The sequence below is a fragment of the Companilactobacillus sp. HBUAS56275 genome (assembly GCF_036913655.1).
In the GTDB taxonomy this organism is placed as follows: Bacteria; Bacillota; Bacilli; order Lactobacillales; family Lactobacillaceae; genus Companilactobacillus; species Companilactobacillus pullicola.
In genome coordinates, this window is the sequence record NZ_JAYKKK010000001.1 from 576,715 (window position 1) to 634,385 (window position 57,671).

Here is a 57,671-nt window from a genome sequence, read left to right on the forward strand (position 1 = left end):
GCTGCTCACTAGATAGCTTACGAGGTGTAACAATATTGACTGTTACCTTTTCATCACCGATACTCTTGCTGTTTAGAACCGGAGCACCTTTTCCACGTAATCTAAATGTTGTTCCTGTTTGAGTACCACTTGGGATATTCAACTCTACAGGTCCATGAACGGTATTAACTTTAATACTGTCACCCAATGTCGCTTGTGGGAAACTGATATTTACTGATGCATAAATCGTTGAGCCATCACGTCTAAATTCTTTGCTTGGAGCAACGTGGAAGACAATATACAAATCACCGTAAGGTCCACCGTTAGTTCCGGCTTCACCTTGACCATCTAAACGCATCTGTTGTCCATCTTCAACACCTGCTGGAACAGTAACTTTAAGTTCATGCTTTTCATTTACCTTACCTGAGCCATGGCAAATATTGCACTTCTCTTTAATTTCCTTACCAGTACCATTGCAGACATCACAAACAACTCTTGTACGCATACGGCCAAGTGGAGTTTGACGATCTACTTCTACATAACCTGAACCATGACACTTGGAACATGTTTCTGGATGTGTACCAGGCTTAGCACCTGAACCACCACAAGTTGAACATTCCTCTTCACGGTTATAAGAAATGTTAGTCTTCTTACCGAAAACTCCCTCTTCAAAAGTCAAATCCATGCGATATTGTAAGTCGGAACCTTGTCTTGGGGCATTAGGATTTTGACGAGCAGAACCGCCGCCACCAAAGAATTGACTAAAGATATCTTCAAAGCCACCGAACTGATCACCAGCACCGGCACCACCGAAGCCGCCAAATCCACCTTGGCCACCATTCATACCGGCAGAACCATATTGATCATATTGAGCACGCTTTTGTGGATCTTTTAATATTTCATAAGCGGCATTAACTTCCTTAAACTTATCTTCAGCATCAGGTGCTTTATTCAAATCAGGATGATACTTTTTTGAAAGTTTACGAAATGCTTTTCTTATATCGTCATCAGAAGCGTTTTTATCAACGCCTAGTACGTCATATGGATTTCTATCTGCCATTAAATCACCTTTGCATGACAGGACAATTAAGTCCTATTCCTTTTTAACGCTCAAAAGAGCAGTTATGTTCTTACTATACCATAATTGGTTTTAGTAATTAACCGACTGCTCTTTATCACAATTATTATTTCTTATCTTTATCAGGATCTACTTCTGAAAAGTCGCCATCAACTGTATTGTCATCGCCTGACTTCTTATCATCAGCTGAACCTGCACCAGTAGCACCGTCGCCACCAGCTTGTTGTTGTGCTTGTTGAGCTTGTTGATAAAGTTTTACAGAAAGATCTTGCACGATCTTGTTCAAATCGTCACGCTTCTTCTTCATGTCTTCAAGGTCACCTGAGTCTTGAGCTTTCTTCAAAGCATCACGAGCATCTTGGGCTTTCTTGATTTCATCGTCAGAAACTTTGCCTTTAACGTCTTTTAGAGTCTTGTCTGTTGCAAACAATGTTTGTTCAACGTCGTTCTTAACATCGACTTCTTCCTTACGCTTGTTATCTTCCTCTTCGTGTTCCTTAGCTTCCTTCATCATCTTATCAATTTCTTCATCGCTCAAACCTGATGAACTCTTGATAGTGATCTTTTGTTCCTTATTTGTTCCCATATCTTTAGCAGAAACATTTACGATACCATTCTTATCAATATCGAATGTAACTTGGATTTGAGGTACACCACGAGGTGCAGCAGGAATATCTGTTAGTTGGAAACGACCTAAGGTCTTATTGTCAGCAGCCATTGGACGTTCACCTTGTAGTACGTGAATATCAACAGCACTTTGGTTATCAGCAGCAGTTGAGAATACTTGTGACTTGCTTGTTGGGATAGTTGTATTTCTATCGATCAACTTAGTGAAGACACCACCCATTGTTTCGATACCAAGTGATAGAGGTGTAACATCAAGTAAAACAACATCCTTAACATCACCAGAGATAACACCACCTTGAATAGCAGCACCAAGGGCAACGGCTTCATCAGGGTTGATTGAGTGATCTGGTGTTTTGCCAGTCCACTTAGCAACAGCATCTTGAACAGCAGGGATACGTGTTGAACCACCATTTAAGATAACCTTATCGATATCACTGTTTGTCAAGTTAGCATCCTTCAATGCATTATCAACAGGGATCTTTGTTCTTTCAACTAAGTCAGCTGTTAATTCATCAAACTTAGCACGTGTCAATGTTTCTTCCAAGTGAAGTGGGCCATTAGCACCTGATGAAATAAATGGAAGACTGATTGATGTTTGAGCAACACCTGATAAGTCCTTCTTAGCTTTTTCAGCGGCATCCTTTAATCTTTGAAGAGCCATCTTGTCTTGACTTAAATCAACGCCATTCTTAGCCTTGAATTGTTCAACTAACCAGTCGATGATCTTTTGGTCAAAGTCATCACCACCAAGACGTGTATCACCATTTGTTGAAAGTACTTCGAAGACACCATCACCTAATTGAAGGATAGAAACATCGAATGTACCACCACCAAGGTCATAAACAAGAACTTTTTCGTCACCCTTGTCATTATCTAGACCATAAGCAAGTGCTGAAGCTGTTGGTTCGTTAACAATACGTTGAACGTTCAAGCCAGCAATCTTACCAGCATCCTTAGTAGCTTGTCTTTGTGAGTCATTGAAGTATGCAGGAACTGTGATAACAGCATCTGTAACATCTTCACCTAAGTAGTCTTCAGAGAATTTCTTGATGTGTTGTAAAATGAAAGCTGAAATTTCTTGTGGTGTGTATGACTTGCCGGCTACAGTAACTTTGTAACCTGCTTCACCCATGTGACGCTTGATTGATGAAACTGTATCTGGGTTAGTGATTGCTTGACGCTTTGCAACTTCACCGACTTGGATTTCACCATCTTTGAATGCAACGACTGAAGGAGTAGTTCTTGCACCTTCTGGGTTTGTAATAATCTTTGGAGAGCCACCTTCAAGAACGGCTACAGCAGAGTTTGTAGTACCTAAATCAATACCAATAACTTTTGACATAAACCTTAACCTCTTTTAATTTCTTTATTTAATTACTTACTATTGAGCGACAACGACCATTGCTGGACGAAGCACACGATCTTCTAACTTATAACCCTTTTGTAAAACTTGAACGACTGTATCCTTCTTATGCTTATCATCAGCAGGAACAGTTTGAACAGCTTGACTATTTGCTGGATCGAATTTCTCACCAGCATTGTCAATAACAGTCACATGGTTATCCTCAAGGGCCTTAGCCATATGCTGTTGAACCATCTCAATACCCTTTTTGAGTTGTTTTGATGCATCATCGTCAGCATCAACTGCAAGAGCACGTTCAAGATTATCAATCACGGGAAGAATCTCAGTTGCTAATTTTTGACCATCATATTTAAGAATTCCTGCAACTTCTTTACTATGACGTTTGTTCATATTTTGAAGTTCAGCTTGAGTTCTTAAAAGATTGTCTGACAACTCATCATTCTTGGCTTTAAGATCTTTGATTTCTTGATCTTTGGGATCAATCTTAGCATCCTTTTTAGCTGACTCTTTATCGTCAGTTTTCTTATCAGTCTTTTGAGCTGCCTCTTTAGCAGTCTTCAAATCTTGATCTTTTTCCTTATCTGCCATTACTTCCTCCTAAATTTCAAGAATCATCATACCTTGAATAATAATCAATTAATCTTTTGGCCAATTCAACTCTGAATTCACCAAGTAAACCTATCAACTGTGAATAATGCATTGTTGTTGGTCCTAATAAAGCAATAACACCTTTACCATGATGACCAACATCATAATTAGCAGTGATAATACTGTAATTCTTTAACGCATCACTCCCAAGCTCACTTCCCAGACGAACTTTAATACTGTCATCAGAAATGCTTGGATCAATTAATTTTCTTAAATCAGTACTCTGATTGATGATTGAGAACAACGACTGAACTTGCGATAAATCATCGTTATTAGCGTAATTTAACAAATTCAATTGTCCATCAACATAATACTTTTCAGCACCAGCTTTTCTAAAGAGCTGATCCATCATATCCAACAGACCATCTGTTGAATACATATATTCTGAAAGAATTGCTGGAACATCGGTATGTAACATTTGAATAACCTTAGGTAAAGGTTGTCCAACTAATTTATCATTCACAATATTCACAATTTTTTCAATTAATGAAGTATCAAAATCATCATCGATTGTATAAATATTATTCTCAACATTATTATCACTTGTGACAATGATTGCCATAAGTTGATGTGGATTCAAAGGAACGATTCTAAAGCCCGTTAAAAGGACTGAACTGCTCTCTGGTCCTAATGTGATAGCTGTATAACTAGTTAAATGAGATAAAATCTTGGCAGATTGTTCGATAATATCATCAATTTGATGATATGTTTTACCAAAGTCATCGTCAATTCTCTGTGCAATATCTTGCGGTACACTAGTTGGCTGTACCAAATGATCCAGATAATAACGATATCCCATCGCTGAAGGAATCCTACCTGAGGAAAGGTGAGTTTTCTCGAGGTAACCCACTTCTTCAAGCACTGCCATTTCATTTCTGATTGTCGCAGAACTTACATGAAAAGGTAATTCATTCATCAATGTCTTCGAACCAACCGGCTGGCCGGTATCTGTAAATATGCGCACGACTTCTCTCAAGATAGCATCTTGACGTTGTGATAGCATTATACCGTCCTCCTTTTTAGCACTATTCATACCTGAGTGCTAACAATGTAAAATATAACAATCTATCCCTTTAGTGTCAAGTATGCATACTTAATTTTTAAAATTATTTGCTGAAAAAATAAGCAGCACCTACTTTGGAGTCCAAATCCCTAAGGAATTAAATTCTTCATGTAGATGTTGCTTATCATTCTCATTTCTTTTGTAAAGCTGCAATGGAATTAATCTTATCAAGCTTCAATTGTTCAACCAAGCCTTTTGCCCCGTCGAACTTAACTTCTCCACGTAAATACTTGACCCACTCTAAAGCTACATGTTCACCATAAATATCGGCATCAAAATCGAAAATATTGGTTTCAATTGTGACACCTGTATTTTCTTTAAATGTGACGTTGTAGCCAACCGAAGTCATGGAATCATACCAAGTATCGCCAACTTGAATTCTCGTCGCATAAACTCCAATTGAAGGAATTACCTGATCTCCTTTGGTTGCCAAATTGGCAGTGGGGTAGCCCAAGGTTCGACCGCGCTGAAGTCCATGAACGATTGTTCCCTGATTTTGATAAGTGTAGCCCAAAAATTTATTAGCCTCTTCTACTTTGTCAGTAGCAATAAATTTCTTTATAGCACTGGAGCCAATTTTTCGATCATCAATAACTTGTTCCGGAACCGTTATAATCTCAAACCTATCCCGTGAATACTGCGACAAAGTTTGCATGTTAGCAATATCTTTTTTACCGTAAGTATAATCAAAACCAGCCACTACGAACTTAGCTCTCAAATTGATCATATATTGATCAACAAACTCTTGCGGCTTCAATTGCGCAAACTCTTGTCCAAACTCTACAAAGTAAAGTCGATCTACTCCGAGTTTTTCCACCAATTCAGCCTTTCGATCCATAGTTGAAAGATATTTATAATTTTTTTCATGTTGATATACCGTTCTAGGAGAACGATCAAAGGTCAGCAAAACTGATTGTAGACCATGTCTTCTAGCAAGCTCCACCCCTGTTTTGATAACTTTTTGATGACCAAGATGTACTCCGTCAAAAAAGCCCATGATCAAAACTGTATCCTCAGTAGGAAGCTGCTGCACTAGAAGTGGATGTTTAACTTTAGTAATCTGCATTTTCAATCTCTTCTACTTATTATTTAGTAACATTAAATCTGGAATCCACATATCCCTTACTTTATCATACTTGTAAAGTGCCTTAGTCACGCCAGCTCTTTGCACACGTAATTGATCTTCCTTATCAGAATCAATTTCCGGTTCCAAAAAACCACCATGTGAAACCCGTACTTCCCATTCCTCATCAGTTAATTCGTGTTTTGGAACATTACTTAAGACTTCATCAATTGATTTCAAAAAGCTTGTATCATTCTTATCAAGCATCTCTTCAATTTGTCCCAGAGTAAAAGTTTCATCAATTGAAAAGCCAGCACTCTTCACACGTGTCAATTGTGACATGAATGCAGGATAACCTAAGATTTTACCAAACTCCACTGCTAAAGTTCTAACATAAGTTCCTTTAGAACACTTAACGTGGAATTTGAGTGTCTGGTAACCTGTCTTCTCGTCAAAAACAGGATCACCCATGATATAAAAATCATAGATGTGAATTTGGCGTTTAGGACGTTCAACTTCAATGCCCGCACGAGCGTATTCGTACAGCTTTTTACCATTGACCTTGACCGCTGAAAACATTGGAGGAATTTGAGTCAAATCACCTGTCATTTGTTGAAAAACTTGATTCAAATCTTCAACAGCAATCGGCTGACTCAATTTCTTTTCTTCAACAGTATCCCCTTCACGGTCCTCAGTTGTAGTTGATCTACCTAATGTGATCTCACCCTCATACTCTTTAGGAGAGCCTGTAAGAGTGTTTACTAGCTTAGTAGCCTGTCCCACACAGATAGGTAAAACTCCGTCTACTAGTGGATCTAATGTCCCTGTGTGACCAATTTTTTTAGTATGCAATACTTTTCTTAATTTATAAACATAATCTGAACTAGTTTGTCCAATTTCTTTATTTAATGGAATTACTCCGTCCATAATAATCTCCGTATCTAAAATGTCATTAACAATGATTTTACTAGTATTTTTATAGAATGAAAAGAAGTTGTAAAAAAGTGTGGGAGTTAAACTAAGGTAAATACTAACAAATTAAGTGTTATGTTGCCGTCGGTAGTAGAAAATCTGTGGGCCACTGGAACGTGGTGGACACGACTTAGAGCTAATAATTCCGCACTTTGTGCGTAATCATGGATCTCTAAGCTCGGTCTTCTACTAACCTTGCTTCGCAAGCTAAGTAGAATCTCACCACTGAGGGCCCACAGATTTTTTACTACCGACTAGACACTCGTTTCTAATATTATCGAAAAAAATACAGCAGTTAGATATCATCTAATCTTACATGGTTAAAATATAAACTTTTAAATTCTAAACCAAAAACAGACCCATTAAGTATTTCAAGACACGCAAATATGCTTGAATCTCTTAATAGAGTCTGTTTTTTAGTATCTGGATTTTACAATGATTAATAAACAAGGCCGGATTTAGTCCGGAACAACAAGAAAATTGACTCAGCCATGAGATTCCCTTAGCAATTTATTACTTAGGGAAAGGCCGAGCTTGGAAATCCATGATTTTGCGCGAAGTGCAAAATTATTAGTTTCAAGTCGTACCCATGGCGTTCCAGTCAAATTTTCTTGTTGTGGAGGACGGCACCTTAAGCACATCCCCCCAAACCAAAAAAGATAGGAAATCCACTTTCGGATTTACCTATCTTTTTTATATCAAATTGTATTAACGGTTTGCTTCATCCTGATGTAACTTAGCAATTAACTTATCGATCTTTTCACCGTAGCGAACAGATTGATCTTGCTTAAATTCCAATTCAGGTACTTTATATAACGTTAATTTCTGACCCAATTCTTTTCTAATTAGTCCAGTAGCCTTATCTAAGCCAGCTTGTGTCTTTTCAACATCACTAGCCTTTTCTGATAAGATGCTAAAATAAATGGTTGCTTGTTGCAAATCACCAGTCATCTCAACACCAGTTACTGTAACTCCTTGAACTCTAGGATCACGAACACGTTTTAAAAGAATATCGTTAACTTCTTTTTGAATCTCTTGTTCAACTCGACCAATTCGATGTTTTACCATATTCTCATCTCCTATTTAACTGGAACTTCTTCCATTACATAGGCTTCAACTTCGTCACCAATCTTGATGTCGTTGTAGTTCTCGATTGTGATACCACATTCGAATCCAGAACCAACTTCCTTAACGTCATCCTTAAATCTCTTAAGTGAAGCAAGCTTACCTTCCATGACAACAATACCATCTCTGATAAGTCTTACGCCACTATCACGTTGAATCTTACCACTGTTTACGTAACAACCAGCAATTGTACCAATCTTAGAAACATTGTATGTTTCACGGACTGTTAAGTTACCAATAACTTTTTCTTCATAAACTGGTTCTAGCATACCCTTCATGGCAGCTTCAATTTCATCGATAGCCTTGTAAATAACTCTATGTAGACGGATATCAACATTTTCATCCTTAGCTTGAATCTTAGCTTGAGCTGTTGGACGAACGTTAAATCCAATGATGATAGCATTACTTGCAGCAGCAAGGTTAACATCACTTTCAGTAATAGCACCAACGGCTGAATGGATGATATTGACGCGAACGCCTTCAACATCGATCTTCTTCAAACTTCCGGCAATGGCTTCAGCAGAACCTTGAACATCGGCTTTAATAATAACGTCGACTTGTTTAAGTTCTCCTTCTTTCATTGTTTCGAATAAGTTATCAAGTGTTACAGGGTTAGTATTTTGACGTTCCTTTTGAAGCGCACGACTAGCACGTTCTTCACCGGCTGCACGAGCTGTCTTTTCATCATCGAAGACAACAAACTTATCAGCTGATTCTGGAACATCATTTAGACCAGTAATTTCTACTGGTTCTGAAGGCTTAGCGGCTTCAATTTCTTTACCATTGTAGTTAGTCATTGTTCTAACACGGCCAAAGGTATTACCAACAACAATTGGATCACCGACATGCAATGTACCTTGTTGTACCAATAGTGATGCAACTGGTCCACGGCCCTTGTCCAATTTAGCTTCGATAACTGTACCAATAGCTTTTTGCTTAGGATTTGCTTTAAGTTCCAAAACGTCGGCTTCAAGCAAGATCATTTCTAGCAATTCATCGATGTTTGTTCCCATCTTAGCTGAAATATCAATAAAAATAGTATTCCCACCATAATCTTCAGGAACAAGATCATACTTCATCAATTCTTCAGTAACATGTTGTGGGTTAGCACCTGGCTTATCGATCTTATTGATAGCTACGATGATAGGGTCATTTGCAGCCTTAGCATGGTTGATAGCTTCAATTGTCTGTGGCATAACACCATCGTCAGCTGCAACAACTAGAACAACGATATCTGTAATATCAGCACCACGAGCACGCATATTAGTAAAGGCAGCATGTCCTGGAGTATCCAAGAATGTGATCAATCTGTCTTGAAGACGTACTTGATAGGCACCAATATGTTGTGTGATACCACCAGCTTCAGAAGCTGTAACGTGTGTATGTCTCAAATGATCAAGCAATGTTGTCTTACCATGATCAACGTGACCCATGATAGTTACAACTGGTGGACGTGTTACTAAGTTATCAGTTGTATTGGCTTCTGTTTCGAAGTACTTGTCGATATCGGCAACATCTTCTTGAACTTTTTCTTCAGCCTTAATACCGTAATCGGCAGCCAATAGTTCAATTGTGTCCTTATCTAAGGACTTGTTTTGGTTGATCATAATACCAAGCATAAATAGTTTCTTAACAATTTCAGCTGGCTCTCTATGGATCAACTTACCAATATCTTGAGCGTTCATACCAACAGTGTAAACAAGTGTTTCTGGCAATGGACGTTCTTTTCTTTGTGGCATTGGCTTCTTAGGTTCGGTACGTTGACGTTGTTGACGTTTACGTTCCTTCTTCTTCTTACGACTACCAAATGGATTAGCAAGATTTTGCTTATGTCCAAAGTCACGATTACTATTAGTTGGCTTTGCCTTCTTATACTCTGGCTTTGGAATATTAGTATTTGCAACCGTTGACTTTGGAGCTTCCTTGGCCTTTGCAGCTACATTATTGTTGTTATTTGGTCTTCTGTTTTGGGAATTGTTGTTACGATTATTATTGTTGCTATTAGTGTTGTTGTTATTATGGTTGTTATTGTTGTTTCTATAACGATTTTCGTTATTGTTATTGTTAGGACGGTGATTGTTCTTACGGTTATCACTATTGTGATTATTATTGCTGTTAGCATTATGGTTATTATTTCTAGTTGGATGACTAGGAATACGACTAGCATCTTGAATATTTGTCTTAAATTGTTCTAGATACTTGTTACCAGCACTTTGTCTTGGACGTGGAGCTTGTCCTTGTACAGTAGAACGATCACGGCGGTTATTGTTGTTACGATTGCGATTATCGCGTGATTGAGAATTGCGGTTATCATTTCTTCTATTCTCATTATTATTGCCATTGCGATTATTGCGTTCGTTACGATTGTTACTGTTATTGTTGTTATTACTATTGTTAGCATTGTTGCTATTTGGGCGATGATTATTGCTGTTTGGACGATTACCATTGGAGTTGTGATTGTTATTGCGATGGTCAAAATGACCCTTACCCTTATTAGCATCTCTTCTTACAGCAGTAATCTTGATCTTAGTCTTGTGATCACCTGAATTGTGATTACTACCTTCACTTTTTTCACCTGTAGATTTTTGTGCATGGTTATTGTGTTGAACAGGGGCAGGTCTATTACCGTTATTACTTGGCTTTTTACCACTCTTTAAGTTACTTACAATTTTCTTTTCATCATTTTCATCTACTGATGACATATGGTTTTTCACATCCATACCCAACTTTGTAGCAGCATCAAGAATTACTTGATTCTCAACACCGTTTTCTTTTGCAATAGTATAAATTCTCTTTTTGACCATCCTATCACTCTCCTTAATTGTTAATTGTCCATAATATCTTTTAACCTTTTAGCAAATCCATAATCTGTTATTCCCATAACTTTTCTGTCTTTTCCAATAGCAGTTTTTAACGAAGCACTATCCACCGTATCAATTACCGGTACTTTATAGTAACTTGCTTTATTATGTAAATCTTTCATTGTTCGTGGACTACAGTCATTAGCCATAATAACTAATTTAACTTTTCCATCCCGAATGCCGTTTATAGTTAGTTCTGTTCCACTGATAAATTTACCAGCTCTAACAGCTAACCCTAAAAAATTATAAAATGAGTTCATTAATGTTTCTTTCCCAAATCACCAAAAAGATCCATTCTTGCCTTTTGATGATCGACAAAATCAAATAATTCATCATAAAAATTCTCTGGTACTGCATGTGAGAACACTTTTTCTAGTGATTTTTTAGATTTTGCATTTTTAATGGCTTCAGGATCTAATCCAACATAAGCGCCACGGCCGGCCTTTTTGCCTGTTGGATCAATTGAGATGTTACCCTCTTTATCTTTAACGATCCTTACCATTTCTCTTTTGGGATACATCTTATTCGTCAAAATATCTTTACGCATAGGTATCTTACGAGTTGCCAAATCTATCACCCCTCTTATTCTTCTGAGTCTGTTGATTCTTCTTCGTTATCTACATCTTCTGAATCAATTGCAGCTGGATTTTGTGCATCATCAGCGTTTGCAGCATTTTCACGAGTTTTTTCAATATCGATCTTGCCACTTTCAACATCATTGATGTCAACGTCTTGATCATTATCGTCAACGAATTCAACTTGTGATTCAGGTTTAATATCAATCTTGTAGCCAGTCAATTTAGCAGCTAAACGTGCATTTTGACCTTTCTTCCCAATAGCTAATGATAAATGATAATCCGGAACAATTACAATACATTGTTTCTTATCATTTTCATCAAATTGCACAGCAATAACTTCAGCTGGATTCAAAGCATTGGCAATGAAGTCAACTGGATCATCAACATATGGCACTACATCAATGTTTTCACCATTCAATTCGTCAACTACGGCCTGAACACGGGTACCCTTAGGACCGACACAAGTACCAACAGGATCAACGTCAGGATTGTCAGACTTAACAGCAATCTTAGTTCTATCTCCAGCTTCACGAGCAATTGAGACAATTTCTACAGTTCCATCATATATTTCTGGAACTTGTTGTTCAAATAATCTCTTGACCAAACCTGGATCTGTTCTAGATACAAAGACTTGTGGTCCCTTTGTAGCATTTTCAACCTTAGTTACATAAACACGGATTCTGTCACGTGAGTTGTAAGTTTCACCTGGCATTTGATCATTCTTAGACATAACAGCTTCAATTTTACCAAAATTGATATAAACATATCGATTATCGCTACGTTCAACTGTTCCTTGAATGATTTCATGTTCATACTGACTATATTCATTATAGATGATATCACGTTCAGCTTCACGAACACGTTGCATAATAACTTGTTTAGCCGTTTGAGCAGCAATACGTCCAAAATCCTTTGGTGTTACTTCTTCTTGGACATGGTCACCAACTTCATAACCTCTACTCTTCTTTTGAGCATCTTCGAGACTAACTTCTAAACGATCATCTACAACGTCTTCAACGACTTCTTTAACCGCATAAACATGTATATTACCCTTTTTTGCGTCAAATTCAACTTTAACATTTTGAGCTTGATTGTAATTTCTCTTATAAGCAGCTACTAGAGCAGCTTCTAGTGATTCAATAACATATTCTTTCTTGATACCTTTTTCGCTTTCAAGCGCATCAAGTGCTTCAACCATTTCTTTACTCATGATTTTCTCCTTAGAATTCGATTGCAAGTCTGATCTTAGCGATGTTGTCTCGACTAATTTCTACTTGTTTCTTTAAATTCTTAACTTTAACATTCAAAGTTATCTTGGTATCCGTTACCTCAATTAAAGTTCCCTCAAAAGCTTTTTGACCATCTTGTTTTTGATAAAGCGATGCATGGACATAGTCGTCGACACTGTCAACGAGACTTTCATCATTCTTTAAGGGGCGTTCTGCACCTGGAGATGAAACCTCTAAGTAATAAGCAGGATCAATTGGATTCAATTCATCCAACTTTTCACCGTACTCCTCACTAATAAGCGCGCAATCATCGATGCTGATTCCGCCCTTCTTATCTGCACAAACTCTCAAATACCAATCTCCACGTTCATGAACGAACTCTAAGTCAACAAGATAAAAATCATGTTGATCTAAGATTGGCTGTAAAATGGCTTTTAATTCTTCAACTTTTGTATCCAAGGACATTCCTCCAAAGTAATCGGCAATAAAAAGAGTGAGCATTTCTGCTCACTCATTAATCAGTAATTAACTAGTAGTTAATTTAACATATATTACGTATTAAAGCAACTTATAAGAACCATAGCTAAAACAATGATAACTGATTTTCGTCTGGCATGCCATCTAAAACATGATTTTCTGTCATATACTCGATAACTGTTTTTGATACTTTACCACGAGTTCCTAAATCTTGTTTAGATAAGAATGGTTGTTCTTCACGGGCAGCCACAATCTGTTTAGCAACGTTATCACCCAAGCCTGGAATAGCGTTAAATGGTGCTAATATTGTCTTATCATCAATAATCTTGAAATCAAAGGCATCAGACTTATCAAGGTCAACCATTTTGATCTTAAAGCCACGTTCCAAACATTCATTGGCTAATTCCAAAACAGTCAAAAGATTCTTCTCTTTAGTAGAAGCATCCATCCCTTTATCATTGATAGCCTTCATTGAAGCCTTAACGGCATCCTTACCTGTAGTCATCGCAACTAAATCAAAATCATCAGCACGGACTGAGAAGTACGCACAGTAATAATAAAGTGGATGGTGAACTTTAAAGTAAGCAATTCTTAAGGCCATAATAATATAGGCTGTCGCATGGGCTCTTGGGAACATATACTTGATCTTCAAACAAGAATCAATATACCAATCAGGAACATCGGCATCTTTCATGGCTTGTTTCCAATCATCAGGAATACCACGTCCTTTACGAACATGCTCCATAATTTGGAAAGCCATCTGTGAATCCATACCATAGTGAATCAAATCCATCATGATATTATCACGACAACCAATAACATCCTTCAGAGTAACGATGCCCTTGTCGATCAATTCTTCGGCATTACCCAACCACACATCAGTACCATGTGATAGTCCTGAAATTTGTAGCAATTCGGCGAAAGTCGTTGGATGTGTTTTTTCCAACATACCACGAACGAATCGAGTACCGAACTCAGGTACACCCAAAGTACCAGTTTTAGAAAAGATCTGTTCAGGTGTAACGTTTAAAGAATCAGTTCCTCTAAATAATTCCATGACCCCAGGATCTTTAACTGGCAAAGTCTTAGGATCAATTCCTGATAAATCTTGTAGCATACGAATCATCGTGGGATCATCATGTCCCAGAATATCTAGTTTTAAGATATTATCATGGATTGAATGGAAATCAAAGTGGGTGGTCTTCCAGAGTGCTGTTTGATCGTCGGCCGGATACTGAATTGGAGTGAAATCAAAAATATCCATATAATCGGGCACAACAATGATACCAGCCGGATGTTGACCAGTAGTTCTCTTTACACCAGTTGACCCCATTGCCAAACGTTCTTCTTCAGCGTTTCTGAAATTCTGCCCAGTTAACTCTTCATAATTTTTAACATAACCGAAAGCTGTTCGATCCGCAATTGTACCAATAGTACCAGCTCTAAATACGTGATCTTCCCCAAACAATACTTTGGTATAGTTATGGGCTACTGGTTGGTAGTCACCAGAGAAGTTCAAATCAATATCAGGAACCTTATCACCCTTGAAACCTAAGAAAGTTTCAAACGGAATATCCTGACCATCCTTTTTCATATCAGTACCACATTTAGGACAATCCTTATCGGGTAGATCATATCCTGAACCAACTTCACCTTTAGTAAAGAATTCAGAGTACTTACAATTAGGACAACGATAATGTGGTGGCAAAGGATTAACTTCGGTAATACCAGTCATCGTGGCAACGAAACTAGATCCAACAGAACCACGGGAACCAACCAAATATCCATCTTTGTTAGATTTATAAACTAGACGTTGAGCAATTAAGTAAATAACAGAGAAACCATTTCCGATAATACTCTTTAACTCGCGATCCATACGTTTTTGAACTAATTCTGGCAAAGGATCACCATAAAGTTCATGGGCCTTATTCATTGTTAAACTACGAATTTCATCTTCGGCCCCCTCCATCTTTGGAGTGTAGAGCTTATCTTTAACTGGAGAAATCTCATCTATTGAATCCATAATTTTCTTAGGATTATCAACGATGATCTCTTGTTCTGTTTGTTGATCCAAGTAATCGAACTCATCAAACATTTCATTAGTCGTTCTAAACTGCACATCAGGCAATTCTGGTCGACGAGCTAAAGCATTACTCTTTACAGCTTTGATAACAATATCTCGATAAACTTTATCATGTGGATCAAGGTAGTGGACATCCCCTGTTGCAACAACAGGTTTATTCAATTCTTTACCTAATTTGACAATGTTCTTGATGATTTCCTGCAAAGCATCTTCATCTTTAATAATTTTAATATCAATTAGATGTTGATATAACGTTTGAGGCATAACTTCTAGGTAATCATAATACTGTGCTAATTCACGAGTATCGTCATAACCTTTTTGCATCATGCTAGTAAAGACTTCACCATTTTCACAAGCAGAACCAACAATTATTCCTTCACGATACTTATTCAACAATCTTCTTGGTACACGAGCCGTTCGATAGAAGTAACGTGTCATTGAATAAGAAACAATTTTAAACATATTCTTCAATCCAGCTTGAGTTTTAGCCAAGAGGACAGCGTGACTTGGACGAGCCTGTTTGTAGGCTTCCTCACCACCAACGTGATCATTTAATTGATTAACGTTTCTTGTTCCAAACTTATCTTCCAATTCATCGAACAACTTGTACATCAAGTAACCAGTTGTTTCAGCATCAGAATCAGCTCTATGGTGATGTTCCAAGACAATATGATAACGTTTGGCTAGAGAATCCAACTTGTGATTACGGTATTCAGAGTGAAGTGTTCTTGACATTTCCAAAGTATCAATAACTGGCATTGATAATCTTGGACGTCCCATTCTTGTTAAAGCAGCATTCATAAAGCCCATATCGAAAGTAACGTTATGACCAACTAGAATATCATCACCGATAAAGTCCATAAATTCGCCAATAATAACCGTTTCATCAGGAGCATCTTGAACCATCTCAGTAGTAATACTAGTCAAATTCGTGGTTACTTCAGACAAGGGATGACCAGGATTGATAAATTTGTCGAATCTATCGATCACTTCGCCATTCTTCATCTTAGTAGCACCAATTTCGATGATCGAATCGTAAACGGCCGAAAGTCCAGTAGTCTCGGTATCAAAGATTACATATTCAGAACCATCTAACACTTGATCTCGTAAATTATAAGCAATTGGATTGCCTTCATCGACTAGGTCGACCTCAACACCGTAAGCAATCTTGACGCCAAATTTTTTCCCAGCATTGTATGCTTCTGGGAAGGCCTGTAAAGCACGATGATCGGTAATAGCAATACCTGTTTGTCCCCAATCACTAGCTCGTTTGATTAAATCAGTTGCACTAGGAATCGCATCCATCTGACTCATGTTGGTATGAGCATGTAATTCGATCCGTTTGTTCTCATCTTCAGCGGTATCTTTACGCATCTCATGTTTGATCACATTGATATCATTGGCCATGATAACTAGTTCACGTGAGAAATTATCCTCCTGAACATTACCACGGACTCTGATCCAAGAACCTTGATCTAATGCTGCAAAGAAGTTTTCATCATCTTCACCATTAGAGAATTTTTTGATACTGAACGATGAAGTATAGTCAGTAACCTTCATAATCAAGAGCGAACGTCCTGATTTCAACTTACGAACATCAATATCAAACACGTAACCTTCAACAACTTTGTTACGATCTTCTTCAATAATGTCGACCATTTGCGTAATTTCTTGATCATCAGGAATCTTACGTCCTACCTTGGAGACATTACCAACAGGTTTAGCCGCCTTCTTTTCACTAGCTTCTTTAGCCTTAGCTTGAAATTGCTTAGTTTTTTCAGCATTAGCAGCTTTCATCGCCTCAGCCTTTTCTTGATACTTGGCCTTGTCAACGTTAGTTCTAATTCTAAAATCAGGAAAACCTAGACTACTATATTCTGACTGAAGTCCATCAATGAGTTTTCCATCAACAAAATCAGCCATAAAACTATTAGAAACATCTAAAAAGACTTGTCCATTCTCAACATGAGGTGGCGTCTGACTGATCTTATCTAGAACCATCGGCGACTCAACGTTGCAATCATTCAAAACATAATTCCAATAATCTTTAATATCTTTTTCAGATAATTCTGAATCCGTCGTTTTGATTTCAAAATCAATTTGGGCGATTCCATCAAAACTAGCTTTCAAGGCTTTAACAAAAGTCATGAAATCATTGAATGGCAATACGCGTTTAAATTCAAAAAAGAATGTCCAGCGTTTACTGTTCTTATGAACTTCAAGTTTATTTAATTTTCCATCGATAAACGCATCATTAGATGGCAATAAGCTATCTAATTTGATTTGTTTAACTAAAATTTCAAAAAGTTGTTTTGTGTCTGACATATTCTTTCCTTCAAAAAATAAAAAAAGGCCTAAGCCTCATTACTGATTCTTAAGCAATATTTTTACTGAATTTACTAATTCATCTTTACTTACTTCAATTGTTTCACCAGTACTTCTGATCTTTAGTTCAACAATTCCATCGCCAGCTTTTTTACCAACAGTGATTCTAATAGGAATACCAATTAGATCTGAGTCAGCAAATTTAACACCGGGACGTTCTTTACGATCGTCAAGCAAGACGTCATAACCTTCATTTTGCAACAATTCAACAATTTCGTCACTCAATTTGCCTTGAACGTCGTTGTTGTACTTGATAGGAACAACATGAACTTGATATGGTGCCAAGCTAACTGGCCAGATAATACCATTCTCATCACAGTGTTGTTCGATGATGGCTGTCAATAGACGTGAAATACCAATACCATAACTTCCCATGATCAATGGATTAGATTTACCATTTTCATCCAAGAAGTTAGCACCAAGTGCTTTTGAGAATTTAGTACCTAACTTAAAGATATGACCAATTTCGATACCACGTGTGAACTTGATATGACCATGGCCATCGGGTGAAACTTCACCTTCCTTGATAACACGGAAATCTCTAAATTCTGGTGTTTCGTCAACAATATCTTCAAAGTTAGCATTGAACAAGTGAACGTCAGCTTTATTTAAGCCAACGACAAAGTTCATCAAACCAACTAAGGAACTATCGTAAAGTACTTTAACTTTATCGTTGATCCCCTTAGGTCCGATAAATCCAGGTACACTGCCAAATTCATCCTTAACTTCTTCAGGAGTTGCCTCACGTAAGAAGTCAGCACCCAAGTAATTCTTCAATTTAACGTCATTGACATCGTAATCACCACGAATCATGACCATAACTGGTTCATCATCAGCCATGTAGGCAACAGCCTTCATAATTCTTGATGATTCAACTTTTAGAAGTTCTGCCAAAGCATCGATTGTATGTACATTTGGTGTATCAACAACTTCTGCTTCTTTCTTATCTTCAACTAAATTCTCTTCCATCTTACTTGCAGCCATTTCAAGGTTAGCTGAGTAATCACTGTCATCTGAATAGGCAATTGTGTCTTCACCGATTCCAGCAATAGCGGAGAATTCCTTTGAATCAGTACCACCCATGGCACCAGCATCACCGATAATAGCGCGGTAATTTAAACCACAAATATCAAAAATATTACGGTAAGCTTGTTCCATTTGATTAAAGATAACATCAAGTTGTTCTTTGTTAGCTGTGAATGAATATGCATCTTTCATGATAAATTCACGGCCACGCAATAGACCATTACGAGGACGATCTTCATCACGATACTTCATTTGCATTTGATATAAAACAAGAGGTAACTTCTTGTAACTATTCAAACTTTCTTTTACAACACTTGTAAATGTTTCCTCATGAGTTGGTCCCAAGATGAAATCACGTTCGTGACGATCCTTGAATTTGAAAAGATTATCGCCATAAGTTTCATAACGGCCACTTTCTTTCCAAAGATCAGCAGGTAAAATTGCTGGCATGCGCATTTCTACGACATCAATTTTTTCCATTTCTTTACGAATAATGTTTTCAATTCTTTGAATAACTGACCAAGCTAATGGCAAGTATGCATATACCCCTGCGGAAACCTGTCTGATGTAGCCGGCTCTTAACATCAACTGATGACTGACAGCCTCAGCATCTGAAGGAGTCTGCTTCAGTGTTGGAATATATAATTTTGATTGTTTCAAGTTCTTATCCCCCTATTTTATAAAGAAGCGCTGAATATCATTCCATGTAACAGCAATCATCAATAAAACCAAGATTCCGACACCAATTAAGGTGATGACAGTTTCATACTGTTCTGGAATTGGTTTTCTTCTGATTGCTTCAACGATATTTAATAAAATTTTTCCACCATCTAAGGCTGGAATTGGAATCAAATTAACAATACCTAGGTTCATCGATAGCATTGAAGTAAATAAAATAATATTAACCAGACCCTGTGACGCTACTTGTGAGGTCATCGAATAAATACCAACTGGTCCTGATAACTGATTAATATTAAATCCACCAGACACCATCTTACCTAATGCATGGAAAACCATGACGGTCGTTCCCCAACTGTATGAAAAGCCATATTTGATCTTAGCCCAGACGCTAGAATCAGTTTTTGGCATAATCCCAATTAGACCGTAACTTTGGCCTTGTGATTTAACAGTTTTAGGAGTTAATTTAATTGTTTTAAGTTTTTTATTTGATTCAACTTTTAAAGTAACTTTCTTACCAGGGTTATTTTGAATATTGGTTGATAAAGCAGTCCATGACCCAGTTTTTTTGCCATTAACGCTAACAATCGTATCGTTTACTTTTAGACCTGCTTGTTGAGCAACTGAATTTTTTTCAATATGTCCCAATTGATTAGTGGCAACACCATTCATCATGAAAGCAGCTAAAATAGCAGCCAAGACTGCCAAAACGAAATTATTGAATGGACCAGCAAAATTAGTAATCATTCGCTTCCAAACAGAAACGGACTGAAGTTGAACATCGCGTGGTGCGATTTGAACCTCAGTACCGTCTTCTTCAACAATGGTTGCATCATGATCAACTGAATACTCCTTAACGACTGTCTCATCGCCATTTTCATACCCTTCAATCACCAAGTCATCAACTAAGTCTGACTTAGAAATTTGAACGGGGACCGCATTTGCATCATAAACCTTACTGGAAGTTATTATTTTTATTACTTTATCTTGATCATTTAAAACTAAAGACGCCATCGTTCCTGGTTGAATATCAGAATCATCTTCCTGAGCGCCAGCCATACGTACATAACCACCTAAAGGCAATAGTCTTAAAGTGTATGTCGTATGGTTCTTACGATAAGCGACAATTTTTGGACCCATCCCTACAGAAAACTCACGAACTAAAATCCCTGATTTTTTTGCAGCATAATAATGTCCAAATTCATGGACAATAACTAATATCCCAAAAACGATTATAAATGTAATTATCGCGGTCATTTTAACCTCCACGAGATGCTTAGACTAAAGCGAATATGTGTAACAACGGTAGTACGATCAGCATACTATCGAATCGATCTAAAATTCCACCATGTCCTGGTAAAATATTTCCTGAATCTTTAACTTTGTAATATCTCTTATAAGCTGATTCAATCAAATCGCCCATTTGTCCCATGATTGATAGAACAAAGGCAATCATCAACATTGTTGTCATTGAGTACTCTTGTGGCACAAAGTACATGTAAACGCCTGAAAGGATCAAAGCCATAACAATACCGGCAATTGTTCCTTCCCAAGTCTTGTTAGGACTGATAGCAGGCCATAACTTGTGCTTACCAATCTTTCTACCGAAAGTATAAGCAAAGATATCTGTTGACCAAACAACTATTAAGGCATACATCAATAAACCTAAACCAGCGTTTGAATTTCTTACAGCAGCCAAATAGTGGAATCCTGTACCAATGTACAACATTGAAACTACTGAAACAGCTGCATCTTCAAAATTAAATTTGTTCTTTGTCAATACTGTAATAATCAACAAGATTACCGCAAAGACGTAGAATAGATCCAATCTTGAGAAACTCTTTGGGAACCATCCACGGTAAAATCCGTTAGGAACTACTAATGCTAACGTTCCTAAGATAGTTACTAAAAAGTCGACGGAAACGATGATACGTTTACGCATAATATAAATTTCAAAAACACCGACTGCGGCTAGTGCTGCAGCTGCAACTTCTAACCAAACTCCACCAGCAAGCAATATGGGAATAAAGATTGCTAGTGCAATAACGGCAGTAATAACACGTTGTTTCATAATTTTCCCCCAAACTAAACAGACCCGTAACGACGATCTCTTCTGTCAAATTCTTTAATATCCTCAACCAAATCATCAACCGTGAAATCGGGCCAGTAACTATCGTCAAAGATCATTTCTGTATAAGCTAATTGCCAGAGCATAAAATTAGAAATTCGCTCTTCACCACTAGTTCTGATCAACAAATCAGGATCAGCCAAATCTTTTAAATGATTAGTCAACAAATGATCTGCAAACATGGCATCGTCAATATCACTTGGATCTATTGAACCACTGGCAGCCTCAATTGCCAAATTTTTAGCAGCATTAACAATTTCAGCTCGGCCACCGTAATTAAAAGCAAAATTGAGGATCATTCCAGTATTACCCTTAGTATCCTCAACTGCTTTTAAAACTACTTTTCTGGTTTTTTCAGGTAAGTGATCAGTAAATCCGGTTACGAACACTCGAATATTTTCTTTAATTAAATCCGGCATAAAAGTTCCGAAAAAATCTACTGGTAACTTCATTAGGAAGTTGACCTCTTTACTAGGTCGACTCCAATTCTCAGTAGAAAAAGCATACAAACTCAAGACTTTAACGCCAAGATGACTTGCTGCTGTAGCAATTGTCTTAACATTATTCATGCCTTCTTTATGCCCAGCAATACGTGGTTGGCCCTTTTTCTTAGCCCAACGACCATTACCGTCCATAATAATAGCAATATGCTTAGGAACTGATATGTCTGAATCCAACTGTCTCTTACTCTCTGTCATAAAGACTATTATCCTTCAGTAATTTCTTTTTCTTTTTCTGCTGCTAATTTATCAACTTCTGCGATAGCCTTATCGGTAACCTTTTGAACTTGATCTTCAACATCATGGAATTCATCTTCAGTTACATCGTTGGCCTTTAATTGCTTCTTAAGATCGTCCATAGCCTCACGACGAACGTTTCTAACGGCGATACGGCTCTCTTCAGCTTCTTTACCTACTTGCTTAGCAATCTCTTTTCTGCGTTCACCAGTAAGCTGTGGGATAACCAAACGAATAACCTTACCATCGTTAGCAGGGTTCAATCCTAAATCAGATGAATTAATGGCATGTTCAATATCATCCAATGATGATTGATCATAAGGTGTGATCATCAAAACACGTGCTTCAGGAATGTTAACTGAGGCAACTTGATTCAATGGCACATCAGTACCATAGTATGAAACCTTAACGTTACTTAAAATTGAAGCATTAGCTTTACCAGCACGGATATTAGCTAATTCTTTTCTAAGAACGTCGATTGACTTCGTCATATTTTCTTGTGCTTTTGTAACAGCTTTGTTAGTCATCATTACCACCCTTTATAATTGTTCCGATATTTTCTCCTTGAACAACCTTCTTAATATTTTCAGCCTTGTTCAAGTTGAATACGATCAATGGAATATCATTATCCATTGACAATGATGAAGCAGTTGTATCCATAACTCCAAGATTCTTATTAATAATATCAAGTTGTGTTAATTCTGAGTACTTCTTAGCATTAGGGTCCTTCTTAGGATCAGCTGAGTAAACACCGTCAACGTTGTTCTTAGCCATTAAGATAACGTCAGCTTCGATTTCAGCGGCACGAAGTACAGAAGTAGTATCTGTTGAGAAGTAAGGATTACCAGTACCACCAGCGAAGATAACAACACGACCCTTTTCTAGATGTCTGATTGCCTTTCTTCTGATGTAAGGTTCAGCTACTTGACGCATTTCGATTGATGTTTGTACACGTGTTGGTACACCAATATGTTCCAAACCATCTTGTAAGGCAAGTCCGTTCATAACAGTGGCCATCATACCCATGTAATCTGCTTGGGCACGGTCCATTCCCATTTCGGCACCTGTTTCACCACGCCAAATGTTACCACCACCACAGACGATGGCAACTTGAACTCCTAGATCATGAACACTCTTAATTTGTTCAGCTATTGTTTTAATAACTGGTGGATTAATACCAAAGCCTTTCTCACCGGCTAGGGCTTCTCCAGAAACTTTTAAAATCACTCTTTTATACTTGATATCAGGCATAAGTTCTCTCCTTTAATTTTGCTACTAAATATTTTAACATATTCGATACAGTAAATTTATCTAAACACCATTTTTAAACAAATTTTGTGCGGATACAACCCTAAATACAAAGAAAAAGCCGTTTAATTCAAAATGAATTAAGCGACTCTTCCAAAAAATGTTCTTAAATTACTTGATTTGGTTCTTTACTTCTTCAGCAAAGTCTTCCTGTTTCTTTTCGATTCCTTCGCCAACCTCGTAACGAACGAATGAAACAAGCTTAGAATTCTTTGATTCAACGTATTGTTGAACAGTCATATCTGAATCCTTAACGAATTCTTGGTCAGCCAAACTAATTTCTGACAAGAACTTGTTTAAACGGCCTTCAACGATTCTAGGGATAATCTTTTCAGGTTTACCTTCAGCCTTTGTTTCTTCAGTGAAGATAGCCTTTTCATGTTCCAAACGGTCTGCAGGAACTTGATTACGATCCATGAATTCAGGGTTGATAGCAGCAACGTGCATAGCAACGTCTTTAGCAACAGATTCATCGTTACCTTCAAGAGTAACGATAGCACCGATCAAACCACCATTATGTAAGTATGAACCGAATACTTGTGAGTCTGTCTTGTCAAGAACCTTGAAACGTCTCAAGGAAATCTTTTCACCAATAACAGCTGTTAAGCCTGTGATGGCATCGTTAATTGTTTGGTCACCAATCTTAAGTGCCAAAGCTTCGTCCATTGTCTTTGGTTCACTAGCAACAATAGCCTTACCAATTTCGTTTACAAGATTGATAAACTTGTCGTTTGATGAAACAAAGTCAGTTTCTGAATTAACTTCGATGATAGCAGCTTTGTTACCTAGAACTTCGATGTGTGTTAAACCTTCAGCAGCAATGTTTCCACTCTTCTTAGCAGCTTTAGCTACACCCTTTTCACGAAGTTTGTCGATAGCCTCTTGCATATTACCGTCAGCAGCAACCAATGCCTTCTTAGCATCCATCATACCAACGCTTGTCTTATCACGTAATTCTTTAACTTGAGCAGCAGTAATTTTAGCCATTAGTAATCCTCCAGTCGTATAAATAAAGCCATCTTACTCAGATGACTCTATTTTACGCTTATTATTATTATTTATCTTCGTTATTGTTTTTAGCTTCTGCTAAATCTTCGATAGATTTTGCATCGGCAGCATTGTCATCTTTGTTATCGTCTTTAGCAAAGTCTGCATCTGTAACAGCTTCTTCACCTTGTTTACCTTCAACAATAGCATCTGCCATCTTAGATGTAATTAATCTAACGGCACGGATAGCATCATCGTTTGAAGGGATGATAACATCGATAGGATCTGGATCTGTATTTGTATCAACCATAGCTACGATAGGAATGTTAAGTTTCTTAGCTTCGTTAACAGCAATGTTTTCCTTATGAGGGTCAACAATGAACATAACATCAGGGATTCTTGGCATATCTTCGATACCACCAAGGAATTTCTCTAACTTAGCTTGTTGCTTTGTAAGTAAAGCAACTTCTTTCTTAGGTAGACGATCAAAAGTACCATCTTGTGACATAGCTTTGATGTCCTTTAATCTCTTGATACGTTTTTGGATTGTGTTCCAGTTAGTCAAAGTACCACCTAACCAACGATGGTTAACGTAGTATTGGCCAGCACGTGTTGCTTCTTCAGCAATAGCGTCTTGTGCTTGCTTCTTTGTACCAACGAATAGGAAAATACCATCATCACCGGCAACAGCCTTCATATAGTTGTATGCATCGTCGATCATGCGTACTGTTTTTTGTAAATCAATGATGTAAATACCATTTCTTTGTGTAAAGATAAATGGCTTCATCTTAGGGTTCCATCTTCTTGTTTGGTGACCAAAATGTACACCGGCTTCAAGAAGTTGTTTCATAGAAATAACTGACATAAAAAGTTCCTCCAGGTTTTTACCTCCACTTAAGTCATGTCTAGTTGAAACACATAAGTGCACCAACAACTAAATCGTTAAGTGTGTGTATTCAATACGGTTAAATATTATAATGGAATATTAATTTTAAATCAAGTAATCACGCCAATTTATTCCGTTACTTTTTAACAAAGTTTCTTTTTGCTGACGTGACAACTTTTTAATCGCAATTTCACGTTTCAAAGCTTGTGATTTATTCTCCAATTCTTCGGTGTACATTAATTTAACTGGCCGTCTAATTTTGGTATACTTGGCACCTTTACCAGAATTGTGGGTAGCCACCCTCTTTTTCACATTATTACTTGTCCCCGTATAAAAAGTTTTATCGCTACACAACAACATGTAGACATAATATTTACTTGTCTCCATTGATTATTCGATTAGCCTCTTCACTCAATTGATGATTGTCATCATAAATTATTAAGTCTGGTTCGACTTTCAATGATGCTGATTTCACAGTTTTGACCACATCGAGCAAAACTAAATTGGCATCCTTTCGAGCAGTAGTCCTGACAAAACGCATACGTTTCGGTTGCAATCTTTGTTGTAACATTTCCGCGACTAACTCGCTGAGACGTTCCGGACGATAAACCAGATAAGCATGAGAATTCTCTTTAAGCAAAACTTTGATAGAATGTAATACATCCGCTAAGCTAGCTTTTACTTCATGACGGGCAATAGCTAGAACTTGTTTCTCTTTTAAAGCTGTTTTATCCAAAACTTTGAAATATGGTGGATTACAGACAATCATGTCAACTGTGTCGTGGTCAATATGTGCTTGAACATTCTTCAGGTCATCATTGATCAGATGAACTTGTTGTTGCAGTTTGTTGTCTTCAATGCTTTTTTCAGATAAAGCAGCCAATTCTTTTTGAATCTCAACCAAATATATTTGTGCGGATGTTTTAGAGGCCAACGACAATCCAATTGCGCCGTTTCCAGAACATAAGTCGACTACTTTACCTTTTTTTACAGGCTTAGCGAAGTTGTAAAGTAAAATAGTATCGAGATTAAATGAATAAAGTTTTTTATCTTGATTAATGATTATTCCACTATTAGAAATAATATCTTGAGAATAAATCGACATGTGACACCTACTTTATGGTATTTTAAATAAGTTAAGATTATTTTAGGGAGAATGATAATTCTATGTTTTATAAATTTATCCGTGTAATAGCGAGAGGCATTGTTTTCATTTTAAATGGCCGTTATAAAGTCGTGGGTAAAGAAAATCTGCCTGACAAGCCTTATATTTTAGTAGCACCTCACCGTACTTGGTGGGAACCAATTTTCTTTGCACTAGCGATTTCTCCACGTGAAGCTACTTTTATGGCTAAGAAGGAACTTTTTAAGAATCCCATTTTAAGATTCATCCTTGTGCACGCACATGCTTTTCCTGTGGATCGTGCTCATCCTGGTCCTTCAGTAATAAAAACACCAGTTAAAGCTTTGAAAAAAGAAGATAAAGTTTTAATCATGTTCCCTTCAGGAACTCGTTACTCCGAACAACTAAAGGGTGGCGCCTCACTGATTGCTAAACTTTCAAAAGCCCCATTAGTTCCCTTCGTTTATCAAGGACCTTTGACCTTTGGTGGTTTAATGAAACATAAACAAATTACTATTGGTATAGGACCTGAAATTGACTTTGATTTCAAAGCTAAACTTGATGAGAAACAGACTAAACAAGTTAACGATGATATGGAAGAAGCTTGGAATAATATCGATAAGGAAATTGATCCTTCGTTCGAATATATCCCACCTAAGAAAAAACATAAGTAATTATATAATATACTAAAATTGAATATATTAAAATAACCCTGGCATGCCAGGGTTTTATTGTATAAAAAGGACATGAATTTACCCACTTATATATTTAGGTTTCTACTGCTAAATATATAAATGAGTGTTCATGTCCTTTTTTGATTACAGTGAATACATCCCAGTAAATCTTATGGGAAATGGCTTTCTTTTCTCGATACATATAGATTCATCCCTATTTAGATAGGGATCACAATTAATCTGATACAAAGTAAACGACAATATAGGAGTATCACCCCTATACACATAGGGAGCACACAAAATCAAACTGGATCTGTAGTAGTTAATAGGAATCACCCTTATATACATAGGGAGCACACTAAGAAAAGACCGTTATATTAGGTATTCTAAAATTGAAAAACTACTTATTCTTATCAACTTAAAAAAATAAGACTACCAGTTTCTTAAATCATAGCTTTTCTTCCTATTTTAAACAACTTCATATTTAAAGTTTTAATAATCAATAAAGATCCCTCTATATTCATACACTCTTAGATTTTTCACAAAATATATAATCCTAAAGTATCGGGGCCGCCAATAAAAAAATAGAAGTAATATTTCAAGTGAAATTTTACTTCTATCTTTTCTGTATTAAATGGAATTCTTACCAATATCACGTCGGTAAAAAATATTTGTTTGGTCCATTTTTTCAAGTTCTCGATAAACTTTTACTTGCGCATCCTCGACTGATTCAGCCTGTGCTTGCATCAAGTATAAACGACCACCGTGGCTAAATAGTTTTTGCTGATCTTGCTTTACAGCTGCATAGTTGATCATCAATGGGCATTTTTTGAAACTATCCCTATCACCTAACGAGCCAAATACAGGCTTTACAGGGTAACCTTTACTGACAGCAAAAACTCCTAGGTTTATACCGTTCGTTTCCCAATCAATTTTCTTTATACTCTTATGACATAAAATTTGTTCAATGATTTCTGACAAATCAGATTGTAATCTTGGCAAAACTACTTCCGTTTCAGGATCACCAAATCGTGCGTTAAACTCGATGACTTTGATACCATTTTTTGTCAAAATCAATCCGGCATAAAGAATTCCAGTGTACTTAATGCCTTCTTTATAAAGCTCTGCAACAAACGGCTTTAAAACAGTTTCTACTGCCACTTGCTCAATATCTTTAGAGAGATTAGAGACTGGACAGACAGCTCCCATACCACCGGTATTAGGCCCTTCATCACCGTCAAAAATTTTCTTATAATCCTGAGCTAAAGGCATTGGATAGAAGCGCTTATGATCAACAAAAGCCATTAGCGAAAATTCTTCACCCTCAAGAAACTCTTCAATCACAACTTTCTTAGTGCCAAATTTATGTTCCGCCAATAAGTCGGTTACTGTTTCAATCGCTGTAACTAAATCCGAAGCGATAAAAACACCTTTACCTGCGGCCAGTCCGTCTGCCTTGATGACAATCGGAAAATCTGACGTTGCCTTTAAATAATTCAAGGCATTTTCTAACTTAGTGAATTCTTGATACTGAGCAGTAGGAATACCAGCATCGGCCATCAATCTTTTAGTAAAAACCTTTGACCCTTCGACTTGGGCTGCCTGTTTATTAGGTCCAAAAATTTTTAGACCTTGTCGTTTGAAGAAGTCCACAATTCCGTTAACTAAAGGCTCTTCTGGACCCACAATCGTAAAGTCAATAGCATTCGTTTTTGCAAAGTTTGCCATTCTTTCAAAATCATTTTCTTCTATTGAAATAGTTTTGATTTCTGACAATTTCATCCCATCGTTACCGGGAGCACAGAAGACAACATTTTGAGAATTCTTTTGGAGTGCCTGACAAATGGCATCTTCCCTTGCCCCTGAACCGACAACTAATATTTTCATTGAATGACCCCTCTCTAATGTTTGAAGTGTCTTCTACCAGTGAAGACCATTGCAATACCATGTTTATCAGCCATATCAATTGAATCTTGATCTTTAATTGAACCACCAGGTTGCACAATAGCTGTAATACCATGCTCGGCTGCATATTGAACACAATCATCCATTGGGAAGAATGCATCAGAAGCCATGATCAATGGTTTGTGCTCTTCAGCTTGTTCTTCTTGTTCAATAGAGATTTTTACTGAACCGATACGATTCATTTGTCCTGCACCGATACCAAGAGTCTTATCAGTAGTTGAAATAACGATAGCGTTACTCTTCACATGCTTAACAACTTGTTGACCAAATAGTAAAGCCTTCATCTCTTCAGGAGTTGGGGCTTTTTTAGTTACAACTTGGAATTCGTCCAAATTATCAACTGTTGTATCTCTTTCTTGAACTAAGAGTCCACCCATAACAGAAACATATTCATATTTATCAGCTGACTTAGCCTTAGTGAAGTCTAAAGTCATCAAGCGAATATTTTTCTTAGCTTCCAAAATTTCTAAAGCTTCAGGGGTAAAGCTTGGAGCAATAACAATTTCTAAGAAGATCTTGTGCATTTCTTCAGCAATTTCTTTAGTAACTTCACGATTAACAGCTACAATTCCACCAAAAATTGACATTGTATCAGCAGTATAAGCTTTACGCCATGCTTGATAGATTGATTCATCATCTACCCCAACACCACATGGATTCATATGCTTCAATGCTGCGACACACGGTTTGTCAAAATCAGCGACAATTCTTAAGGCTGCATCGGCATCTTTGATATTGTTGAAAGATAATTCTTTACCGTGTAGTTGTTTAGCTGAAGCAATTGAGTATTCACTTGGCATTGCACTTTGATAAAAAGCAGCTTTTTGATGTGAGTTTTCACCGTATCTTAGTTCTTGATGGAAATCGTAACCAAGTACTTCAACGTCAGGGAATTCTTCACCATTTAGATCTGACAAGTAATGGGCAATAATACTGTCATATTCAGCTGTATGTCTGAAAGCTTTAGCAGCCAAACTTTGTCTCAAAGCCAAATTATCTTCGCCACTCTTGATACTTGTTAAAACTGTTTCATAGTCGTTGGCATCAATTACTACGTAAACGCTCTTGAAATTTTTTGAGGCGGAACGAATCATTGATGGACCACCAATATCAATTTGTTCGATAGCTTGGGCCGGTGTGACACCATCTTGAGAAATGGTTTCTTTGAACGGATAAAGATTTACACAAACTAAATCAATTGTTTGGATATTTAATTTTTCCAAAGTCTTCATATGTTCAGGATTATCACGTTTAGCTAGTAGACCAGCGTGAACCATTGGATGCAGTGTCTTTACACGTCCATCAAGAATTTCTGGAAATTTCGTTACTTCATCAATTTCAGTAACCTTTACGCCATTTTCTTGTAACTTCTTGTATGTACCACCAGTAGAAATAATTTCAAAATCATTTTCAATTAATCCTTTAGCAAACTCAACGACTCCAGTTTTGTCAGAAACACTAATCAAAGCTCTTTTCATTATTTACTTACCCCATTATTTTTTATTAATAAATCTCGCACTACTGTACGGTACATTTGATGCTCAGTTTGATGAATCCTAGCTTCTAAGCTAGCTTCGGTATCTTTACTTAAACGTACAACTTTCATCTGTTTGATAACTGGACCGGTATCGACCCCTTCGTCAATATAATGAATCGTTACACCAGTCACCGCGTCATTGGCAGCGTAAGCACGTTCAATTGCTTCTAAACCTGAATATTTTGGTAAAAGTGATGGATGAATATTGATAATGTGATTAGGATATTCACCTAGTAAAACTGGCGTAACCACACGCATATAACCTGCCAAAAGAATATATTCGATTTCTAACGGCTTTAATTTATCAATAATTGCTTGCTCATACTCACCGCGGTTAGCGTAATCAGCCAGTTGATTCACAAAAACGGGAATATGATATTTTTCTGCTCGTTTAATTACATGAGCATTGGGTTGGTCACAAACTAATAATTCAATTTCTAGACCTAGTCTCTTCAATTCATCTGATCCGGCAATGGCTTCAAAATTACTACCATTACCTGAGGCAAATACAGCTACTTTCACAGCTTATCTCCTTTCAAAATCAGATTGGTTGAATCTTTTTCTACAACTTCACCAATGGTATAAGCCACAGTTTCAAGTTGATTCAATTGTTCCAAAACCTTTAATTCATCTTTAGGATCAACCGCTAAGACCATCCCCAGACCCATGTTGAAAATATGATACATATCGATGGTTTCTAAATGTCCATACTTTTGTAAGGCAGCAAATATTGGCAATTCTGGCCAAATATCAACATTGATCTCAGCTGCTAATCCATCGGGCAACATTCGAGGAACATTTTCAAAAAATCCACCACCAGTAATGTGGGCCGCCCCATTGATAAGTTTTTGTCCCAACAACGGTACTAATTCATTGGCGTAAATCTTAGTTGGAGTTAATAAAATTTCTCCCAGAGTTTGTCCATCTAATTCCGGTAAGATAGTTTCCAAGTTAAAATCATTATCCTGAAAGAAAATCTTTCTCACTAATGAATAACCATTAGAATGAATTCCACTTGATGTGATACCAATTAAGACGTTACCTTCTTGAATGTTTTCTTTACGAAGTAATTCATCTTTTTCACAGATTCCTACTGCAAAACCAGCAATATCATAATCATTATCGCCATAGACTCCAGGCATTTCAGCCGTTTCACCGCCAATTAAGGACGCATTAGACATTTGACAACCAGCAATTACGCCTTTTAGTATTTCTTCAACCTTTTGATCAACCTTACCAGTTGAAATATAGTCTAGAAAATATTGCGGAATAGCCCCCTGTGCCAAGATGTCATTAACACACATTGCCACACAGTCGATACCAATTGTGTCCCACTTCTTAAACTCATTAGTCAATAAAAGTTTTGTTCCAACACCGTCGTCACTTGAAACTAGTACTGGCTGCTTAAAACCAGCAGGAATTTCATAGATACCGCCAAAATTACCAATACTCTTACTCTTAGTCTTTTGTTTCACGAATTGAGAAATCTTATAACCGGATTCCACATTTACACCAGCATCTTGATAGGGATTTGCCATAAAATTCTCCTTATTTTTTGGATTCATAGTCGTATAGATAAGTTGGATAATCTCCATTGAAATACGACATATCTAATCCTGAATATGGTGCATCAGCGTTCATTCCAATGGCATCAATTAAACCATCTTCGCTCAAGAAACGTAGCGAGTCGGAACCAAAAATTTGATTCATTTCTTCAATACTCTTATGAGCGGCAATCAACTCACTCTTTTCCTGGATATCGATACCGTAAAAACATGGATGCATGAATCTTGGTGAAGCGATACGTAAATGAACTTCAGTTGCACCAGCATCCCTTAGCAATTGCACGATGTAAGCACAAGTAGTTCCACGGACGATCGAATCATCCACCAAAATAACTCGCTTACCTTTAACAACACCTTTTACAGCCGCTAATTTTTGACGAACGCTTTTCTCTCGTAATTCTTGGGTTGGTTGAATAAACTCTCGACCCATATATTGATTCTTGATCAAGCCCATTTCATAAGGTAGACCACTAGCTTCAGCATAACCACTAGCTGCCGACAGAGAAGAATTAGGAACACCGACAACAATATCGCCTGGTGCTGGATATTCTTGAGCTAAGTTGGCTCCCATGCGTTTTCTGGCTGAATGAACATTAACACCTAGAATGTCGGAATCAGGACGAGCAAAGTAAACGAATTCCATTGAACAGATGGCTAGTTGTGTCTTAGTGGTCCAATGATCGATTTTCATCCCCTCGTCAGAGATAGTAATCAATTCACCAGGTTGTACATCACGGACAAAAGTTGCTCCAACAGCATCTAACGCACAAGTTTCACTAGCAACTACATAACCACCATCATCTAACTTCCCAATTGATAAAGGTCGAAAACCGTGTGAATCCAAAGCCAGAATCAAAGCATCTTTGGTCAAAAGCAAGTAAGCAAAGCCACCTTGAATCTTGTTAAGTGCTTCAACCATACGATCACGGAAAGTCGGTTGTGTCGACTGTTTGATCAAATGAACTAAAACTTCTGAATCAGAACTGGATTTAAAGATATGTCCTTTTTGTTCCAATTCTTTTTTTAGAGTAATCGCATTTGTTAAATTACCGTTATGAGCCAAAGCTAATTGACTGTCTGTAAAGTCAAACAATAATGGTTGAACATTTTCAATCTTATTTTCACCAGCAGTTGAGTATCGAACATGACCAATAGCTGAATCTCCAACCAGATTATTCAAATACTCAGGTTTAGAAAAAACTTGAGTCAACAATCCTAAATTACGATAAGTGCGTAACTTTTGACCATCGTTTGCGACAATTCCCGCACCTTCTTGACCACGATGCTGCAAACTGTGGAGTCCTAAATAGGTTAGGTAGTTAGCATTCTTAGCACCCCAGACACCGAAAACACCACATTCTTCATTTAAACTTTTTACTTCATCAAGCACGAAATCGCCTCTTTCCAATTATTCGATGCTTTCTCACCATCAATTGATACTGTTTCATCTTTAGTTGTTACCTTGAAATCTGAATTGCCTGTTACTTGACCTAACAGTTGGAAATCTCTCAACACTAGATTTTCAAACTCAGTTTGATCCTCTGGTTTAACTGTTACTAAGAAACGTGATTGTGTTTCCGAGAATATTTGAGCTGACGTTAAATCAGTCTTAATTTCAAATCCTAATTGGTTTTCAAAAGCTGACTCAGATAAGGCTACAGCTAAGCCACCTTCACTCAAGTCATGACAACTGGCAATTAGGCCTTGAGCTATCGCACGATGAATCAAATCTTGATGAAGCTTTTCTTCATTGAGATCCAATGGACGCAAACCACCTTTAATTGAGCCTGTTTGTTGCAACTGAATTTCTGAACCATTGAAATCATCAAATGTGTTTCCAAGTAAATAAATAAGGTCGCCATTTTCTTTAAAAGCTATTGTTGTAACTTTCTTGATATCATCAATCAATCCAACCATCCCGATCATTGGACTAGGATAAATTGCCTCATCATTGTATTCGTTATAGAGTGACACGTTACCTGAAATTACTGGTGTATTGATTTTTTCACAGGCACTGGCAATTCCTTCAACACTCTTATCAAGTTCCCAGAAAACCTCAGGATTTTCAGGATTACCATAGTTCAAACAATCTGTTACACCGATAGGTTCACCACCACTGGCAACAATGTTACGAGCCGCCTCCATAACAGTGATCTGACCACCAACGTATGGATCTAAGTAAACGTACTTAGAATTACTGTCGTTAGTCATCGCAATAGCTTTCTTAGTGCCTCTGATACGAGTCACGCCGGCATCACTACCTGGTTGAGTTAAAGTATCTGCCTTAACTTGAGAATCATATGTTTGATAGAAATGTTTCTTACTAGCAATATTTGGTTGTTGCAAGATTTTTTGCCAAGTATCTTCTAGTGAAGTTATTTCTGGAACAAAATGATAATCACGATCTTTTGCAATACGAGCAGGTTCAACCTCTGGTCGATCGTATTCCGGAACGTCTTCGGTCAAACTACGGACAGGAATATCAGTTACTAATTCATCATGATGATAAATCTTGTATTGTTTATCCTCAGTTACTTGACCAATTACTACCGCATCTAATTCAAAGTCCTTAAAGAAATCTAGAACATTATCTTTAAATTGTGGTTTTACACAAAGGACCATTCGTTCTTGCGATTCTGACAGCATCATTTCATAAGCTGACATTTCCGTTTCACGTTGGGGAACGTTATCAAGATTTAAAATCAGTCCACTATCAGCTTTAGAAGCCATTTCAGCGGTTGATGATACCAATCCAGCAGCTCCCATGTCTTGAATACCCAAGATCCAATTAGGATGTTTTTCGATAATTTCAACACAGGCATCCATCAATAATTTTTCAATGAAGGGATTTCCCACTTGAACAGCGGAACGTTGCTTATTCTTTGTATCTGTGAATTCATCTGAAGCAAACGTTGCCCCATGAATCCCATCACGACCAGTTTTAGCACCAACGTAGACGATCAAATTGCCTTTACCACTAGCGGTACCATGTTTGAAATCAGTTTTATTCAATAATCCAACACACATGGCGTTAACTAGCGGATTATTTTCGTAACATTCTTCAAAAGAAATTTCGCCACCAACGGTTGGCAAGCCGATACAGTTACCGTAACCACCAATTCCAGCTACAACTTCATTAACTAAATGTTTAGTTTTACCATCTTTTAATGGGCCGAATTTCAAACTATTCAATAGAGCAAAAGGTTGGGCCCCCATGGAAAAAATATCTCTGATAATACCACCGACACCAGTAGCTGCACCTTGATATGGCTCAACGGCTGAAGGATGATTGTGACTTTCAGCTTTGAAGACAACTGCTTGACCATCACCAATATCCAAAATACCAGCATCTTCACCAGGGCCAGCAAGTACGCGATCACTCTTGTTAGGCATCTTTCGTAAAACTTTTTTGGAATTCTTGTAAGAACAATGTTCACTCCACATAACAGAATAAAGTCCTGTTTCTGTATAGTTAGGAAGTCGTTCTAAAATTTTTTCACAAATCAATTCGTATTCTGAATCACTCAATCCCCATTGTTGGTACAATCTGGAATCTTTAATTTGTTTAGCAGTAGGTTCAGTCATTAATTATTCACCCTTTGATTGATTATTGATTGAAATAGTTTGAGCCCATCGCTTGAACCGACGATATCCTCCAAAGCACGTTCTGGATGTGGCATCATTCCCAATACATTACCTTGACGATTCATCACTCCAGCAATTTGATCAACACTACCATTAACATTTTCTTTGTAACGGAAAACAATTTGGTTATGAGCTTTTAAATCCTCTAAAGTTTGATCATCACAATAATATCTGCCTTCACCATGGGCAACTGGGATACGAATTTCTTCATCTTCAGCGTATTGATTGGTAAAAGTCGTCTGATTATTCATTACTTGTAAAGTGACAGTTTCACAAATGAAGCGACTCTTTTCGTTTTGGATCAAAGCACCTGGTAATAAATGCAATTCTGTTAAAATTTGAAATCCATTACAGATGCCTAGAACAAATTTACCTTCGTTAGCAAAACGAACAATTTCTGAAATAATTGGTGCATGAACGGCAATGGCACCACTTCTCAAGTAGTCGCCGTATGAAAAACCGCCTGGAATCAAGACTCCATCAAAGCCATCTAAACTTGTTTGACGATAATCGACTAACTCAACTTGTTCCTTGATACCGTCTTTAATGGCATAGTAGAGATCCATATCACAGTTGGAACCTGGAAAATTAACAACGGCAAACTTCATCTATTCAGCCTCCAAGATCTCATAACGGTATGTTTCGATATTAGGGTTAGTCAATAAATTGTCACAAATAGCGTCAATATCTTTATCCAATTCAGGATAGTCTTCAAAATTCAATTCAAAATATTTTCCCATATGTACATCTGAAACCTTGTCATAATCCATTGTTTGGATAGCCGACTTAATAGCTTCACCTTGGGCATCTAATACAGAGGGTTTTAGTGTTACGTAAACTTTAACTAATTTCATCATTACTCTCCTATCGTGTTGTCAATCTTTCTAAAACAGAATGATATGTCTTAACCAAATCACCTTCATGCTTACGAAATACATCTTTATCCATTGAATGGTGACTAGTTTTATCCCAAAGACGACAATTGTCTGGTGAAAATTCGTCTACTAGAATAATTTCATTGTTAACTTTTCCAAATTCCAATTTGAAATCAACCAAATCAAAATCACTTTGGGCAAAAAACGGAATCAATAGTTGATTAATTGCTAGTGTCATTTTTTTAATAGTAGCTATTTCTTCTTTATCCGCGATACGCAGAGCATGGATCTGTGATTCATTGATAAATGGATCATCTAAGGCGTCACTCTTGTAATAAAATTCAATGATTGGTTCTCTTAGTTCCAAACCATCTTCCAAGTGGAACTTACGTACAAAACTTCCTGAGCCAATGTTTCTCAAGACCACCTCTAGTGGGAAAACTTCACTTTTTTGAACTAATTGTTCATGATCGGATATATTTTCAATTAAATGAGTCTTAACACCATTTTTGATCAAATAATCAAAAACCAAAGTAGAAATTCGACAGTTCAAAACTCCCTTACCTGGTAGTACTTCTTTTTTCTTACCGTTAAACGCTGTGGCTTGATCTTTATAAACCATCAAAAGTTCATTTTCTTTGTCAGTCTTATAAACGTTCTTAGCCTTACCTTCGTATAGCAAATTATCTTCAGTCATAATTTACACATCCCAAATTGAATTTTTTTCGATAGCATCTTTTGTTTCACGTAAGTCATCACTCAATATTGTGATATGACCCATTTTGCGATTATTCTTACTTTCAGCTTTTCCATAGTCATGGAAGTGCCAATCAGCATGTTTATCCAATTCGTCCTTAGCTGGTTGTAAATGTTGCCCTAATAAATTGACCATCACTGCCGGTTGTAAGAGTTTGACCTTAGGCATGGCTAAATTGCAAACACCACGAATGTGAGCATCAAACTGCGAAATATTGCAGGATTCAATCGTTAAATGACCCGAGTTATGTGGTCGTGGAGCAATTTCATTAACAAATACTTCATCTGTTTCTGAGATAAAGAATTCAATACACATCGTTCCTACTAACTCTAAATTACGTGCTAATTGCTCACCGATTTTATAAATTTCATTTTCCGTATCAGTACCGATCATTGCTGGACAACTACTGATATGCAAAATATTGTGACGATGCACATTTTCAATCACTGGGAATATTGAGGTTTGTTGCTTGCTATTAGCTGAAACAACGATTGAAACCTCTTTCTTCAAAGCAATCTTTTTTTCAACGATACAGGTTCCATGCATTAATAATTCTTCAATATCGGCATAACAGACATCTTCGGGATCTTCGATTAAGATTTGACCTTTACCGTCGTATCCACCACGCGTAGTTTTGACGATCACTGGTGCACCCAATTTCTCTACAGCACGGTGATATTCGAAGATATTTTCAATAACAACATGTGGCACCGCTGAAAAACCACTTTCTTCAATAAAGTTTTTTTCAGAAACTCGATCTTGAGTAATTGTCAGAGCCTTTGTTCCTTGTGGCACTTGCGTATACTTTTTAACCTCATTGATAGTTTCCGCATCAACATTTTCAAATTCATAAGTTAAAACGTCGCAACGCTTAGCTAATTCAATTAATTGAGCCAAATCATCATATTCAGCTACGATTTGATCATCAGAGACCTGAGCGGCAGGACAGTTGGGAGTCGGATCCAAGATGATGACTTTATATCCCATCTCTTTTGCTGAAAAAGACATCATTTGACCTAACTGACCACCACCGATAATTCCAATCGTACTACCTGGTAAAATTGTTTTAACCAAGATTTTTCCCACTTTCTAATGACTTATCATGCATAGCCTTGGTGTAACCATCCAAAGATAATTCATAATCGTGATTTTGTAGTGCACAGATCTTAGTTGCCATAATAGCGGCATTCTTAGCACCCGCTTCACCAATCGAAACCGTTGCTACGGGGACACCAGCTGGCATTTGAACAATTGACAATAAAGAATCCATCCCTTTTAAATATTTCGATGGAACTGGAACACCGATAACCGGCAGACTAGTTGAAGAAGCAATCATTCCTGGTAAATGGGCTGCTCCCCCGGCACCTGCTATTATCACTTTGAAGTCGTTTGATCGTGCTGTCTTAGCAAAATCCAACATCTCTTGTGGAGTTCTATGTGCTGAAATTACTTTGACTTCATAACTGACTTGTAGTTCTTTCAAAACATCAATTGTGTTTTGCATAACTTTCAAGTCCGAAACTGAGCCCATAACTATTGCTACATCACTCATTGGTTTTCCACCCTTCTGTCTTTGGTAATCAAATTCTAACAAGTTATGAAAATTCTTTCAACACAAAACACGTATTTAAATTAAATATTTTTAGTTATTATTCGTATTTACCGTTTTCATTTAGATTATTTTAGATATTATTAATTTTATAGTTCGTAAATAAAGAGCAATTGATTTTTTAGATAAAAAAATAGACGATACACACATTAAAATATGTATATCGTCTATTAATTTTTATTTCATTACTTCTTTTTTTGTGATGCTTTCATAGTACTCATTAATTGGTTAAGTTTCTTTTGTGATGGTTTTTGTCCCATTTGAGCCATCATTTGCTTAATCATATCTGCACTGATTGGTGGATTATCTTGGAAGTACTTCTTCATATACCATCTGGCAATAAAGAATCCACCAACTAAACCGATTAATAAGGCTAGAATACCAACGATTATTGTTGTTCCCATTTATGTTTCACCCTTTCCATACATCTATTAATATTACAAAAAAATCACTCTAATTGAAAGTATTAATCGTCACGTAAACCTTTTTTACGTTGAATTTCTCTAACTTTCTCCGGTGTGACTTCATTTCCTTGCTTATCAAACACACGCATCATCTCAATTTGAGATTTAAAACTGGCACGAAAGTTCTTCAAATACTCTTTTCTAAGTTCGGCTTGTTGATCTTCTTCCTCTTTAGTAATAGTACCTGCTTTTGCTTTGTGAGCCAGTTCATTAATTTTTTTAAGCAATTCTTCTTGTTCGTTCATAATTTTAATTCTCCCCATTATATCGAACACTTGTTTGAACTTGCATTCATATTTTGATACAATCTAATTAAGATATTAACAATGAGGTGTTCTAATGTCAAAAGCTGAAGGCTCTAAACAGTCACAAATTTTACAATGTATCTATGATTATTTAGATGAACATGGATATCCGCCAACTGTCAGAGAAATCTGCGAAGCTGTGGACTTATCGTCTACATCAACGGTTCATGGTCACCTATCTCGTCTTGAGAAAAAAGGTTTTATTCAACGTGACCCTACTAAGCCTAGGGCGATTGAACTTACCGGTGCTGGATTAAATTCAATCGGCATCAAATCTAAGCAAATTCCTATCTTAGGCAACGTTGCTGCTGGGCAACCAATCACAGCTGAACGTAATCCTGATGGGTATTTTCCAATTCCACCTGACTTAAATCGTGAATCTGGCGAATTATTCATGCTCGAAATTCATGGAGAAAGTATGATCAACTGTGGTATTTATGATGGTGATCACGTTATAGTTCATGAACAAAACTTTGCTAATAATGGCGAGATCGTTATTGCTATGACTGAAGACATTGAAGCTACCTGCAAGAGATTCTATCAAGAAAATGGACATTACCGCCTACAACCTGAAAACGATACAATGGATCCAATCATCTTAGACAGCGTGGAGATACTTGGTAAAGTTGTCGGACTATATCGTTCACAAATATTTTAATTAATCACTCCTTTTCTGGGGTGATTTTTTATTTCTCCAAAATTTTCTTCTATAATAATAAGCAAGTGAGTTAATTAAGAATCCAAACTTATAAAGGAGAAAAACATGACTGAATTTTACCTCATCCGTCACGGACAAACTAAAGCCAATGTCATGAAAATGAAGCAAGGCAATATTAATACCGAAATGACTTATTTAAATACCCACGGTCAGCAACAAGCCCAAACGTTGAAACAAAATTTTGACATCAGTTTTGCTGATCGTATTATCTGTAGTCCTTTAAAGCGTGCTCAACAGACTGCTGATATTTTAAACACTGCCGCTGACTTACCTATTTCCTACGACAAAAGATTGGTCGAAATATCTTATGGACAATGGGATGGTCAAAGGAATGCCGATTTAAGAAAAATTCATCCTGATGCATACAACAAATACTGGAACGATGTCCTACCACTTTATACTAAGTATGCCACTGACGGAGAACGCTTTGAAGACGTCGTTAAGCGCGTACACGGCTTTTTACAGGACGCCTTAAAGAATTACCCTAACGACAAACTTATCTGTGTCACTCATGGTTTTACGGTCAAAGCAGCGGCTTTAGATGTTTTAAAGCCTCAAGATGTAATGAGCATTCCTGAACCTAGAAATACCAGTGTCACGAAGATTGTTGCTACACCAGAAGATCAAAAATTTTATTTAGAATACTACAATCAAATCTTTAACTAAAAAAATAAACCATCATTGAATAAAAATTCAACGTGATGGTTTATTTTTTGAAGTTTAGTTGCTATTAAAAGTATTAAATTAGATGTCGCGACGACGTTCCTTAATACGAGCAGCCTTACCTGTACGAGCACGTAAGTAGTAAAGTTTGCTACGACGTACACGACCATGTCTGATAACTTCGATTTGTTCTACACGAGGTGTGTTCAATGGGAATGTTCTTTCAACACCAACACCATTACTCATCTTACGTACAGTGTATGTAGCACTGATACCTGAGCCATGTCTCTTGATTACGACACCTTCGAATAATTGAATACGTTCACGAGTACCTTCAACAACCTTAGCATGTACACGAATAGTGTCACCGCTACGGAAGTCAGGAATGTCAGAACGTAGTTGTTCTTTTGTAATATCTTGAATTAATTCATTCATGAATAATTTCTCCCTATTCGACACTCTTATATATCTCTGACATACAGCGGAATATCGTTAATATGTGTCCAAACACTCTTAATATGATACTTTATTTGGACGAGCTTGTAAACTATATATTTTGACGAATTTTTCTGAGAAGCTTCTCTTCCTCATCCGTCAACTTTGCAGTTTCCAATAAATCTGGTCGACGTTCCAAAGTTTTCTTCAAGGCTTGAGTTAATCTCCAAAGACGAATCTTTTCATGATCACCACTTGTCAAAACTTCTGGAACCTTCTTACCACGAAAATCGGCTGGTTTAGTATACTGTGGATACTCCAACAAACCATTTGAGAACGATTCTTCCTCAGCAGAGAATGAATTACCTAAAACACCAGGCACAAAACGCAAAGTTGCGTCGATCATACTCATTGTTGGTAATTCTCCACCAGTCAAGATGTAATCACCAATCGAAACTTCATCAGTAACCAAATCTTTAACTCGTTCATCAAAACCTTCATAATGTCCACAAATAAAAACTAATTGATCCTCTTTAGCAAAGTCACGTGCCATTTTTGTGTTGAAAGTTTTACCTGCTGGGTCAAGCAAGATTACTCGCTTGCGGCCTGGTTTCTTAGTTTCAACATAATCCATGGCATCATAGATTGGTTGAGCCTGTAACAACATACCAGCTCCACCACCATAAGTTGTATCATCAACATGATGTTGCTTATTTGTCGTAAAGTCACGAAAATCAACTACATCAAGATTAACGAGACCCTTTTCTTGTGCTTTACCTATTAAAGACTCATTTAATGCCTGAAACATTCTTGGAAAAATGCTTAAAATTGTAATATCCATTAATCTATCAATCCATCCGGTATTTCAACTTCGACAATTTGTTTATCGAGGTCAACATTCTTAACAACATCTTCAATATAAGGCAAAAGAACTTCCTTATATTTTGTTCCTTTTACGACCCAAACGTCGTTTGGTCCTAATTCCATGATCTCAGTGACTTTTCCAATTTCGCCAAGATCCTTATCTATTACTTGCAGACCAATGATCTGCTTATAAAGAAATTCGCCTTCGTTTAATTCGGAAGTCAATTCACCACTGGCAAATAGTTCTGATTTAACATACTTTTCAACATCATTAATGTTGTCATATCCCTTTAATTTCAAAAGAATAAAGTTCTTATGTTTACGAGATGATTCTACTGTAAATTCCTCACTAGAATTACTCTTCTTGAAAACTAATTTAGAACCTGTTTTGAAGCGATCTTCTGGAAAATCTGTAATTGGAACGACTTTTAATTCACCTTTAATACCATGCGTATTGACAATAGTACCAACTCGATATAATTTTTCGGCCATTTTTCCTCCGTGATAATAAAATAGGACCCTGACAAAACATCGTTTTATCTGGTCCCATCAAAATAACTATTTTGTATACTTGCTTTCATGGAACTTTTGCATAATACCATGTTGTTTCAACAAGTGACGAACTGTATCTGAAGGTTGTGCACCTTTGTTTAACCATTCAACGATCTTGTCGTCATCAAGTTTGATTTCTTCTGGTTGTGAGATTGGGTTGTAGTAACCAACTTGTTCGATAAAGCGGCCATCACGTGGTGAACGTGAATCTGCAACTACTAATCTATAAAATGGGCGTAACTTGCTACCCATACGTTTCATTCTAATTTTAACTGACATATGTTTGTTTCCTCCTAAATACTTAACTTTGTTAGTATACACAAAAAAAAGAGTGGTGTAAAGTTTTTTTCTTTACACCACTTTTTTTTTTGCTTTTTTGAGATAAATAACCATTGTGCCTTGCCGCATAGTGGAAACGAGCTGCGTAGGCCAGATTCCTGTGCTTTGCCTGACTTCACGAACTGTCTGGCAGCCCAATTTGCAAAGTCCTGCAAATGCTCAGAATCTAAGCGGGCCTACTGCGCTCTCTATTCTAAGATTTAAAACGTTTGATCTTCTTTAAACGTTTCTTCTTACGTTTCTTACTCTTACGAACCATAGAATGCATAGCCATCTTACCTAGACGTCCTTGCATACCATTGCCCATAAGTTGATCCATGCCGGCCATATTCCCTTTACTCATCTTATTCATCATGTCACGTGATTGTTTAAATTGCTTAATCATACGGTTAACATTTTGAATACTTTGGCCAGATCCTTTGGCAATTCTTCTTCTTCTTGAAGGATTTAACAAATCTGGGTCTTCACGTTCTTGTGGTGTCATGGAATAAACAATGGCCTTCAAATGAGCAATATCTTTTTCACCGATATTGATATTTGCCAATTGTGGATTGTTAGCCATCCCTGGAATCATCTTCATGATTTCATCCAAAGGTCCCATTTTTTGAACTTGATCCATTTGATCAATGAAATCATTGAAGTCGAAACTATTCTCACGAATCTTTTCGGCTACTTCTTTTGCTTGTTTTTCATCATAATCTGATTGAGCTTTCTCAATCAAGGTCAACATGTCACCCATTCCTAGGATACGGTTGGCCATACGATCAGGATGGAAGACATCTAATTGATCTAATTTTTCACCTTGTCCAATGAACTTGATTGGTTTACCAGTGACGGAACGAATTGAAAGAGCAGCACCACCACGGGTATCACCATCCAACTTAGTCAAAACGACACCAGTAATATCTAATTGTTCATCGAATCCGGCAGCCACTTTGGCAGCTACTTGACCAGTCATAGAATCGGCAACAAACAAAATTTCATCTGGATGAGCCAATTCTTTGATACGTGTCAATTCTTCCATCAATTGTTCATCGATTTCCAAACGTCCGGCGGTATCAATAATTACATAATCATTCTTATTTTCATCGGCAACTTTTAAACCGTTACGCACGATGTCAACGGGATCATGCTCTGTTCCTTCATCATAAACAGGTACGTCTAGTTGTTGTCCAATAGTCTTCAACTGTTCAACAGCAGCTGGACGATAAACATCCCCCGCAATAAAGAGTGGACGAGCTTTTTTATCATTCTTAAGATAGTTAGCTAATTTACCTGCTGTTGTAGTTTTACCAGCACCTTGTAGACCAACCATCATGATGATCGTTGGTATGTGATCTGATTTGTTTAACGGAACCGCTTCTTGTCCCATCAACTTAGTTAGCTCTTCATCAACAATCTTGATAACTTGTTGTGATGGTGTCAAACTGTCCATTACTTCGGCACCTAAAGCACGTTCTCTAACCGTTTTGACGAAGCTCTTAACAACATCAAAGTTAACATCAGCTTCAAGTAAAGCCATACGTACTTCACGCATTACTTTACGAATATCTTCATCGGAAAGTTTTCCCTTACCCTTTAAGGTCGAAAAAACTTTTTGTAGACGTTCGCTTAATCCTTCAAAAGCCATATTCTTCTCCTATTAATTTTCATTTATTTTTAAAATTCTCTGTACTAAATCCAATAACTCTTTATCGTTGGAATACTTTTTCTCGACCAAAGTTTGCAAGGTATCCGCAATATCATCGATTTCGGTTGTCTTTTTGATTAACCCTAATTCCTGTTCAAAAGACTCCAATGAATTGACGGTCCGATGCAAATTATCCAAAACAGCTTGGCGTGATACCTTTAATTGTTCGGAAATCTCACTGAGTGAAAAATCCTCAACATAGTAAAGTTCAATATAACGACTCTGCTTTTTAGTCAGTAAAGAATGATAAAAATTATACAACAGATTCACTCGTGTAGTTTCATCTATCTTCATTTTATTTATCTGAAGCCCCAACAATTAATTCCTTGAATAGTCCATAAATGAACTTCTCAGGATCGAAGTCTCGTAAATCATCCATCTGTTCACCTAAACCAACAAGTTTAACAGGAATATGCAATTCATTACGAATAGCTAAGACAATTCCACCTTGAGAACTACCATCAAGTTTTGTTAAAACAATTCCAGAAACAGCTGTTGTTTCATTGAACTGTTTAGCTTGACTCAAAGCATTTTGACCAGTGGAACCATCCAATACTAATAATACTTCTTGAGGTGCATCTGGTAATTCACGAGTGATAACACGTTTAATTTTTTCTAACTCACGCATTAAGCCCTCTTTATTCTGCAAACGACCGGCAGTATCAACTAGCAAGATATCAAAATCCTCATTGATAGCTCTTTGAACGGCATCATAAACCACTGAAGCGGGATCAGTATGGGCTTTACTTGCTTGAACTGGTACATTGACACGTTTACCCCATTCCTGAAGTTGCTCGATAGCTCCGGCTCTAAAGGTATCGCCTGCAGCCAAAAGAACTTTTTTACCTTCTTGTTGATATCTGTGAGCCAATTTACCAATAGTTGTTGTCTTACCAGCACCATTAACGCCAACGAATAAGAAGACGGTCGGTGTCTTATCAGCACTGAATTTCAAAGTATTATCTTCGTTTTTGCCCTCTTCGCCGTACATATCAACTAATTTCTTAACAATAACGTTAGAAACATCAGAACGTTTCTTTGCATTCTCTAGCTTAACTTCTTCACGCAATTCATCTGAAATACGCATAGCAGTTTCATAACCAACATCAGATTCAATCAGTAATTCTTCCAAATCGTCAAAGAAATCCTCATCGACACTTCTGAAATTAGCTAAGAAACGGTTAAACCTAGCACTGAATGAATTACGACTCTTCTTTAAGCCTTCATCGTATTCTTTAACATCATCTTTAGGTTCTTCTTCAGTATCTTCTTTGGACTCTGGTTCTGTACCTGTATCTGATTCATCTGCTTCTTTTTGCTCAGATTCAGGCTCCTTAGATTCTTCGACTTCATTAGTATTTTCAGTATCAGTTAGTTCTTCAGCACTACTATCTGCTTTAGGTTGTGGTTCAGATTTGGGTTCTACTTGAGTCTCCGCTGGTTCTACGGGCTCGGATTCCTCTTTCTCTGGCTCTACTTCCTTAACAGGTGTTTCTACTGCCTTTGGTTCTTCATGTTTCTCAGGTTCAGAATCAGGTTTTGATTCCGGTTCCTCTGGTTTTTCTTCAGGTTCAACCTCTGGTTCTGGTTTAGTTTCTGGAGTTGAATCTTCTGTTTCTTTAGGTGTTTCCTCTGTTTTATCAGACTCATCAGAAGTTTTGCCAGATTCAACATTTTGGTCAGTTTCTTTTTCGGCTTCTGGAGTTTTTGATTCTAATTCTTCGTCTTTAGAATCATCTTTTCCAGTAAAAGCCTTTTTAATACGATCAAATAATCCCATACTTAACTCCTTATTTTTTGACTTCGACAGACAACATACGTGATACACCAGACTCTTCCATGGTTACACCATATAGGCGGTTAACGTTCATCATTGTTCCTTTACGGTGAGTAATCACGATAAATTCAGTATTGTCATCATATTGGTTCAAATAATTAGCAAAACGATAAACATTCGCATCATCCAATGAAGCTTCAACTTCATCCAAAATACAGAATGGCACCGGTTTAACTTTAATAATGGCAAATAATAACGTGATCGCTGTCAATGCTTTTTCACCACCAGATAATAAACTTAGACGTTGGAATTTCTTCCCTGGTGGCTGAGCAATGATCTCAATTCCTGTTTCCAATAGATTGTCCGGTTCAGTTAGTACTAATTTAGCACGACCACCAGCAAACATTTCAGGGAAAATATCCTCAAAGGCATTAGCAACCTCATCGAAAGTTTTCTTGAATCTAGTTGTTACTTCCTTATCCATCTCTGACATCGTGTCCAATAATTGTGCACGAGCTTGTAATAAATCATTTTGTTGCTGTGTTAAAAATTCATATCTATCTTTCACTTTATCATAGTCGGCTATCGCTGATAAATTAACAGTCCCTAATTCATCGATACCCATCTTAAGTAAACGAGCTTCCTTTTGCAATTGATCAGGATCATAATCGCCCTTATTCAATTCAACCAATGACGCCTCGTAAGTTAATTGATAATCTTGCGACAACGTATCTAAGCGACTATCGATCTCATTTGAAAGCTTCGTATTTTTGATAGCCAATGTTTCTTGTTGGTCCGAAGCATTCTTTTGCAAATCAAAATTACGTTGCGCCTTCGCATTTAGTTGCGTGGATAACTCTTGTTGCTCTTGACGCTTATCTTTCAATTCGGTGGCATTTTTTTGTAATTCAGCAATTGTCTGTTTCAATTGACTAATTTTTTCCTTAACCTCTGAATTGCTTAGCTGAAGCTTATCTTTTTCAGAATCCAAATCCTTCAATCGAGTTTCAGCTTCGGCAACCTGTTGTTCAAGACTTATAGAATTTTCTTTTAAATCATTATTTTGGGACAATTCACTTTCGTGCTTACTTTGAACGACAGCCAATTTAGTTTGTAAGGCTTGTTCATTTTCGTTGATGGAACTTAATTCACTGTCAAAGTCAGCTAAAATCTGTTCTTTTTGTTTAATTTCACTTTGAACTTGATCAATCTTATCCTTAATATCAGTAGCTAATTGTTCTTGTTGTTGCAAATTTGACTTCAATTCGGATTCTTCAGTCTTATTCTTAGATAAGCTGTACTTCACAACATCCAAACGCTCATTAAAATGTTTTTCCTCATTTTGATAAGTCGACATTGAATTCTCTAATTGGTTCTTTTCCTGATTAAAACTAGCTAATTTCTCATCGGCCGTTTTCTTTTCAGCATTTAAACCAATTAATTTTTGGCGTAGGTCTTGAACAGTCTTTTGCTTTTGGTCAAGCAACAATTCTTTTTTAGAAAGTTCCTTAGTCAAAGCTGTCAGGTCATCTTTTCTCGTCAGAATATTAGAATTGACTCTTCTTTGTTGACCACCAGTTAAAGAACCACCGGCATTAACCACATTACCATCTAAAGTAACAACACGATACTTACGACCGACTGCAGCCGATATTTTTGTTGCCGCATCAATATTCTCGGAAACCAATAAATTACCTAGAATATTTTTTACAATATTTTCAACCTTGCTATCGTAATTGATCAGATCACTAGCGACCCCAACAAAACCTGCGATTGCTTGGGCTTTGTTCAGATCATTAGCGTAAAGGCTACGTGGCTTAATAATATTTAATGGCAAAAATGTTGCCCGTCCGCCACGACTCTGACGTAGGTAGGCAATTGCTTGTTTAGCTGAACCTTCATCCTCGGTAACAATAGACTGCAATTGATTGCTGACCACTGTTTCAATTGCTAGTTGATACTCCTTAGGTACAGAGATTAATTCAGCAATGGCACCAACGATACCAGTCAATTTAGATTGATTATTTAGGACATTCTTAGCACCTTCAAAAAATCCTGCATGCTCTTGTTCCATATTTTCAAGAACTTTTTTACGAGCTTTAATTTCTTGAAGACCTTCTAGAACACTCAAATAATTTCGATTTTCTTGTTTACCAGTTTCCGTCACCTGATCAATTTCTTTAGCTAAAGCTTGATCATGCTCAATTAGGGACTTATTATCAGCAATTAAGGCCTTTACCTTGGATTCGATTGTTTGATGCTTATCTTGTGATTGACTCAACTCATCATTAATAGTTTGAATTTGTTGATTTTGATCATCAAGTAAAGCTTGAATTCGATCTAACTGTTTCTGTGAAAAATTTTGTTCATTGTTATTGGAAACTTGTTCTTGTAACAAATCGACATATTTATCACGTAAATCACCGATATTTTTTTCGATATCGGCTGGTGTCTTTTGTTTCAACTGTTGTACATCTTTTAATTGCTTTTGAAAATCAGCAATTTGAGCTTCACAATCAGCCAACTTCTGATTAGAATCAGCCAATTTCTTTTCATTAATAGACTTTTGTTTTTTTAACTCGTCTAATTGCTTTTTTAAGGACAATTGATTAGTTGAGTTGAATCCACTACGTTCATCCGCTACGGCCACTTTCCCGTTATAAACTTCTAGTGTCCGAGTATTTTCGACTAATTTAGTTTGATTCTCATCAATTTTTTGAGACAGCGAATTGATAGCAGCATTATTCTCTTCGACTTGTTTGTTAGCAATCTTAACTTGTTGAGCAATATTTTGTGCACTCAACTTGACCTCACGTAATTCTTTATCAATCTGATGTTTCTGAGCTGATAAATTCTTAATTTCAATCGTTAAGATTTTTTGATAAATACTGTCGTACTTACTCTTTTGTTCTTGATAATCGCGAGCAATACTAGCTTGCTCTTTCAAGGGTTCTACTTGCTTCGATAATTCTGAAACAATATCTGAAACACGATGTAAGTTGTCAGTTGTTTCCGACATCTTGTTCTCAGCTTGCTGCTTCTTTTGCTTGAACAAAGAAACCCCAGCTGATTCTTCAATGATACTTCTTCTTTCCACCGGTTTACTATTGAAAATAGCTTCAACACGGCCCTGAGAAATAATAGAAAACGATTGTTTTCCCATTCCTGAGTCCATAAATAATTCTGTAATATCACGTAAGCGACATTGCTTATTGTTGATTAAAAATTCAGTATCGCCATTTCTAAATAAACGACGACAAATAATAATTTCATCTTGTGCCGACTTTAATTCGTGATTACGATTATCAAACTCTAAAACAACCTCTGCCCGATTCATTTGCGGACGAGTTGCACTACCAGCAAAAATCACATCAACCATTTTGTCTCCACGTAGGCTTTTTGCTGATTGCTCACCCATTACCCAACGAATGGCTTCTGTAATATTCGATTTTCCACTCCCGTTGGGTCCAACAATACCCGTGATTCCACTGGTAAAGTCAATCTTTGTCTTGTCAGCAAATGATTTAAACCCATTGATCGTTAATGATTTTAATGGCATAAACTAAAACTCCTATAATTCTTCTAATGCTCTTTTGGCTGCCATTTGTTCGGCGTGCTTCTTACTATATCCAAGGCCCTTGGACAAGATCTTGCCATTAGCAATTAATTCCACTTTAAATTTCTTATCATGATCAGGTCCCTCTTCGTCGATTACTTTATAATCAATTTCAACTTCGCCTGATTGTTGCAATCTTTCTTGTAAATGAGTCTTAAAATCAGTATCTTCAGAAAATTCACCCGAGTCGATATGTGGATAAACGACTTTCTTCAAGAACTCATTAACTACTTCGTTGCCTTGATCCAAATACAGAGCACCATTAAAGGCCTCAAAGATATCTTCTAGTAAAGTATGTCTTTGACGAGCTCCTTGTTTTTCTTCACCTTTTCCAATTAAAAGGTATTTATCAATATTGATTTCTTTAGCAAAACGAGCAAAACTGTCGGTTCTAACAATATCGGATCTTAGTCTTGTTAATTTACCCTCGGGTAATTCTGGATATTTTTTGAATAGGTAACGAGAAATGTTGATTTCTAGGACCGCATCTCCCAAAAATTCCAAACGTTCATAATCACCAATACCTAACTCCTTGTGCTCATTATCAAATGACGAATGTGTCATAGCTCTTTCTACGAGTCTTTTATCGTTAAACTTGATTCCATACTTCTCATCTAAAAACTCTAAGAATTTCGGATCTAACATAACGTGTCCCCTTTCCAATAATATTAATTATACTAAACTTTTATCGTAAATAATTATCTGGATAAAAAAATAAGACCTCGTGGCCTTATTTGCTTCCTAATTAGGTTGTTAAGAGTGGTTCTATTGCCGTCTTCCGCAACAAATTCGATTGGTCTGGAACGCTGTGGACGCTGATTTGAGCCAATTAAAATTCACAATTGTCTCAAATACAGGTCTTTTTCTAGGTGGGAAACCCACCAAGAAAAATTTCACGGCTGAGACCCAATCGAACTTGCTGCTCCAGACTAATGTTTTGCTCTGTATATTTATATACTTCTAAAATTGCCAGCTAGTAAAATAACATCTTTAAATACTGCAATTTCAACAAACAATATTAGAACCGAAAATACAGGCGGTAGTAATAAATCTGTGGATCCGTAGAAGCCCAAGCTTGGAGATCAATTTTATACAAAGTGCAAAATTATTAGCTTCAGGCCATGTCCACCATGTTTCATTGGCCAACAGATTTCCTACTGTCGATGAACATACTTACGTCACAACCTAATTTAAAACATTATTTTTGATGTGAAGAAATATAAGTAACTGCTTCACCGACTGTTGTGATTTTTTCTGCATCGTCATCTGGAATCTCTGAACCGAAGGCATCTTCTAGTTCAAGTACAAACTCAACTAAGTCAATTGAGTCAGCGTCAAGATCCTTAGTGAATGATGTTTCTTTTGTAATTGTTGATGGTTCAACTTCAAATTTATCAGCGATCAATGAAACAATTTTGTCAAAAACTTCTTGTTCTGTCATGGAGTTTCTCCTTATTTTTCCGTACTCATTTTTTCAAAATACTTATTTGCTTTATTAATTGTATCGTTTTGTAGCATATCATTAATTTGCTTAACTGTATAAAAGACTGTCTTGGCATCTGCGGCACCATGTGCTTTAATCACTGGCGACTTCAATCCGAGTAAGACAGCTCCCCCAGCTTGAGATGTATCAAACATCTTCTTCAATCCCTTTAATGACGGTGAAACGATAGCTGCACCCATTTTAGTAAAAATACCATTATTTAGCAAGGCATCTTTCAATTCACTCAAAAGAATCGTAGCTGTTCCTTCAGTAGCTTTTAAAGCTGCATTTCCAGTGAATCCGTCTGTAACGATGACATCAGCTACACCGGCTAAAATATTATTGGATTCAACGTTACCAATAAAGTTAATACCTTCAGTATTTTTCAATAATTGATAGGCCTCTTTATGTAAAGTATCACCCTTGTCATATTCAGTACCATTGTTCAACAAAGCGATACGAGGTTTATCAATTTTTTTAACATCATGAGCATAAATCGAACCCATAACGGCCCATTGTTGTAAATAGCTTGGTTTTGCTTCAGCATTGGCCCCAACATCTAAAATATTAACGCCTAAAGGAGAATTTGTTACTGGCAAAGTTGGCATTAGGGCAGGACGATCTACTTGTTTGATTCGTCCGACAATAAAGATTCCAGCGGCCAACAAAGCTCCGGTGTTACCTAATGAAAAGAGTGCATCGTTTTCCCCATCTTTAACTGATTTAGCAGCTAAAACCATTGAAGCATTCTTTTTAGAACGGATGGCTCTAACTGGTTCATCAGTTCCTAGAATTTCTTCATCTGTATGAACGATAGAAATTCTGGCATCATTTTTCAAATATTGTTTAATTCTCTCTTCATCACCATAGAGAACAAATTCCAAATTCTTCCATTCATCTCGTGCTTGTTCAATACCTTCAACAATTACTTGAGGAGCGTTGTCCCCACCCATTGCATCTACAGCTATTTTCATTTTGTTTCCTCACTAATCAAAATTATTTAATTGGTCAAACTCATCATTTATAAATGATTTTAAAACTTTGGTCTCCGGACTGTTCATCAACTTCTCATCTTCAAACAGACGCTGAGCCTCTTCTTGAGCCACCTCAAGGATATTAATGTCATTGACCGGATTTCCCACTTTAAACTCCGGCAGACCTGACTGACGATTACCTAACATATCACCAGCACCACGCATTTTCAAATCTTCCTCAGCCAACACAAAACCATCATTAGTTGAAGTCAGAATTTTCATACGTTCCAAAGCGGTCTCATTTTTAGGATCGGCAATTAGAATGCAATACGATTGTTTTTCTCCACGACCAACACGACCACGTAATTGGTGCAACTGTGATAAACCAAAACGGTTAGCGTCATAAATTACCATCACTGAAGCATTGGGGACGTCGACTCCAACTTCAATAACCGTCGTTGAAACTAGGACATCGATCTTTTTGTCGCTAAAATCATTCATCACTGTTTCTTTTTGGTCATTAGGCATTTGTCCATGTAACAACCCAATTTTATATTTCTTACCAAACAACTCCGTAAATTTATCATAAATCAATTCAGCATTTTTTAAATCCATTTTTTCTGATTCAGAAATCAGTGGCGTCACTACATACACCTGAGCACCTGTGGATAACTCTTTGTCAACAAACTGATACATCTGCTCAATTTTCTGACTTCTGATCCAATAGGTCTCAATTTTTTTACGTCCTGCAGGCAACTGGTCAATCCTCGAAACATCCATATCACCATAAGTAGTGATTGCCAAAGTTCTTGGAATCGGCGTCGCTGTCATTGCTAATACATCGGGGTTCTCACCCTTTTCACGCATAGCTTTTCGTTGATTGACACCAAAACGATGCTGCTCATCAATTACGATCAGTCCCAAATTTTTATAATCGACACTGTCTTGAATCAAAGCATGTGTTCCCACGATAATATTAGTTTTGCCTTCTGCAATATCACTGGTAATAAAATCATGTTCTTTTTTCGTCTGTGATCCAGTTAATAGAGCTGTTCGAATCTTCAAAGGTGCTAGCAACTTACTGATCTTATCAAAATGTTGCTGAGCCAGAATTTCAGTCGGTGCCATAATTGCTGCCTGAAAGCCGGCTGTAACTGAAGCTAACATCGCAATAACGGAAACAATCGTTTTCCCAGAACCTACATCCCCTTGCAAAAGTCGATTCATGTGATGATCTGAATCCATATCACTCAATATTTCTTTGACGACTCGATCTTGAGCTGGCGTTAAAGTAAATGGCAAATCTTGAACAAATTTATCAATAAATTTCTTATCATAACCCTCGATTATTCCAAGGTTACCCTGATTGTCATTCAATTTAATACTCTGTAACCCACACTGGAACAAGAAAAACTCGCGAAACTTGGCGCTGCGTCTGGCCTCATCACTTTGTTCTGCATCCTTAGGAAAATGAACTCCAGCAACAATCTGTTCGTCATTCAACAGTTTATACTTTTCCCGTAAGAATTCTGGCACTACAGTATCGATTTGATCATGATACTTTTCAAAAGCCAATTTTATTAAATTAATTAACGTCTTCTGGTGAATATTTTTATTAACCGAATAGACCGAATCGATTGAATCATCATTATTTACATCAATTACCTTAATACCAGTCAAGGCCCGTCGATTCTGATTCCACTTACCATAAACAGCTATATCATTACCCGTTTCAAATTTGTCCTTTAGCCATGGCTGATTAAAAAATGTCACCATGATAGATTCATTTTCAACTAAGATTCGAACATTCAAACGATTTTTTTTGTAACCAAATCGAAAAACTACCGGATCACTGGCAACAACGCCTTTTAAGAGAATTTTCTCCTGATCAACGGCTTCATCCAATGATTTAGCTTCCATATCCTCATATCGAAAAGGAAAATAAAACAATAAATCATAGATATTTTCGATTCCTAACGATTGTAACGACTCTAAGCGTTTAGGACCTACCCCTGGCAAAGTTGCCAATGATACTTTCCTAAGATCCATAATTTCCCCCTTCTTTTATGGAATTAAAAGAGGCATGACAAAACAAACGTTTCATCATTGCCTCCTTTATTTTTATTCAACCGAAATCAAATATGGATAAACTGGTTGGTCACCTTGATGGATCTCTGTTTCAAGATCGTCATACTTGTCGTCCAAGTAATCGGCAACTTTTTGAGCATCATCAGCATTTCCGTCTTGACCAACTAAAATAGTGATAACTTCACTATCCTCATCAATCATTTCGTCCAACATCTTTTCAGTACCAGCAATAATATCAGCATCATCAACTAAGATCTTACCGTCAACGATTCCCATATAATGACCTTTGGTAATCTTTAAACCATCAATTTCAGTATCACGAATGGCTTGTGTAATTTGGCCACTCTTAACTGTGTCTAAGGAGTCTTCCATATTTTCTTTATTATCTTCCAAATCAGATTCCGGATTAAATGAGAGCATAGCTGTCATTCCTTGTGAAATCGTCTTTGTTCCAACAATAGCAACTGGAATATCCACTAAATCAACTGCTTGTTTAGCTGCCATAATGATATTACCGTTGTTTGGTAAAACAAGAGCTCGCTTAGCATTTGATTTATTAATAGCGTCAACAATATCATTTGTCGATGGATTCATTGTTTGTCCACCACTAATGATATTAGTTACTCCTAAACTTTCGAACAATTTAGCCAAACCTGCACCTGAAGAAACAGCAATTACAGCATAGTCAACTTGTTTTTGTTCTTCTTTAGGTGCTGGGGCATCTTCAATTGGTTCATCTTCTTCAACAATTGTTTCGTGTTGAAGTCTCATATTATCAATTTTAATTTTTGATAATGAACCGTACTTACGTCCAGCTTCCCAAACTTTATAAGGATAATTAGTATGGACGTGAACTTTAACTACTTCATCATCAGAAACACAAATTAGTGAATCACCAATCGTATCCAAATAACTACGTAATTTCTCATTATCAAATTTTTCGTCTGAAGTAGGATTATCTCCTAGTTCAACCATCATTTCAGTACAGTAACCATTTTCAATATCGTCAGTGTTGAATTGTCCTTGAGCTGATTGGTGATGACTTGCATTAACCATTTCACTCATATCTTTTTCATCAGGAACATATTCTTCGTCACTGCTTGTTTGACCACTAAGGCCTTCTAAAAAGCCCTCATAAATGAAAACTAATCCTTGACCACCAGAATCAACTACACCGACTTCCTTCAATACGGGAAGTAATGATGGTGTTTTTTCTAGTCCAACTTTGGCACCTTCTACAACAGCTTGCAAAATTTCAATAGTGTCATTAGTGCTTTCAACCTTTTTCATAGCAGCTTCAGCACCATATCTGGCAACAGTCAAAATTGTTCCTTCAACTGGCTTCATAACAGCTTTATAGGCTGTCTTAACACCATCGTCAAAAGCTTTAGCTAAATCCATTGCTGTCAAGGCATCTTTATCTTCGATACTCTTTGAAAATCCACGGAAAATTTGTGATGTGATAACACCTGAGTTACCACGAGCACCCATCAAGAGTCCCTTTGCTAAAGCTTTACCAAGGACACCAACATTTTCACTTTCTGATTCGTTAACGGCTTTAAAACCACTCTGAATTGTTAAACTCATATTAGTTCCGGTATCGCCATCAGGAACCGGAAAGACATTCAACGAATTTACAAACTTAGCATTTTTTTCAAGTCTGTGCGATGCAACACGCACCATATCTGAAAATTCTTTTTTTGTAATTAATTCTTTGCTCAAAAGTTTCCCCTCCAACCAGCTTTACCTATTCAATATCATCTAGAACTTTAATACCTTGAACGTAGATGTTAACAGTGCCGGCTGGTGTTCCTAGCATTGTTTCTAGGTTATATTTTACTTTTTCTTTTAAATTTCTTGCTACTTCGGATATTTTAATTCCATATCCAACAATTATATAGACATCAACGGCTAGTTTACCATCTTCTTGATGAATAACTATGCCTCTAGAAAAGTCTTCACGGTTTAAGATCGTATTCATGCCATCACGCAATTGATTTTTGCTTGCCATACCTACAATACCGTAGATATCAGAAGCAGCTCCACCAACGATTGTTGCAACAGTATTTGTTGAAATTTCAATTTCACCATGTTTTGTTTTTATTGTAACTGCCATTTCTGGATCCTCCTATTCTTTGGACCTAAGCTATAATAAACATTAAAATTTTATCATAGCAACATTTCGAATTAAAGAAATAAACTATATTAAACTCTATTATTACACAATTAGTCTATTGATTTCATTTCTTGGTTATGGTAAATTAGTCAGGTGATATTTTAAAGAAAAACATGTAGCCAAAGGAGGTCGGTCCCATGGCAAAAGATATTATTACAGGCCGTAAAACAGTGTTCGGTAACAAACGTTCACACGCTCTTAACCAATCAAAACGTTCTTGGAAGCCAAACTTGCAAAAAGTTCGTATCTTGGTTGACGGTAAGCCAAAACGTGTATGGGTTTCAGCTAGAGCATTGAAATCAGGAAAAGTTACTCGTGTATAATTATCACTTAATTATTTAAAAAGGACTAGCAATCTAATTGTTAGTCCTTTTTATTTTACACTTATATAATAAAGTTTTAAAAAAAGTTTGGAGGATTTCTTATGAAAATCACGATCGGCAATCAAAATAAAAATGATGACCAACTTACAGAAGCAATCATCAACGCCAAAGAT

55 protein-coding genes (2 of these 55 only partly in view) are annotated in these 57,671 nt (G+C 36.9%); 5 read left to right on the forward strand and 50 right to left on the reverse strand.

Features of this window, described 5'->3' with window-relative positions; translation table 11 throughout:
• The 23 genes from dnaJ to U8526_RS02740 all read right to left on the reverse strand — a co-directional run.
• On the reverse strand, positions 1-1,039 hold the 5' portion of the coding sequence (gene dnaJ, locus U8526_RS02630; protein ID WP_334340424.1) for a molecular chaperone DnaJ. 101 nt of this gene lie to the left of the window's left edge; 1,039 of the gene's 1,140 nt are visible here — the first part of the coding sequence; its start codon is at positions 1,037-1,039; its stop codon lies off the left edge, out of view.
• Positions 1,040-1,163: 124 nt separating this feature from the next.
• The gene (dnaK, locus tag U8526_RS02635; protein WP_334340425.1) at positions 1,164-3,026 is read right to left on the reverse strand and encodes a molecular chaperone DnaK; all 1,863 of its coding nucleotides are present in this window, start codon (positions 3,024-3,026) and stop codon (positions 1,164-1,166) included.
• A 39-nt stretch (positions 3,027-3,065) separates the two neighbouring features.
• Complete coding sequence (gene grpE / locus U8526_RS02640; RefSeq protein WP_334340426.1) at positions 3,066-3,635, reverse strand: nucleotide exchange factor GrpE; 570 nt, start codon at positions 3,633-3,635, stop codon at positions 3,066-3,068.
• A 16-nt stretch (positions 3,636-3,651) separates the two neighbouring features.
• Positions 3,652-4,698 carry a heat-inducible transcriptional repressor HrcA gene (gene hrcA / locus U8526_RS02645; protein WP_334340427.1) on the reverse strand — a complete coding sequence of 349 codons (1,047 nt, stop codon included), beginning with the start codon at positions 4,696-4,698 and terminating at the stop codon, positions 3,652-3,654.
• A gap of 190 nt (positions 4,699-4,888) precedes the next feature.
• Positions 4,889-5,824: a riboflavin biosynthesis protein RibF gene (gene ribF, locus U8526_RS02650; protein WP_334340428.1), complete on the reverse strand. Its 936-nt coding sequence runs from the start codon at positions 5,822-5,824 to the stop codon at positions 4,889-4,891.
• 12 nt (positions 5,825-5,836) lie between these two features.
• The gene (truB, locus tag U8526_RS02655) at positions 5,837-6,748 is read right to left on the reverse strand and encodes a tRNA pseudouridine(55) synthase TruB (protein WP_334340429.1); all 912 of its coding nucleotides are present in this window, start codon (positions 6,746-6,748) and stop codon (positions 5,837-5,839) included.
• Between the two features lie 753 nt (positions 6,749-7,501).
• Positions 7,502-7,861 (reverse strand): 30S ribosome-binding factor RbfA, encoded by a 360-nt coding sequence (rbfA, locus tag U8526_RS02660; protein ID WP_334340430.1) that lies wholly within the window; start codon positions 7,859-7,861, stop codon positions 7,502-7,504.
• A gap of 11 nt (positions 7,862-7,872) precedes the next feature.
• Positions 7,873-10,722, reverse strand: a complete 2,850-nt coding sequence (gene infB, locus U8526_RS02665) for a translation initiation factor IF-2 (protein ID WP_334340431.1) — start codon at positions 10,720-10,722, stop codon at positions 7,873-7,875.
• Between the two features lie 20 nt (positions 10,723-10,742).
• Positions 10,743-11,039 (reverse strand): L7Ae/L30e/S12e/Gadd45 family ribosomal protein, encoded by a 297-nt coding sequence (locus U8526_RS02670; protein WP_334340432.1) that lies wholly within the window; start codon positions 11,037-11,039, stop codon positions 10,743-10,745.
• On the reverse strand, positions 11,039-11,347 hold the full coding sequence (gene rnpM / locus U8526_RS02675) for an RNase P modulator RnpM (protein WP_334340433.1): 309 nt from the start codon (positions 11,345-11,347) through the stop codon (positions 11,039-11,041). Before rnpM ends, U8526_RS02670 begins: the two co-directional genes overlap by 1 nt.
• 14 nt (positions 11,348-11,361) lie before the next feature.
• Complete coding sequence (gene nusA / locus U8526_RS02680) at positions 11,362-12,567, reverse strand: transcription termination factor NusA (RefSeq protein ID WP_334340434.1); 1,206 nt, start codon at positions 12,565-12,567, stop codon at positions 11,362-11,364.
• Between the two features lie 10 nt (positions 12,568-12,577).
• Entirely contained in the window at positions 12,578-13,051 is a 474-nt protein-coding gene (gene rimP, locus U8526_RS02685; protein ID WP_334340614.1) for a ribosome maturation factor RimP, read from the reverse strand.
• A 118-nt stretch (positions 13,052-13,169) separates the two neighbouring features.
• Positions 13,170-17,471, reverse strand: a complete 4,302-nt coding sequence (locus tag U8526_RS02690; RefSeq protein WP_334340435.1) for a PolC-type DNA polymerase III — start codon at positions 17,469-17,471, stop codon at positions 13,170-13,172.
• Between the two features lie 39 nt (positions 17,472-17,510).
• Positions 17,511-19,217, reverse strand: a complete 1,707-nt coding sequence (locus tag U8526_RS02695) for a proline--tRNA ligase (protein ID WP_334340436.1) — start codon at positions 19,215-19,217, stop codon at positions 17,511-17,513.
• 12 nt (positions 19,218-19,229) lie between these two features.
• Positions 19,230-20,492 carry an RIP metalloprotease RseP gene (rseP, locus tag U8526_RS02700; protein ID WP_334340437.1) on the reverse strand — a complete coding sequence of 421 codons (1,263 nt, stop codon included), beginning with the start codon at positions 20,490-20,492 and terminating at the stop codon, positions 19,230-19,232.
• A 19-nt stretch (positions 20,493-20,511) separates the two neighbouring features.
• A complete protein-coding gene (locus U8526_RS02705) occupies positions 20,512-21,306 on the reverse strand; it encodes a phosphatidate cytidylyltransferase (RefSeq protein ID WP_334340438.1) in 795 nt (264 codons plus the stop codon).
• A 14-nt stretch (positions 21,307-21,320) separates the two neighbouring features.
• The gene (locus U8526_RS02710) at positions 21,321-22,061 is read right to left on the reverse strand and encodes an isoprenyl transferase (protein WP_334340439.1); all 741 of its coding nucleotides are present in this window, start codon (positions 22,059-22,061) and stop codon (positions 21,321-21,323) included.
• Between the two features lie 8 nt (positions 22,062-22,069).
• Positions 22,070-22,627 carry a ribosome recycling factor gene (gene frr / locus U8526_RS02715; protein WP_334340440.1) on the reverse strand — a complete coding sequence of 186 codons (558 nt, stop codon included), beginning with the start codon at positions 22,625-22,627 and terminating at the stop codon, positions 22,070-22,072.
• The gene (gene pyrH, locus U8526_RS02720; protein WP_334340442.1) at positions 22,620-23,351 is read right to left on the reverse strand and encodes a UMP kinase; all 732 of its coding nucleotides are present in this window, start codon (positions 23,349-23,351) and stop codon (positions 22,620-22,622) included. Before pyrH ends, frr begins: the two co-directional genes overlap by 8 nt.
• A gap of 168 nt (positions 23,352-23,519) precedes the next feature.
• Positions 23,520-24,395, reverse strand: a complete 876-nt coding sequence (gene tsf / locus U8526_RS02725) for a translation elongation factor Ts (RefSeq protein ID WP_334340443.1) — start codon at positions 24,393-24,395, stop codon at positions 23,520-23,522.
• 67 nt (positions 24,396-24,462) lie between these two features.
• Positions 24,463-25,260, reverse strand: coding sequence for a 30S ribosomal protein S2 (gene rpsB / locus U8526_RS02730; RefSeq protein WP_334340445.1), 798 nt, complete (start codon positions 25,258-25,260; stop codon positions 24,463-24,465).
• A gap of 126 nt (positions 25,261-25,386) precedes the next feature.
• Positions 25,387-25,668 (reverse strand): GIY-YIG nuclease family protein, encoded by a 282-nt coding sequence (locus U8526_RS02735; RefSeq protein WP_334340446.1) that lies wholly within the window; start codon positions 25,666-25,668, stop codon positions 25,387-25,389.
• The gene (locus U8526_RS02740; RefSeq protein WP_334340447.1) at positions 25,655-26,386 is read right to left on the reverse strand and encodes a tRNA1(Val) (adenine(37)-N6)-methyltransferase; all 732 of its coding nucleotides are present in this window, start codon (positions 26,384-26,386) and stop codon (positions 25,655-25,657) included. Before U8526_RS02740 ends, U8526_RS02735 begins: the two co-directional genes overlap by 14 nt.
• A gap of 62 nt (positions 26,387-26,448) precedes the next feature.
• On the opposite strand from U8526_RS02740, the gene U8526_RS02745 reads away from it, so the two are divergent.
• Entirely contained in the window at positions 26,449-27,078 is a 630-nt protein-coding gene (locus tag U8526_RS02745) for a lysophospholipid acyltransferase family protein (RefSeq protein WP_334340448.1), read from the forward strand.
• Positions 27,079-27,708: 630 nt separating this feature from the next.
• Here the strand turns inward: U8526_RS02745 and purD are convergent.
• The 13 genes from purD to U8526_RS02810 all read right to left on the reverse strand — a co-directional run bounded on the left by purD (position 27,709) and on the right by U8526_RS02810 (position 39,740).
• A complete protein-coding gene (purD, locus tag U8526_RS02750) occupies positions 27,709-28,965 on the reverse strand; it encodes a phosphoribosylamine--glycine ligase (RefSeq protein WP_334340449.1) in 1,257 nt (418 codons plus the stop codon).
• A gap of 14 nt (positions 28,966-28,979) precedes the next feature.
• Positions 28,980-30,521: a bifunctional phosphoribosylaminoimidazolecarboxamide formyltransferase/IMP cyclohydrolase gene (gene purH, locus U8526_RS02755; RefSeq protein WP_334340450.1), complete on the reverse strand. Its 1,542-nt coding sequence runs from the start codon at positions 30,519-30,521 to the stop codon at positions 28,980-28,982.
• Positions 30,521-31,102, reverse strand: coding sequence for a phosphoribosylglycinamide formyltransferase (gene purN, locus U8526_RS02760; protein WP_334340451.1), 582 nt, complete (start codon positions 31,100-31,102; stop codon positions 30,521-30,523). The genes purH and purN overlap by 1 nt, the downstream gene beginning before the upstream one ends.
• Positions 31,099-32,118, reverse strand: a complete 1,020-nt coding sequence (gene purM, locus U8526_RS02765; RefSeq protein WP_334340452.1) for a phosphoribosylformylglycinamidine cyclo-ligase — start codon at positions 32,116-32,118, stop codon at positions 31,099-31,101. The genes purN and purM overlap by 4 nt, the downstream gene beginning before the upstream one ends.
• 10 nt (positions 32,119-32,128) lie before the next feature.
• Positions 32,129-33,535, reverse strand: a complete 1,407-nt coding sequence (gene purF, locus U8526_RS02770; protein WP_334340453.1) for an amidophosphoribosyltransferase — start codon at positions 33,533-33,535, stop codon at positions 32,129-32,131.
• Positions 33,520-35,730, reverse strand: a complete 2,211-nt coding sequence (gene purL, locus U8526_RS02775) for a phosphoribosylformylglycinamidine synthase subunit PurL (RefSeq protein ID WP_334340454.1) — start codon at positions 35,728-35,730, stop codon at positions 33,520-33,522. The genes purF and purL overlap by 16 nt, the downstream gene beginning before the upstream one ends.
• On the reverse strand, positions 35,730-36,398 hold the full coding sequence (gene purQ, locus U8526_RS02780; protein WP_334340455.1) for a phosphoribosylformylglycinamidine synthase subunit PurQ: 669 nt from the start codon (positions 36,396-36,398) through the stop codon (positions 35,730-35,732). Before purQ ends, purL begins: the two co-directional genes overlap by 1 nt.
• Positions 36,399-36,644: a phosphoribosylformylglycinamidine synthase subunit PurS gene (gene purS / locus U8526_RS02785; RefSeq protein WP_334340456.1), complete on the reverse strand. Its 246-nt coding sequence runs from the start codon at positions 36,642-36,644 to the stop codon at positions 36,399-36,401.
• A 10-nt stretch (positions 36,645-36,654) separates the two neighbouring features.
• Positions 36,655-37,362 carry a phosphoribosylaminoimidazolesuccinocarboxamide synthase gene (gene purC / locus U8526_RS02790; RefSeq protein ID WP_334340457.1) on the reverse strand — a complete coding sequence of 236 codons (708 nt, stop codon included), beginning with the start codon at positions 37,360-37,362 and terminating at the stop codon, positions 36,655-36,657.
• A 3-nt stretch (positions 37,363-37,365) separates the two neighbouring features.
• Positions 37,366-38,496: a 5-(carboxyamino)imidazole ribonucleotide synthase gene (purK, locus tag U8526_RS02795; protein ID WP_334340458.1), complete on the reverse strand. Its 1,131-nt coding sequence runs from the start codon at positions 38,494-38,496 to the stop codon at positions 37,366-37,368.
• Positions 38,489-38,974: a 5-(carboxyamino)imidazole ribonucleotide mutase gene (purE, locus tag U8526_RS02800; RefSeq protein WP_334340459.1), complete on the reverse strand. Its 486-nt coding sequence runs from the start codon at positions 38,972-38,974 to the stop codon at positions 38,489-38,491. Before purE ends, purK begins: the two co-directional genes overlap by 8 nt.
• A gap of 242 nt (positions 38,975-39,216) precedes the next feature.
• A complete protein-coding gene (locus tag U8526_RS02805) occupies positions 39,217-39,435 on the reverse strand; it encodes a YneF family protein (RefSeq protein ID WP_056951281.1) in 219 nt (72 codons plus the stop codon).
• 62 nt (positions 39,436-39,497) lie between these two features.
• Positions 39,498-39,740, reverse strand: coding sequence for a DUF896 domain-containing protein (locus U8526_RS02810; protein ID WP_334340460.1), 243 nt, complete (start codon positions 39,738-39,740; stop codon positions 39,498-39,500).
• Between the two features lie 94 nt (positions 39,741-39,834).
• Between U8526_RS02810 and lexA the strand changes: the two genes are divergently transcribed.
• Both lexA and U8526_RS02820 read left to right on the forward strand, forming a co-directional pair.
• Complete coding sequence (lexA, locus tag U8526_RS02815) at positions 39,835-40,458, forward strand: transcriptional repressor LexA (protein WP_334340461.1); 624 nt, start codon at positions 39,835-39,837, stop codon at positions 40,456-40,458.
• 105 nt (positions 40,459-40,563) lie between these two features.
• Complete coding sequence (locus tag U8526_RS02820; protein ID WP_334340462.1) at positions 40,564-41,184, forward strand: histidine phosphatase family protein; 621 nt, start codon at positions 40,564-40,566, stop codon at positions 41,182-41,184.
• A 78-nt stretch (positions 41,185-41,262) separates the two neighbouring features.
• Here U8526_RS02820 and rplS read toward each other — a convergent pair whose 3' ends face one another.
• The 14 genes from rplS to U8526_RS02890 all read right to left on the reverse strand — a co-directional run bounded on the left by rplS (position 41,263) and on the right by U8526_RS02890 (position 57,115).
• Positions 41,263-41,616, reverse strand: coding sequence for a 50S ribosomal protein L19 (gene rplS / locus U8526_RS02825; RefSeq protein WP_025085681.1), 354 nt, complete (start codon positions 41,614-41,616; stop codon positions 41,263-41,265).
• Positions 41,617-41,728: 112 nt separating this feature from the next.
• Entirely contained in the window at positions 41,729-42,457 is a 729-nt protein-coding gene (gene trmD / locus U8526_RS02830) for a tRNA (guanosine(37)-N1)-methyltransferase TrmD (RefSeq protein ID WP_334340463.1), read from the reverse strand.
• Positions 42,457-42,972: a ribosome maturation factor RimM gene (gene rimM / locus U8526_RS02835; RefSeq protein ID WP_334340464.1), complete on the reverse strand. Its 516-nt coding sequence runs from the start codon at positions 42,970-42,972 to the stop codon at positions 42,457-42,459. The genes trmD and rimM overlap by 1 nt, the downstream gene beginning before the upstream one ends.
• A gap of 66 nt (positions 42,973-43,038) precedes the next feature.
• The gene (gene rpsP, locus U8526_RS02840; protein WP_057740148.1) at positions 43,039-43,311 is read right to left on the reverse strand and encodes a 30S ribosomal protein S16; all 273 of its coding nucleotides are present in this window, start codon (positions 43,309-43,311) and stop codon (positions 43,039-43,041) included.
• Positions 43,312-43,564: 253 nt separating this feature from the next.
• A complete protein-coding gene (gene ffh, locus U8526_RS02845; protein ID WP_334340465.1) occupies positions 43,565-45,001 on the reverse strand; it encodes a signal recognition particle protein in 1,437 nt (478 codons plus the stop codon).
• A 12-nt stretch (positions 45,002-45,013) separates the two neighbouring features.
• Positions 45,014-45,355: a YlxM family DNA-binding protein gene (gene ylxM, locus U8526_RS02850; RefSeq protein ID WP_025085701.1), complete on the reverse strand. Its 342-nt coding sequence runs from the start codon at positions 45,353-45,355 to the stop codon at positions 45,014-45,016.
• A gap of 1 nt (position 45,356) precedes the next feature.
• Positions 45,357-46,841: a signal recognition particle-docking protein FtsY gene (gene ftsY, locus U8526_RS02855; protein WP_334340466.1), complete on the reverse strand. Its 1,485-nt coding sequence runs from the start codon at positions 46,839-46,841 to the stop codon at positions 45,357-45,359.
• A gap of 10 nt (positions 46,842-46,851) precedes the next feature.
• Positions 46,852-50,397, reverse strand: coding sequence for a chromosome segregation protein SMC (gene smc, locus U8526_RS02860; RefSeq protein WP_334340467.1), 3,546 nt, complete (start codon positions 50,395-50,397; stop codon positions 46,852-46,854).
• Between the two features lie 12 nt (positions 50,398-50,409).
• On the reverse strand, positions 50,410-51,099 hold the full coding sequence (gene rnc, locus U8526_RS02865; protein WP_334340468.1) for a ribonuclease III: 690 nt from the start codon (positions 51,097-51,099) through the stop codon (positions 50,410-50,412).
• A 553-nt stretch (positions 51,100-51,652) separates the two neighbouring features.
• Positions 51,653-51,895, reverse strand: a complete 243-nt coding sequence (gene acpP / locus U8526_RS02870; RefSeq protein WP_334340469.1) for an acyl carrier protein — start codon at positions 51,893-51,895, stop codon at positions 51,653-51,655.
• A gap of 11 nt (positions 51,896-51,906) precedes the next feature.
• Positions 51,907-52,911 carry a phosphate acyltransferase PlsX gene (plsX, locus tag U8526_RS02875; protein WP_334340470.1) on the reverse strand — a complete coding sequence of 335 codons (1,005 nt, stop codon included), beginning with the start codon at positions 52,909-52,911 and terminating at the stop codon, positions 51,907-51,909.
• 12 nt (positions 52,912-52,923) lie between these two features.
• Entirely contained in the window at positions 52,924-54,960 is a 2,037-nt protein-coding gene (gene recG, locus U8526_RS02880; protein ID WP_334340471.1) for an ATP-dependent DNA helicase RecG, read from the reverse strand.
• Positions 54,961-55,032: 72 nt separating this feature from the next.
• Entirely contained in the window at positions 55,033-56,721 is a 1,689-nt protein-coding gene (locus U8526_RS02885) for a DAK2 domain-containing protein (RefSeq protein WP_334340472.1), read from the reverse strand.
• A gap of 25 nt (positions 56,722-56,746) precedes the next feature.
• Positions 56,747-57,115, reverse strand: a complete 369-nt coding sequence (locus U8526_RS02890; protein ID WP_025085695.1) for an Asp23/Gls24 family envelope stress response protein — start codon at positions 57,113-57,115, stop codon at positions 56,747-56,749.
• A 197-nt stretch (positions 57,116-57,312) separates the two neighbouring features.
• Between U8526_RS02890 and rpmB the strand changes: the two genes are divergently transcribed.
• Both rpmB and U8526_RS02900 read left to right on the forward strand, forming a co-directional pair.
• Positions 57,313-57,498 carry a 50S ribosomal protein L28 gene (gene rpmB / locus U8526_RS02895; RefSeq protein WP_048703405.1) on the forward strand — a complete coding sequence of 62 codons (186 nt, stop codon included), beginning with the start codon at positions 57,313-57,315 and terminating at the stop codon, positions 57,496-57,498.
• A 101-nt stretch (positions 57,499-57,599) separates the two neighbouring features.
• Positions 57,600-57,671, forward strand: the 5' portion of a protein-coding gene (locus U8526_RS02900; protein WP_334340473.1) for a hypothetical protein. The gene runs 741 nt beyond the window's last position; only the first 72 of its 813 coding nucleotides appear in the window; its start codon is at positions 57,600-57,602; the stop codon falls past the right edge of the window.

Excerpts from the sequence above, each read along its gene's own strand:
- dnaK (WP_334340425.1), bottom strand. The coding sequence starts at position 3,026 with ATGTCAAAAGTTATTGGTATTGATTTAGGTACTACAAACTCTGCTGTA.
- grpE (WP_334340426.1), bottom strand. The coding sequence starts at position 3,635 with ATGGCAGATAAGGAAAAAGATCAAGATTTGAAGACTGCTAAAGAGGCA.
- hrcA (WP_334340427.1), bottom strand. The coding sequence starts at position 4,698 with ATGCTATCACAACGTCAAGATGCTATCTTGAGAGAAGTCGTGCGCATA.
- ribF (WP_334340428.1), bottom strand. The coding sequence starts at position 5,824 with ATGCAGATTACTAAAGTTAAACATCCACTTCTAGTGCAGCAGCTTCCT.
- truB (WP_334340429.1), bottom strand. The coding sequence starts at position 6,748 with ATGGACGGAGTAATTCCATTAAATAAAGAAATTGGACAAACTAGTTCA.
- rbfA (WP_334340430.1), bottom strand. The coding sequence starts at position 7,861 with ATGGTAAAACATCGAATTGGTCGAGTTGAACAAGAGATTCAAAAAGAA.
- infB (WP_334340431.1), bottom strand. The coding sequence starts at position 10,722 with ATGGTCAAAAAGAGAATTTATACTATTGCAAAAGAAAACGGTGTTGAG.
- U8526_RS02670 (WP_334340432.1), bottom strand. The coding sequence starts at position 11,039 with ATGAACTCATTTTATAATTTTTTAGGGTTAGCTGTTAGAGCTGGTAAA.
- nusA (WP_334340434.1), bottom strand. The coding sequence starts at position 12,567 with ATGAGTAAAGAAATGGTTGAAGCACTTGATGCGCTTGAAAGCGAAAAA.
- rimP (WP_334340614.1), bottom strand. The coding sequence starts at position 13,051 with ATGTCCTTGGATACAAAAGTTGAAGAATTAAAAGCCATTTTACAGCCA.
- U8526_RS02690 (WP_334340435.1), bottom strand. The coding sequence starts at position 17,471 with ATGTCAGACACAAAACAACTTTTTGAAATTTTAGTTAAACAAATCAAA.
- rseP (WP_334340437.1), bottom strand. The coding sequence starts at position 20,492 with ATGACCGCGATAATTACATTTATAATCGTTTTTGGGATATTAGTTATT.
- U8526_RS02705 (WP_334340438.1), bottom strand. The coding sequence starts at position 21,306 with ATGAAACAACGTGTTATTACTGCCGTTATTGCACTAGCAATCTTTATT.
- U8526_RS02710 (WP_334340439.1), bottom strand. The coding sequence starts at position 22,061 with ATGACAGAGAGTAAGAGACAGTTGGATTCAGACATATCAGTTCCTAAG.
- frr (WP_334340440.1), bottom strand. The coding sequence starts at position 22,627 with ATGACTAACAAAGCTGTTACAAAAGCACAAGAAAATATGACGAAGTCA.
- pyrH (WP_334340442.1), bottom strand. The coding sequence starts at position 23,351 with ATGCCTGATATCAAGTATAAAAGAGTGATTTTAAAAGTTTCTGGAGAA.
- tsf (WP_334340443.1), bottom strand. The coding sequence starts at position 24,395 with ATGGCTAAAATTACTGCTGCTCAAGTTAAAGAATTACGTGATAAGACA.
- rpsB (WP_334340445.1), bottom strand. The coding sequence starts at position 25,260 with ATGTCAGTTATTTCTATGAAACAACTTCTTGAAGCCGGTGTACATTTT.
- U8526_RS02735 (WP_334340446.1), bottom strand. The coding sequence starts at position 25,668 with ATGGAGACAAGTAAATATTATGTCTACATGTTGTTGTGTAGCGATAAA.
- U8526_RS02740 (WP_334340447.1), bottom strand. The coding sequence starts at position 26,386 with ATGTCGATTTATTCTCAAGATATTATTTCTAATAGTGGAATAATCATT.
- U8526_RS02745 (WP_334340448.1), top strand. The coding sequence starts at position 26,449 with ATGTTTTATAAATTTATCCGTGTAATAGCGAGAGGCATTGTTTTCATT.
- purD (WP_334340449.1), bottom strand. The coding sequence starts at position 28,965 with ATGAAAATATTAGTTGTCGGTTCAGGGGCAAGGGAAGATGCCATTTGT.
- purH (WP_334340450.1), bottom strand. The coding sequence starts at position 30,521 with ATGAAAAGAGCTTTGATTAGTGTTTCTGACAAAACTGGAGTCGTTGAG.
- purM (WP_334340452.1), bottom strand. The coding sequence starts at position 32,118 with ATGGCAAATCCCTATCAAGATGCTGGTGTAAATGTGGAATCCGGTTAT.
- purL (WP_334340454.1), bottom strand. The coding sequence starts at position 35,730 with ATGACTGAACCTACTGCTAAACAAATTAAAGATTCCAGATTGTACCAA.
- purQ (WP_334340455.1), bottom strand. The coding sequence starts at position 36,398 with ATGAAGTTTGCCGTTGTTAATTTTCCAGGTTCCAACTGTGATATGGAT.
- purS (WP_334340456.1), bottom strand. The coding sequence starts at position 36,644 with ATGAAATTAGTTAAAGTTTACGTAACACTAAAACCCTCTGTATTAGAT.
- purC (WP_334340457.1), bottom strand. The coding sequence starts at position 37,362 with ATGACTGAAGATAATTTGCTATACGAAGGTAAGGCTAAGAACGTTTAT.
- purE (WP_334340459.1), bottom strand. The coding sequence starts at position 38,974 with ATGAGTGATGTAGCAATAGTTATGGGCTCAGTTTCGGACTTGAAAGTT.
- U8526_RS02805 (WP_056951281.1), bottom strand. The coding sequence starts at position 39,435 with ATGGGAACAACAATAATCGTTGGTATTCTAGCCTTATTAATCGGTTTA.
- U8526_RS02810 (WP_334340460.1), bottom strand. The coding sequence starts at position 39,740 with ATGAACGAACAAGAAGAATTGCTTAAAAAAATTAATGAACTGGCTCAC.
- lexA (WP_334340461.1), top strand. The coding sequence starts at position 39,835 with ATGTCAAAAGCTGAAGGCTCTAAACAGTCACAAATTTTACAATGTATC.
- U8526_RS02820 (WP_334340462.1), top strand. The coding sequence starts at position 40,564 with ATGACTGAATTTTACCTCATCCGTCACGGACAAACTAAAGCCAATGTC.
- rplS (WP_025085681.1), bottom strand. The coding sequence starts at position 41,616 with ATGAATGAATTAATTCAAGATATTACAAAAGAACAACTACGTTCTGAC.
- trmD (WP_334340463.1), bottom strand. The coding sequence starts at position 42,457 with ATGGATATTACAATTTTAAGCATTTTTCCAAGAATGTTTCAGGCATTA.
- rimM (WP_334340464.1), bottom strand. The coding sequence starts at position 42,972 with ATGGCCGAAAAATTATATCGAGTTGGTACTATTGTCAATACGCATGGT.
- rpsP (WP_057740148.1), bottom strand. The coding sequence starts at position 43,311 with ATGTCAGTTAAAATTAGAATGAAACGTATGGGTAGCAAGTTACGCCCA.
- ffh (WP_334340465.1), bottom strand. The coding sequence starts at position 45,001 with ATGGCTTTTGAAGGATTAAGCGAACGTCTACAAAAAGTTTTTTCGACC.
- ylxM (WP_025085701.1), bottom strand. The coding sequence starts at position 45,355 with ATGAAGATAGATGAAACTACACGAGTGAATCTGTTGTATAATTTTTAT.
- ftsY (WP_334340466.1), bottom strand. The coding sequence starts at position 46,841 with ATGGGATTATTTGATCGTATTAAAAAGGCTTTTACTGGAAAAGATGAT.
- smc (WP_334340467.1), bottom strand. The coding sequence starts at position 50,397 with ATGCCATTAAAATCATTAACGATCAATGGGTTTAAATCATTTGCTGAC.
- rnc (WP_334340468.1), bottom strand. The coding sequence starts at position 51,099 with ATGTTAGATCCGAAATTCTTAGAGTTTTTAGATGAGAAGTATGGAATC.
- acpP (WP_334340469.1), bottom strand. The coding sequence starts at position 51,895 with ATGACAGAACAAGAAGTTTTTGACAAAATTGTTTCATTGATCGCTGAT.
- plsX (WP_334340470.1), bottom strand. The coding sequence starts at position 52,911 with ATGAAAATAGCTGTAGATGCAATGGGTGGGGACAACGCTCCTCAAGTA.
- recG (WP_334340471.1), bottom strand. The coding sequence starts at position 54,960 with ATGGATCTTAGGAAAGTATCATTGGCAACTTTGCCAGGGGTAGGTCCT.
- U8526_RS02890 (WP_025085695.1), bottom strand. The coding sequence starts at position 57,115 with ATGGCAGTTACAATAAAAACAAAACATGGTGAAATTGAAATTTCAACA.
- rpmB (WP_048703405.1), top strand. The coding sequence starts at position 57,313 with ATGGCAAAAGATATTATTACAGGCCGTAAAACAGTGTTCGGTAACAAA.